The organism is Phytohabitans aurantiacus (genome assembly GCF_027923225.1).
GTDB classification, from domain to species: Bacteria; Actinomycetota; Actinomycetes; order Mycobacteriales; family Micromonosporaceae; genus Phytohabitans; species Phytohabitans aurantiacus.
Genome location: NZ_BSDI01000067.1, coordinates 1 through 50,066, shown reverse-complemented (window position 1 = coordinate 50,066; position 50,066 = coordinate 1). Strand labels below are relative to the sequence as shown.

Annotated in this window: 48 protein-coding genes and 1 tRNA gene; 25 read left to right on the top strand and 24 right to left on the bottom strand. The window is 69.8% G+C overall.

Going from position 1 to position 50,066, the window contains the following annotated elements; all coding sequences use genetic code 11:
* Positions 1 to 78: 78 nt before the first annotated feature.
* The 4 genes from QMG73_RS39780 to QMG73_RS39765 all read right to left on the bottom strand — a co-directional run bounded on the left by QMG73_RS39780 (position 79) and on the right by QMG73_RS39765 (position 2,146).
* The gene (locus QMG73_RS39780; protein WP_281904353.1) at positions 79 to 612 is read right to left on the bottom strand and encodes a hypothetical protein; all 534 of its coding nucleotides are present in this window, start codon (positions 610 to 612) and stop codon (positions 79 to 81) included.
* A 123-nt stretch (positions 613 to 735) separates the two neighbouring features.
* The gene (locus QMG73_RS39775; RefSeq protein WP_281904352.1) at positions 736 to 1,314 is read right to left on the bottom strand and encodes a hypothetical protein; all 579 of its coding nucleotides are present in this window, start codon (positions 1,312 to 1,314) and stop codon (positions 736 to 738) included.
* Positions 1,315 to 1,533: 219 nt separating this feature from the next.
* A tRNA-Val gene (locus tag QMG73_RS39770) sits at positions 1,534 to 1,605 on the bottom strand.
* A 52-nt stretch (positions 1,606 to 1,657) separates the two neighbouring features.
* Positions 1,658 to 2,146 (bottom strand): TIGR02611 family protein, encoded by a 489-nt coding sequence (locus QMG73_RS39765; protein ID WP_407676918.1) that lies wholly within the window; start codon positions 2,144 to 2,146, stop codon positions 1,658 to 1,660.
* Positions 2,147 to 2,445: 299 nt separating this feature from the next.
* Here QMG73_RS39765 and QMG73_RS39760 point away from each other — a divergent pair, with 299 nt between their 5' ends.
* The 4 genes from QMG73_RS39760 (at position 2,446) to QMG73_RS39745 (ending at position 6,051) form a co-directional block, all read left to right on the top strand.
* Positions 2,446 to 2,877, top strand: a complete 432-nt coding sequence (locus QMG73_RS39760; RefSeq protein WP_281904350.1) for an SsgA family sporulation/cell division regulator — start codon at positions 2,446 to 2,448, stop codon at positions 2,875 to 2,877.
* Between the two features lie 134 nt (positions 2,878 to 3,011).
* The gene (locus tag QMG73_RS39755; RefSeq protein ID WP_281904349.1) at positions 3,012 to 4,586 is read left to right on the top strand and encodes a CocE/NonD family hydrolase; all 1,575 of its coding nucleotides are present in this window, start codon (positions 3,012 to 3,014) and stop codon (positions 4,584 to 4,586) included.
* Positions 4,587 to 4,646: 60 nt separating this feature from the next.
* Positions 4,647 to 5,588, top strand: coding sequence for a helix-turn-helix transcriptional regulator (locus tag QMG73_RS39750; protein ID WP_281904347.1), 942 nt, complete (start codon positions 4,647 to 4,649; stop codon positions 5,586 to 5,588).
* 7 nt (positions 5,589 to 5,595) lie between these two features.
* Positions 5,596 to 6,051: an RrF2 family transcriptional regulator gene (locus QMG73_RS39745; protein ID WP_281904346.1), complete on the top strand. Its 456-nt coding sequence runs from the start codon at positions 5,596 to 5,598 to the stop codon at positions 6,049 to 6,051.
* Between the two features lie 137 nt (positions 6,052 to 6,188).
* Here the strand turns inward: QMG73_RS39745 and QMG73_RS39740 are convergent, their stop codons facing one another.
* Together QMG73_RS39740 and QMG73_RS39735 are read right to left on the bottom strand one after the other, a co-directional pair.
* Positions 6,189 to 7,067 carry a hypothetical protein gene (locus tag QMG73_RS39740; RefSeq protein ID WP_281904345.1) on the bottom strand — a complete coding sequence of 293 codons (879 nt, stop codon included), beginning with the start codon at positions 7,065 to 7,067 and terminating at the stop codon, positions 6,189 to 6,191.
* 11 nt (positions 7,068 to 7,078) lie between these two features.
* On the bottom strand, positions 7,079 to 7,594 hold the full coding sequence (locus QMG73_RS39735; protein WP_281904344.1) for a VOC family protein: 516 nt from the start codon (positions 7,592 to 7,594) through the stop codon (positions 7,079 to 7,081).
* A 47-nt stretch (positions 7,595 to 7,641) separates the two neighbouring features.
* On the opposite strand from QMG73_RS39735, the gene QMG73_RS39730 reads away from it, so the two are divergent.
* Positions 7,642 to 8,115 carry a MarR family winged helix-turn-helix transcriptional regulator gene (locus QMG73_RS39730; protein ID WP_281904355.1) on the top strand — a complete coding sequence of 158 codons (474 nt, stop codon included), beginning with the start codon at positions 7,642 to 7,644 and terminating at the stop codon, positions 8,113 to 8,115.
* Positions 8,116 to 8,143: 28 nt separating this feature from the next.
* Entirely contained in the window at positions 8,144 to 9,763 is a 1,620-nt protein-coding gene (locus QMG73_RS39725; RefSeq protein ID WP_281904342.1) for a tetratricopeptide repeat protein, read from the top strand.
* A gap of 734 nt (positions 9,764 to 10,497) precedes the next feature.
* Here QMG73_RS39725 and QMG73_RS39720 read toward each other — a convergent pair.
* Both QMG73_RS39720 and QMG73_RS39715 read right to left on the bottom strand, forming a co-directional pair.
* The gene (locus tag QMG73_RS39720; RefSeq protein ID WP_281904339.1) at positions 10,498 to 11,862 is read right to left on the bottom strand and encodes a sensor histidine kinase; all 1,365 of its coding nucleotides are present in this window, start codon (positions 11,860 to 11,862) and stop codon (positions 10,498 to 10,500) included.
* Positions 11,859 to 12,515 carry a response regulator transcription factor gene (locus tag QMG73_RS39715; protein ID WP_281904337.1) on the bottom strand — a complete coding sequence of 219 codons (657 nt, stop codon included), beginning with the start codon at positions 12,513 to 12,515 and terminating at the stop codon, positions 11,859 to 11,861. Before QMG73_RS39715 ends, QMG73_RS39720 begins: the two co-directional genes overlap by 4 nt.
* A gap of 97 nt (positions 12,516 to 12,612) precedes the next feature.
* On the opposite strand from QMG73_RS39715, the gene QMG73_RS39710 reads away from it, so the two are divergent.
* Genes QMG73_RS39710 through QMG73_RS39700 form a run of 3 tightly spaced genes read left to right on the top strand, consistent with a single transcriptional unit; the run spans position 12,613 to position 15,462 of the window.
* Positions 12,613 to 13,716 (top strand): LolA family protein, encoded by a 1,104-nt coding sequence (locus QMG73_RS39710; protein ID WP_281904336.1) that lies wholly within the window; start codon positions 12,613 to 12,615, stop codon positions 13,714 to 13,716.
* The gene (locus tag QMG73_RS39705; protein WP_281904334.1) at positions 13,713 to 14,645 is read left to right on the top strand and encodes an ABC transporter ATP-binding protein; all 933 of its coding nucleotides are present in this window, start codon (positions 13,713 to 13,715) and stop codon (positions 14,643 to 14,645) included. The genes QMG73_RS39710 and QMG73_RS39705 overlap by 4 nt, the downstream gene beginning before the upstream one ends.
* Positions 14,632 to 15,462 (top strand): ABC transporter permease, encoded by an 831-nt coding sequence (locus QMG73_RS39700; protein ID WP_281904332.1) that lies wholly within the window; start codon positions 14,632 to 14,634, stop codon positions 15,460 to 15,462. The genes QMG73_RS39705 and QMG73_RS39700 overlap by 14 nt, the downstream gene beginning before the upstream one ends.
* On the opposite strand, the gene QMG73_RS39695 is transcribed toward QMG73_RS39700, so the two are convergent.
* Positions 15,463 to 16,674 carry a DNA polymerase III subunit beta gene (locus QMG73_RS39695; RefSeq protein WP_281904331.1) on the bottom strand — a complete coding sequence of 404 codons (1,212 nt, stop codon included), beginning with the start codon at positions 16,672 to 16,674 and terminating at the stop codon, positions 15,463 to 15,465.
* 9 nt (positions 16,675 to 16,683) lie between these two features.
* Positions 16,684 to 17,502: a methyltransferase domain-containing protein gene (locus tag QMG73_RS39690; RefSeq protein WP_281904330.1), complete on the bottom strand. Its 819-nt coding sequence runs from the start codon at positions 17,500 to 17,502 to the stop codon at positions 16,684 to 16,686.
* A gap of 632 nt (positions 17,503 to 18,134) precedes the next feature.
* Here QMG73_RS39690 and QMG73_RS39685 point away from each other — a divergent pair.
* The gene (locus QMG73_RS39685; RefSeq protein WP_281904329.1) at positions 18,135 to 19,004 is read left to right on the top strand and encodes a helix-turn-helix domain-containing protein; all 870 of its coding nucleotides are present in this window, start codon (positions 18,135 to 18,137) and stop codon (positions 19,002 to 19,004) included.
* Positions 19,001 to 19,222, top strand: coding sequence for a DUF397 domain-containing protein (locus QMG73_RS39680; RefSeq protein WP_281904327.1), 222 nt, complete (start codon positions 19,001 to 19,003; stop codon positions 19,220 to 19,222). Before QMG73_RS39685 ends, QMG73_RS39680 begins: the two co-directional genes overlap by 4 nt.
* 50 nt (positions 19,223 to 19,272) lie before the next feature.
* Here QMG73_RS39680 and QMG73_RS39675 read toward each other — a convergent pair whose 3' ends face one another.
* The 4 genes from QMG73_RS39675 to QMG73_RS39660 form a co-directional block, all read right to left on the bottom strand.
* Positions 19,273 to 19,617 (bottom strand): phospholipase, encoded by a 345-nt coding sequence (locus QMG73_RS39675; RefSeq protein WP_281904325.1) that lies wholly within the window; start codon positions 19,615 to 19,617, stop codon positions 19,273 to 19,275.
* Complete coding sequence (locus QMG73_RS39670; RefSeq protein WP_281904323.1) at positions 19,614 to 20,978, bottom strand: DUF4331 domain-containing protein; 1,365 nt, start codon at positions 20,976 to 20,978, stop codon at positions 19,614 to 19,616. The genes QMG73_RS39675 and QMG73_RS39670 overlap by 4 nt, the downstream gene beginning before the upstream one ends.
* A 13-nt stretch (positions 20,979 to 20,991) precedes the next feature.
* Positions 20,992 to 21,228 carry a hypothetical protein gene (locus tag QMG73_RS39665; protein ID WP_265249057.1) on the bottom strand — a complete coding sequence of 79 codons (237 nt, stop codon included), beginning with the start codon at positions 21,226 to 21,228 and terminating at the stop codon, positions 20,992 to 20,994.
* A 205-nt stretch (positions 21,229 to 21,433) separates the two neighbouring features.
* Complete coding sequence (locus QMG73_RS39660; RefSeq protein ID WP_281904321.1) at positions 21,434 to 23,221, bottom strand: cellulase family glycosylhydrolase; 1,788 nt, start codon at positions 23,219 to 23,221, stop codon at positions 21,434 to 21,436.
* Between the two features lie 243 nt (positions 23,222 to 23,464).
* Between QMG73_RS39660 and QMG73_RS39655 the strand changes: the two genes are divergently transcribed.
* Both QMG73_RS39655 and QMG73_RS39650 read left to right on the top strand, forming a co-directional pair.
* Positions 23,465 to 23,611, top strand: coding sequence for a hypothetical protein (locus tag QMG73_RS39655; protein WP_281904320.1), 147 nt, complete (start codon positions 23,465 to 23,467; stop codon positions 23,609 to 23,611).
* Positions 23,612 to 23,640: 29 nt separating this feature from the next.
* Positions 23,641 to 24,600 (top strand): TIGR03557 family F420-dependent LLM class oxidoreductase, encoded by a 960-nt coding sequence (locus QMG73_RS39650; RefSeq protein ID WP_281904319.1) that lies wholly within the window; start codon positions 23,641 to 23,643, stop codon positions 24,598 to 24,600.
* 35 nt (positions 24,601 to 24,635) lie between these two features.
* Here the strand turns inward: QMG73_RS39650 and QMG73_RS39645 are convergent, their stop codons facing one another.
* Together QMG73_RS39645 and QMG73_RS39640 are read right to left on the bottom strand one after the other, a co-directional pair.
* On the bottom strand, positions 24,636 to 24,842 hold the full coding sequence (locus tag QMG73_RS39645; protein WP_281904316.1) for a hypothetical protein: 207 nt from the start codon (positions 24,840 to 24,842) through the stop codon (positions 24,636 to 24,638).
* Positions 24,843 to 25,067: 225 nt separating this feature from the next.
* Positions 25,068 to 25,964: a DUF559 domain-containing protein gene (locus tag QMG73_RS39640; RefSeq protein WP_281904314.1), complete on the bottom strand. Its 897-nt coding sequence runs from the start codon at positions 25,962 to 25,964 to the stop codon at positions 25,068 to 25,070.
* Positions 25,965 to 26,238: 274 nt separating this feature from the next.
* On the opposite strand from QMG73_RS39640, the gene srmL reads away from it, so the two are divergent.
* Positions 26,239 to 27,306, top strand: a complete 1,068-nt coding sequence (gene srmL, locus QMG73_RS39635) for a PheS-related mystery ligase SrmL (protein WP_281904312.1) — start codon at positions 26,239 to 26,241, stop codon at positions 27,304 to 27,306.
* Positions 27,303 to 28,247, top strand: a complete 945-nt coding sequence (locus QMG73_RS39630; protein WP_281904310.1) for an aldo/keto reductase — start codon at positions 27,303 to 27,305, stop codon at positions 28,245 to 28,247. Before srmL ends, QMG73_RS39630 begins: the two co-directional genes overlap by 4 nt.
* Here QMG73_RS39630 and QMG73_RS39625 read toward each other — a convergent pair.
* Positions 28,244 to 29,563: a hypothetical protein gene (locus QMG73_RS39625; RefSeq protein WP_281904308.1), complete on the bottom strand. Its 1,320-nt coding sequence runs from the start codon at positions 29,561 to 29,563 to the stop codon at positions 28,244 to 28,246. The genes QMG73_RS39630 and QMG73_RS39625 overlap by 4 nt on opposite strands.
* A gap of 94 nt (positions 29,564 to 29,657) precedes the next feature.
* On the opposite strand from QMG73_RS39625, the gene QMG73_RS39620 reads away from it, so the two are divergent.
* Entirely contained in the window at positions 29,658 to 30,431 is a 774-nt protein-coding gene (locus QMG73_RS39620; RefSeq protein ID WP_281904306.1) for an MBL fold metallo-hydrolase, read from the top strand.
* Positions 30,428 to 30,985 (top strand): DedA family protein, encoded by a 558-nt coding sequence (locus QMG73_RS39615; RefSeq protein WP_281904304.1) that lies wholly within the window; start codon positions 30,428 to 30,430, stop codon positions 30,983 to 30,985. The genes QMG73_RS39620 and QMG73_RS39615 overlap by 4 nt, the downstream gene beginning before the upstream one ends.
* On the opposite strand, the gene QMG73_RS39610 is transcribed toward QMG73_RS39615, so the two are convergent.
* A complete protein-coding gene (locus QMG73_RS39610) occupies positions 30,963 to 33,173 on the bottom strand; it encodes an alkaline phosphatase family protein (RefSeq protein WP_407676917.1) in 2,211 nt (736 codons plus the stop codon). The two genes, QMG73_RS39615 and QMG73_RS39610, sit on opposite strands and share 23 nt — an antisense overlap.
* 69 nt (positions 33,174 to 33,242) lie before the next feature.
* Here QMG73_RS39610 and QMG73_RS39605 point away from each other — a divergent pair, with 69 nt between their 5' ends.
* The 3 genes from QMG73_RS39605 (at position 33,243) to QMG73_RS39595 (ending at position 36,854) form a co-directional block, all read left to right on the top strand.
* Positions 33,243 to 34,010, top strand: coding sequence for an exodeoxyribonuclease III (locus QMG73_RS39605; protein WP_281904302.1), 768 nt, complete (start codon positions 33,243 to 33,245; stop codon positions 34,008 to 34,010).
* Positions 34,011 to 34,020: 10 nt separating this feature from the next.
* Complete coding sequence (locus QMG73_RS39600) at positions 34,021 to 34,953, top strand: hydroxymethylglutaryl-CoA lyase (RefSeq protein ID WP_281904300.1); 933 nt, start codon at positions 34,021 to 34,023, stop codon at positions 34,951 to 34,953.
* Positions 34,954 to 35,099: 146 nt separating this feature from the next.
* Entirely contained in the window at positions 35,100 to 36,854 is a 1,755-nt protein-coding gene (locus QMG73_RS39595) for a hypothetical protein (protein ID WP_281904299.1), read from the top strand.
* Here the strand turns inward: QMG73_RS39595 and QMG73_RS39590 are convergent.
* Positions 36,844 to 37,962, bottom strand: a complete 1,119-nt coding sequence (locus tag QMG73_RS39590) for a geranylgeranyl reductase family protein (RefSeq protein WP_281904297.1) — start codon at positions 37,960 to 37,962, stop codon at positions 36,844 to 36,846. The genes QMG73_RS39595 and QMG73_RS39590 overlap by 11 nt on opposite strands.
* An 18-nt stretch (positions 37,963 to 37,980) precedes the next feature.
* Here QMG73_RS39590 and QMG73_RS39585 point away from each other — a divergent pair, with 18 nt between their 5' ends.
* A complete protein-coding gene (locus QMG73_RS39585) occupies positions 37,981 to 38,916 on the top strand; it encodes a nucleoside hydrolase (RefSeq protein WP_281904296.1) in 936 nt (311 codons plus the stop codon).
* Here the strand turns inward: QMG73_RS39585 and QMG73_RS39580 are convergent.
* Positions 38,897 to 41,179 carry a HelD family protein gene (locus tag QMG73_RS39580; RefSeq protein WP_281904295.1) on the bottom strand — a complete coding sequence of 761 codons (2,283 nt, stop codon included), beginning with the start codon at positions 41,177 to 41,179 and terminating at the stop codon, positions 38,897 to 38,899. The two genes, QMG73_RS39585 and QMG73_RS39580, sit on opposite strands and share 20 nt — an antisense overlap.
* Positions 41,180 to 41,335: 156 nt before the next feature.
* Positions 41,336 to 43,600: a xyloglucanase gene (locus tag QMG73_RS39575; protein ID WP_281904293.1), complete on the bottom strand. Its 2,265-nt coding sequence runs from the start codon at positions 43,598 to 43,600 to the stop codon at positions 41,336 to 41,338.
* A 219-nt stretch (positions 43,601 to 43,819) separates the two neighbouring features.
* On the opposite strand from QMG73_RS39575, the gene QMG73_RS39570 reads away from it, so the two are divergent.
* From QMG73_RS39570 to QMG73_RS39555, 4 genes are all read left to right on the top strand, one after another.
* Complete coding sequence (locus QMG73_RS39570) at positions 43,820 to 43,993, top strand: hypothetical protein (protein WP_281904292.1); 174 nt, start codon at positions 43,820 to 43,822, stop codon at positions 43,991 to 43,993.
* Positions 43,990 to 44,535 (top strand): NUDIX hydrolase, encoded by a 546-nt coding sequence (locus QMG73_RS39565; protein ID WP_281904290.1) that lies wholly within the window; start codon positions 43,990 to 43,992, stop codon positions 44,533 to 44,535. Before QMG73_RS39570 ends, QMG73_RS39565 begins: the two co-directional genes overlap by 4 nt.
* A 99-nt stretch (positions 44,536 to 44,634) precedes the next feature.
* Entirely contained in the window at positions 44,635 to 44,829 is a 195-nt protein-coding gene (locus QMG73_RS39560; RefSeq protein WP_281904289.1) for a hypothetical protein, read from the top strand.
* Positions 44,830 to 44,937: 108 nt separating this feature from the next.
* Positions 44,938 to 45,207, top strand: a complete 270-nt coding sequence (locus tag QMG73_RS39555) for a hypothetical protein (RefSeq protein WP_281904288.1) — start codon at positions 44,938 to 44,940, stop codon at positions 45,205 to 45,207.
* A gap of 89 nt (positions 45,208 to 45,296) precedes the next feature.
* Here QMG73_RS39555 and QMG73_RS39550 read toward each other — a convergent pair whose 3' ends face one another.
* From QMG73_RS39550 to QMG73_RS39540, 3 genes are all read right to left on the bottom strand, one after another.
* Positions 45,297 to 48,104 (bottom strand): helix-turn-helix transcriptional regulator, encoded by a 2,808-nt coding sequence (locus QMG73_RS39550; RefSeq protein ID WP_281904286.1) that lies wholly within the window; start codon positions 48,102 to 48,104, stop codon positions 45,297 to 45,299.
* 213 nt (positions 48,105 to 48,317) lie between these two features.
* Positions 48,318 to 48,485 (bottom strand): hypothetical protein, encoded by a 168-nt coding sequence (locus tag QMG73_RS39545; RefSeq protein WP_281904284.1) that lies wholly within the window; start codon positions 48,483 to 48,485, stop codon positions 48,318 to 48,320.
* Between the two features lie 223 nt (positions 48,486 to 48,708).
* Positions 48,709 to 49,557: an SAM-dependent methyltransferase gene (locus QMG73_RS39540; protein ID WP_407676919.1), complete on the bottom strand. Its 849-nt coding sequence runs from the start codon at positions 49,555 to 49,557 to the stop codon at positions 48,709 to 48,711.
* Between the last annotated feature and the right edge of the window lie 509 nt (positions 49,558 to 50,066).

The window sequence follows — 50,066 nt, the reverse complement described above, 5'->3', positions numbered from 1 at the left end:
GCCCAGTCCTCCACGCTGATCACACCCCAAGCCGTACACAGGGTGCTCAGGTTTCACCCGCCGACTACGGCTCAGTTTTCACGCGGCGTCGACACGATGCTCCCCGAACACCGCATAGCGCAGCGAGCAGTCCGCGCATGTCCGGATCCGGACCAGTTTCTCCTCGTCGATGCCTGGCAGCGGCTCGGGGTAGAACTGCTTGCGTCGGTAACGGATCTCGATGCCGAACCCCGAACGGCGCGACCGACGACGCGACGACCTGAAGCCGCTGAACGCCTTATCGAGCGCCTGCCCGACCAACTGGGCCCCGAGATCCCCGGCCGCCCGCAGCGCTCGATCCAGCTGTTGCTGGGTCATGAACTCGCTGTGGTCATCGTGGTGGCCGCAGTACACACACCACAGCTCAACATCGTCGGGCAGGGCGTCGTAGTCGCCACCGTCGATGCGAAAGATCTGCCGGCAGGCCGGACACTCCCTGCCGAAGAAGCCGTCCTCGTCATTCGGGATACTCACCCGCATCGCGAACGAATCTCCGTCGCGGCCGACGATGCTGGCACCCGGCGCCATCCGAAACCCGCTGTCGCCCCACGCACCGCCGGTCACGCTCCACATAGCTGCCGATTGTGCGCCATGGGTGCGACACTTCCGCCACCGATTTCCCGCCCACCCGGGCACTGCAATCGGGCCCATTCCTGGACACCGCAGACCGCCCGGTGGAAACAGTAGGACTGTAGATCACGAATCGGGAATCCACCGCTGCCATCTGACGTGCACGTCAGCAATCTGCGACGCCGCAGCAATCGTCCAGGACGGCTGCCCGCAGCCGTGCGACGCGATCCACCCGGAGCTACCCTCGGCCGGGTCGGCGATCGGGATCAGATCTGGCATCGAAACCACTTGCACGCTTACCTGTTCCTTGCCGAGGGTCCGCCACCGCACAAAGAACTGCTGGTGGGCGCAGCCGTTCATCGTCGCCGGGAACCCATCTATCACAACAGCGCCCTGACCACCGAAGACCCGCACGGATGCGGACCCTTCGGTGTCGTACCGGTAACCGGGGTAACTGACCGGCCAACTCGGCAACTCCTCAAGCCGACCGGTTCCAGTTATCACTTCCCCGGATCCCCAACGGTTGTCCGTCGCCGCCGGCGTAGCGGCATGGCCGGCTCGGCGCCGGTTCAACCAGGCAAGGACGGGGATAACGGCCACCAGCAGCGCCAGGACCACGCCGGCAACACTGCTGATCTTCTCTGCCCGGTCGAGACCCATCCTGATCAGCTGCCATACGGCCCCGGCACCGGCGACCAGCATCACGCCCGCGACCACGGGTAGCAGCCAACGCGGATGGGTACGGGCCTGCGACAAACAGTCGGGCACGAGACTCTCCGGTCGGCTGTGGGGGTGCCTGCCAGCCACCAACCATGGCTGTCGCTGTCGTCCGCTGAGGCCACATCCACGGTCAAATGACGGTCAAATGATCTTCAGGCCAGGTCCCAAGATCGGGAACCTGGCCTGTGACCTGCGGCGAAAGTGTGGGCGATACTGGGATCGAACCAGTGACCTCTTCGGTGTGAACGAAGCGCTCTCCCGCTGAGCTAATCGCCCTCAGCGCGGACCGAACTCTACCCGATGCGACACCTTCGCCGCATCTTCGGGGTCAGTGCGTCGCGATGTAGTTCAGGACACTCGCCACCAGATCGATGCCGAAGCTGAACCGGACCGTGAGCCACACCACCGCCCCGACGAAGATCATCCCGACCAGGCCGAGCAGGAGGCGTACCGGCCAGGACTGGCGGGTGACCCAGCCCGTCCACTTTCGGAGGTTGCGCCGGGTGAACTCGAGCAGCTTGCGAGCCCAGGAGAACTCGATGGCCCAGATGCCGATGCCGCCGAGCACGATGAGCCAGCCGGGGCCGGGCAGCGGAATGAGCGCCGCGCCCAGCGCCACGACGAGCAGGCCGGCGACGCCGATGAAGACCTTCAGCGCGATCCGGCCGGTCGGGTTGGCGCGGATGACCTCCAGGGTGAGGCGGATGCGTTCGCGCCAGCGCGGCCGCCCGGGGGGAGGCTCGCTGGGCGCGGTCGCACCCGAAGGAGGCACAGCGGGGGCAGCGTCGTCGGGTGACGATGCCGATACTGCACCCATTGCGGCCTGGTTTGTGACCATTTCACTCCCACGGTCTCACGCGGCCCGTCACTCATCGGGACGACTGGACGTTACCGGAGTGAGTCGACGTCTGAACCACACCCGACGCCGGTCGGAGCCGATCATCAAATTAGAACCGGACACTTTATATGAAAGCGGTTCAATATACCGGTGAATCGGGGCCGTCTTCCCACTAGTGGGTGAGATCAGCGTATGGCGGAGCGTAATCAGGAGTATCCACTGAGTATGGGAATCGCGGGGCACGTGAGTCCCGCAGCGGTGCCGGGGGGAGAACGTCCATGAGTGTCATCCGACCGACGACCGTAGAGGTCGAGACGTCGCTGCGGCTCGTCGCACCGGACGCGACGGCGCTGCCAGTACGGGCCAGCCTGCGCTATGACCCGACTGACCCGTACGCCGTCCATGTGCTCTTCCACGCGGAGTCCGCGGGGGGCGAGGCGGTGAGTTGGTCCTTCGCTCGCGAGCTACTGGTCACCGGCCTGGACGAGCCCGCCGGCATCGGCGATGTGCGCGTGTGGCCCTGGGCCACGCCGCGCGGTGACTTCGTCGCGCTGGCCCTGTCGTCGCCGGACGGCAATGCGCTATTCGAGGTGCCGCGCAGCGTGCTCGTGCGATTCCTGCGGCGCACATACGTCGTGGTGCCGCGCGGCAAGGAGACCGACCACCTCGACGTGGACGCCGCGGTCATCCGCCTGCTCGCCGGCCGCTAACAGTGCACATTGACTCTTGTAACACCGTTAACACCTGCCTTACCGTTGGGTAACTTAGCCGCGGTGGCGCCACCTCGGAAACCTCGCCGGACCCGACCGTCCTCCGGGTCCGGCCAGTCCCCCGCGAGGTTCCCATGGCGTTCACCAGACGGCTGCTCACCCCTGCGCTCCTCATCCTGACTCTCGTCGCGGCAGCGCCCCCGACGCGAGCCGGCGCGAGTCCCACCACCAGCTTCACGGCGGTCGACATCGCGTCGCACGACGGCACCGTGCTCAAGGCGAACGTCATCGCGCCCACGGCTGCCGGCCCGCATCCAGCCATCGTCTTCATCTCCAGCTGGGGGCTCAACGACGCCGAGTACCTCGCCCAGGCGCGCGCTTTCGCCGAGGCGGGCTACGTGGTGCTCTCGTACACGGCACGCGGCTTCTGGAGCTCCGGTGGCCGCATCGAAACCGCCGGCCCCGCCGACATCGCCGACGTCTCGGCGGTCATCGACTGGATGGACGCGCACACGGCGGCGGACCCGTCGCGGATCGGCGTCGGCGGCGTGTCGTACGGCGCCGGAATCGGGCTCATCGCCTCCGCGCACGACGCGCGCATCCGGGCCGTCGCGGCGCTGTCCGGTTGGACCGACCTCATCGAGTCCCTGTACGCCGACCAGACGCACCACCAGCAGGCGGTCTGGCTGCTCAAGCTGACCGCCGAGCTCCTCGGCCAGCCCAGCGACGAGTTCGACCGGATCGTCGACGACTACTTCGCCAAGCGGAACATCCCGACGCTGCTCGCCTGGGGCGCGGTGCGCTCGGCGGAGACGTACCTTCCTGGCATCCGCGCCAACCGGCCCGCGATCCTGCTCGCCAACGCGTACGGCGACAGCGTCTTCGGACCCAACCAGCTCGTCGAGTTCTTCGGGGCGCTTACCGGCCCCAAGCGCCTCGAACTGTCGCCCGGCGACCACGCGATCCCCGAGCTGACCGGCCTCGCCGGCCTGCCCAACCACGTGTGGACGAGCGCCCGGCAGTGGTTCGACGAGTACCTGACCGGTGCGGACACGGGTATCGCGGATGACCCGGTGGTGCTGCGCGTGCGCGGCTCGTCGACAACCGAGGCGGCAACGGAGACGTACCGCGACTGGGCGGACGTGACCGGTTCGACGAATCGCTATCACCTGGGCGACGTGCCCTGGTACGACCGCACCGGGCCATTGAGCCCGATCGCACCGACGCAATGGTCCGAGTCATTCCACGCGTACGGGGACACGGTCGCGGGCGCGGGCGTCGTATTGCTCTCGAACGGTCTCGAGGCGCTCACCGGCAACCCACCATCGGCGTGGGTGCCCGCCGTCGACCGCGGTCGCGGCGCCGTCTGGGAGACCGCCCCGCTGCCTCAGGGCGCTGCCGTGCGCGGCATCACGCGCCTGCACCTCACCGTGCGACCGGGCGCGGCGACCGGCACGGTGATCGCCTACCTGTACGACGTGGACGCTCTTGGCGTGGGCAAGCTGGTCGCGCACGCACCGGCGACGTGGACGTCGGGCGGTACGCAGGCGATCGACGTGGCCCTGCCGGCGACCGCGTGGGACGTACCGGCCGGCCACCGGCTCTCGCTTGTCGTCGACACCGAGGACGGGCTGTACCTCGACGAGAACGCGTTCGGCGCGGCGATAACCGTGACCGTACCGAGCTGGATCGATGTGCCAATGCGTTGAGCTGTCGGAAAGAAGCCGTCTGACGTGCGAGATCAGCCGGCGGCGGCTACGGTCGTCGTGATGGTCGCTTTCGGTCAACCCGTTGGCCGCGCGCTGGAGACCGCATGCGCGCCCGGGCAGGCCGGGATAGGCACCCTCACCCTTAGTGATCTCTCCGCAGACGGAGCGTCGATTCTCGACCATCACGCGCTGGTACTGGTCACCAGCGGTCACGGCACTTACGAGATTGACTTCGTGACGTACGCCTGCCGGCCGGGCACGCTGCTGTGGGCCCGGCCGGGGCAGGCGGTGCGGCTGGGCGGCCAGCCAGGACTGGACGCGACGCTGGTCTGCTGGCAGCCGGGCATCCTCGCGCCCCTGCATCCGCAGGCCGCCACGCTCGACAACCCGCTCGGCCCGACCCACTGGCACCTCACCGGCGAAGACGAAGACGCGGTCATCAACGAGGTGAGCCAGCTGGTCGTCGACTGCGAGCGCCACGGTGCCGGCGATCTGCCCGCCGTGCTGCTGCGCCACCAGCTCGCCGTCCTGCTGCTCCGGATCGGACTGCTGCGCGAGACGGACAGCAATTCCAACGAGACCGGTCTTTCCCAGACTGTTCAAAACGAGGCGGAGACGTTCCACCGGTTTCAGCAGGAGCTGGAGCGCGGGTACGCCCGCACCCGCCGCGTCGAGGACTACGCCGCCGATCTCGGCTGCTGCGTGCGCACCCTCACCCGGGCGAGCCTGGCCGCGACGGGGCGCAGCGCCAAGCAGATCATCGACGACCGCGTGGCGCTGGAGGCCAGGCGACTCCTCGCCGGCACCGACCTTCCGGTGGCCGAGGTGGGACGGCGGTTGGGGTTCGCCGAGCCGACCAACTTCGGCCGGTTCTTCCAGCGCGAGGTCGGCATCAGCCCGGGCGGGTTCCGCGCCGAGGCGGCACGCGACACCGCACCGCCCCCGACATCTCATCGGCCACGCGAACCCCTGGACCACATGCCCAGTCCATTGACGGCATGATGGGGGTGTGCAGATCTCCGCGCGCGGTGACTATGCGGTGCGAGCCGCGCTGAGCTTGGCGGCCGCGCACCCCTCGTTGATGTCCGCGCAAGCCATCGCCGCCGAACAGGAAATGCCCCGCAAGTTCCTCGAAGCCGTGCTCGCCGACCTTCGCCGTGCCGGCATCGTCCGCGCGCAGCGCGGCGCCGAGGGCGGTTACACCCTCGCGGCGCCACCGCGTGACATCACCGTCGGGGCGATCTTGCGCGCCGTCGATGGTCCATTGGCGGGTGTACGCGGACTGCGTCCCGAAGAGACCCGGTACGACGGGGCGGCGGAAAACCTGCCCCGGCTCTGGGTGGCGGTGCGCGCGGCGGTTCGCGAGGTCGTCGACGAGGTGAGCCTCGCCGAGCTGGTCAGCGGCAAGATGCCCGCTCACGTCCGCAAGCTGACCACCCGCCCAGACGCCTGGGAGCCCCGCTGACAGGCTCGCCCGTTTCCGCGTGATCAGGGCGTCCCTGAAGTGGCCCGGGTCACCTTCGGATCCTGCTAGGAGCCGTGGCGACCAACGGCGGCGAACGCCCCGAATTCCGGTTTGGGGTTACTTGAGGGACGCCCTGATCACGCGGAAACGGGTGCGATGACGACGTCGCCGGAGAGGCGGCCGCGCTCTGGGTCTCGCGTCACGTGCCCCGCTTGGAGCAATGCGGTGATCGCACGGAGGGCATCTGCGGAGCGATACACGGTGCCGGTCAGTGCGAAGTGGCGCAATTCGGTGACCGTGCACGCTCCTGCCGAGCGCAATTGAGCCAGCAGCTCGCGCCGCAGCGGCCCGGGGTGCGGGTTGAGCGAGATGTCGAGCAGGTGCCCCTCGGGGTCCCGCGGATCCCGATAGCGCACGCCCGCGTACTCGTCGACGGCCCAGAGCGCGTTCTTGAAGGCTTCGAGACCCTTGCCGGCCGTCGTGCCGAACGTGACGAGCCGCGCTGACCCGTTGTCGACCAACTCGACCCGGGTGGCCAACGGAAATGGCGGGTCGGGCGGCTGGCCGGTACCAGAGACGAGAAGGACCTCGGCGGGGCGTGCGACGCCGGCGGCGCTGATGGCCGACGGGCCCGGGTCTTCCAGGTGTGCGAGCAGTGGGGCGCCCGCGGCGCCCGCTGCCTTCAGTGCCACCGCGAGCTTGTCATCGGGATTGCCCGCGACGGCGTGCACGCTTAGCTCCGCGGGTGTACCGAGCTCTGCCTGCACCGCATCGAGGCGGCGCGCCGCATTGCTCGGATCGGGTGCTACGAGCAGGACCGTGAGGCGCCGTCCGCGCAATCGGTCGGAGAACTCCGCGAACACCCGCAGCGCTGCCTCGGCCGCCTCGACGTCGATCGCCCCGGACCAGCCCTGCGCGAAGGTCGCACCCCGCGCGCCGTGCAGCGCCACCGGAGCCCAGGCGTCGAGGTATCGGACGAGCAGTTCCCTGACGACGCCTGCGATCGCGGAGGACATACCTCTAGTTTCTACCGTGACACGCCAACCCCGCCGGCCGTCTGCGCCCCGTACCGCTGCTTCTCCTTGGTCAGATCGAGCGGCCCGATGGTCTTGCGGGCGTCGATGGCCGCCTGATCGAGCAGGTCAGCGGGGATGAGCCACACGACCTCGAACTCCAGGCCGTCCGGATCCTTGCCGTAGAGACTCTTGGTCGTGCCGTGGTCGGACGTGCCGACGAGGGCGCCCGCCTCCGACAGCCGGACCGCGATCCGCTCCAGTTCCTCGAGCGTGTCGACCTCCCAGGCGATGTGGTAGAGCCCGACGGTGGTGCGGCCGGCGCCGGAGGGTCCGGCGTTCGGGCCAAGCTCGAAGAGGCCGAGGTCGTGGTCGTTGGTGGAGTCCGGCGCCTGCAGGAACGCGGCGCCCCGGAAACCGTCCGGGGTCATCGCGATCTGGCGGAAGCCCAGGACGTCGCTGTAGAACGCGACGCTGCGGTTGACGTCGCGCACGAAAAGTACGGCATGGTTGAGCCTGTGAACACCCATGGTTACGACGGTAGCGCGGTAGTTGAGCCCTCAACAACCGGGGTAGGCTGGGTTCCGTGACCCGGTGGCTGAACGCGGAGGAGCAGCGGACCTGGCGAGCGTTCCTGCACAGCTCGCGCGCGCTGTTCGACACTCTCGACCGCGAACTGCAGCGTGACGCACAGATGCCCCACGCGTATTACGAGATCCTCGTGCGCCTGTCCGAGGCGCCCGAACGCACCATGCGGATGAGCGAGCTGGCCGAGGCCACTTCGTCGTCCCGCAGCCGGCTGTCCCATGCCGTTGCCCGGCTGGAGGAGTCTGGGTGGGTGCGGCGCAAGGATTGCCCCACAGATCGCCGCGGACAGCTAGCGGTCCTCACCGAGAAAGGCTTCGAGGTACTGGTGGCAGCCGCACCGGGGCATGTCGAGGGGGTGCGTTCGCACCTGTTCGACCAGCTCACGCCGCAACAGGTGAGGCAATTGCGGGATATCAGTGAGGCACTTCTAGGTCATCTCGACCCGGAGAGACCCTTGTACTGATCGTGTCTGGTCCAGCACCATGAGGCACGTGTCAGCAGTACTGGGTGAATTGACCGCGAGGGCCTACAGCCTCGTCGAGATCGGCGACCTGCCCTCCGCCCAGTTGCTGCTCTCCGACGCCCTGGCACACGTCGACACCGATCCCCGGCACGCCTCCGCAGCCCTTGCCGACGCGGCCGGCTTGCACTCCCGGGTACTGATCCGGCTGGGCGAGCCGCACTCGGCGCGCGGCTGGGCCCAGTTCGCGTACGTGGCGGCCAACCGGCTCTACGGACCCGGCCACGAGCAGACCATCCAGGCCGCCGCCACGCTCGCCACCGTCCTGCAGCGGCTCGACCACTTCAACGAGTCGTCCCACCTGTACGCCGAGGTCATCGAGGGGCTGACAGCGCTGCAGGGCCCCGAGTCCCGCCAGGTACTGGCCGCACACGCCGACCTGGCCACCGTCGAGTACGCCCGGGGCGATTGCGACACCGCCCGCGCCCGGATCGCCGAGGCGTGGGACATGACCCGCGAAGCGTACGGCGACGCGGACCCCGCTGGGATCAAGATGCTCGCCCGGCTCGGTGCGATGGAGCGTGACTGCGGAAAGTTCACCGAGGCGCACCAGCACCTGGCGCACGCGCGCGAGCTGTGCCGGCAGTACCTGCCCCCGGAGCACCCGATGACGGCGCAGGTGGCGACCCTGTCCCGGGCACCCGCCAATCCCAACCACCTGTGCAACGGCCACGCCCTCCCCGCGGCTCCCGCACGCCACGCGGCTTCCCCTCCTTCGTCCGACCCCGACATTGCTGGTGACGAGCGTTCTGGGTTTGCTGATGCTGACGCCCGTTCTGGGTCCGCTGGCGGGTTTGGGTCCGCCGACGCTTCCTCTGGCGGCTTTGGGGCCGCGGACGCTTCCTCTGGCGGCTTTGGGGCCGCCGCCTCTGACGCTTCGTCTGGCGGTTCTGGTCTCGCTGACCCTGACTCTGCGGCTGGCGGCGCCTCCCGGACGGGCCCCGCCCTTGGGGACGCCCGCTCCAGCGAGCCGGCTCTCGTGGAGACCGACGAGTACGGTGATCCCGTCCCGCCCGACGTGGCGGAGTCGTGGTGGCCGCCGCCGGACGACGGCAACGACCCGCCACCCAACCTGCCCGTGCCGGTCGGTCACCGCGAACAGCCCGCCCGCCGCCGCGGCCCCGCACGGCTCCTGCTGGCCGCCCTGATCGCGGCCGGGCTCGGAGCAGTCGCCGTGATCATCGGACTGTCAGCGGTGGACCAGCAGCAGAACCGCGACCCCGACACCGGCCCCGTGGCCGCCCCAACCTTCCCGACCACCAGTGCGCCCGCGCCCACCAGCGCTCCACCGTCCCCCACGGTCAGCCCCGCCCGGCCCGGCACCCCACCAGGCGCGGTGAAGCTCGTCGACAACCGCCAGAGCATCACGCTGACCTGGACATACCCGGCGGGCGCCAAGGCACCGGTACGCCTCTCGGGCGCCCCGGAAGGGCAGCAGCAGCGCGCCTTCCAAGACCTGCCGGCCGGCTCCAGCACCTACGTCGTACACGGCCTGGCCCAGGACACGGACTTCTGCTTCACCGTGGCGGTCGTGTACTCAGCCAAAGTCGTCGGCCGAGCCCCCGCCGTCTGCACCGCCCGCGACCGCTAGCCCTCACGCTCCCCGGCGCTCCGCTCCAATGCCGCCCGCTCTCCGCCCCCGCTCTCCGCGCGGCCTGCGCCGCGCGGCCTCTCCGCGCGGCTGGTCTTCGCCGATCAAGGGCGAATGCACGTGGTTGGATCGCTTTTCCGCGTGCGTTTGCCCTTGATCCAGGCGATCTCCCTTGATCGGCGTCGCCGCCCGGCGGCGTCCGCACACAGTCACGGACCGGGCGGCGTCACGGACCGGGCGCGGCGTCCGCACACGGTCACGGACCGGGCGGCGTCACGGACCGGGCGCGGCGTCCGCACACGGTCACGGACCGAGCGCGGCGTCCGCACGCCGTCACCGACCGGGGCGATGACGGGCGGTCGCCAACGCCGGATGCAGCGAAATCGTGGAAAGTGCGGCCTCCGCGACAGCCTGATGCCGCAAGTTCGGGGAACTTGCGGCATCCACCGATGCCAGGCCGCTGCTCGCAACGCCGCCCGGCGCGTGGGCAACGCGAGGCGTAGCGCGCGGGCAGGACGGCGCGCAGCGCCGCCGATCAAGGCCATTCCCATCGATCAAGGGCAAATACACGCGGAAAAGAGATCCAACCGCGTGCATTCGCCCTTGATCGGCGGAAAGGGCCCGCGCGCGGCACGCGCGCACAGCGCGGCACGGGCACGGGCGCGGACAGCGGGGCGTGGGGCGGACGCGGACAGCGGGGCGTGGGGCGGGCGCGGACAGCGGGGTGTGGGGGGTTAGTCGGGGGGTGGGGTTTTGGGGAGGCGGAGTTCGGCGCGGACGCCCGGGGCGGCGTCTCTCAGGACCACGGTGCCGGCGTGCCGGCGGGTCAGTTCGCGGGCGATCGCCAGCCCCAGACCCGAGCCGCCCGCGTCGCGGGCGCGGGCGTCGTCGAGGCGGGTGAAGCGGTCGAAGACGCGTTCGCGGTCGGCTGGCGGAATGCCGGGGCCGTCGTCGGCCACGGTGATCAGATGGTGCGGGCCGTTGGCGGTCAGCCCGACGGATACGCGGGAATTGGTGTGCCGGACGGCGTTGTCGAGCAAGTTTGCCACCACTCGGGCGAGCGCGTCCGGCTCCCCTACCGTCCACAATGGATGCTTTGGTCGAGTCACGTCGACCGCCTGGTACCGCTCGGCCACTGTGGACACTAGCTCGCCCAGCTCGACCGGCACCACCGCCCGTGCGGCTCGCGCCCCGCCGTCGTCGGAGCGGGCGAGCAGCAGCAGGTCGTCGACCAGGCGGCTGAGTCGCTGGATATCGGCGAGCAGATCGTCCCCCACGTCGGCCCACTCGGTGCGGTCGCCCAGCCGCTGCGCGACCTCCAACTGGGTACGCATGTTGGTCAGCGGGCTGCGCAGCTCGTGGGCGGCGTCCGCCACGAACGCGCGCTGCCGCACCCGGGCCGCTTCCAGCCGGTCGAGCATGCCGTTCAGGGTCACCGCCAACCGGTGGATCTCGTCGTGCGAGTCCGGCACCGGCAGCTGGCCAGGCAGGGCGCCACCGGTGATCTCCTCGGCGCCCGCTCGCAGCGCCTCCACCGGCCGCAACGTCAGGCCCACGACCCGCCACGCCACCGCCGCCAGCACGACGAGCAGCAGCGGGAACGCCACCATCAGCGTGGTACGCAGCAGCCGCACGCTCCGCGTCAGGTCGGCCATGGAGCGCGCCACCAGTACCGTCTGCGTGCCACCGTCCCCGGCCGGCTCCCCCACGACGCGCACCGGGCCGTCGATGCCTAGCCTTTCGCCCGGGATGAGCAGCGCCTTGCCGGCGCGGGCCTTCGGCAGCTCGTCCCGATACAGCACCGCCACCAGCCGGTCGGCACCGATCGAGGCGGCGAGCACCCGGCCGTCGGCGTCGACCACCTGTACCCGCACGTCGCCGACGACGGGCAGCGGCTCGGGCGTCTCCCTCTCGTCGACCAGCCTGGCGATGCCCTCCGCGCTCTGCCGGGCCTCGGTGTCGGCGGTGCGCTGCAGGGCGATGCCGAGCGCGCCGACCAGTACGACGCCGCCGACCGCCAGCCCGGCGGCGAGCCCGGCGACGCCGATGAACATCAACCGGGCGCGCAGGCTGATCCGGCGCCACCAGCGCAGTCTCATGCCGTGAGCCGGTACCCGGCGCCGCGCACCGTCTCCAGCACGTCGCGGCCGATCTTGCGGCGCAGGTAGCCGACGTAGACCTCGACGGCGTTCGGCGCGGTCTCGATGCTGGCGTCCCAGACGTGGTCGAGCAGCTCGGTCTTGGAGACCACCTCGCCTGGCCGGCGCATCAGGTACTCCAGCAGCGAGTACTCCCGCGCGGTGAGCACGATCTCGGCGCCGTCCAGCGTGACCCGGCGCTCGGCGGGGTCGAGGCGCAGGTCGCCGACCGTGAGCACGGCCGGCCGCTGCGGGGCGCCGCGCCGCAACAGCGCCCTAAGCCGGGCGAGGAGGACCACGTACGAGAAGGGCTTGGTCAGGTAGTCGTCGGCTCCGCAGTCGAGGCCGTCGGCCTGGTCGTACTCGCCGTCCTTCGCCGACAGCATGAGTACCGGCAGCCAGTGCTCCTCGGCGCGCAGTTGACGCACCACCCGATATCCGGACAGACCGGGCAGCATGACGTCGAGGATCATCGCGTCGTACCCGCCGTGCCGAGCCATCTCCAGCCCGGTCGGGCCATCGCCGGCCACGTCGACGGCGAAGCCCTCGCCCTGGAGCCCACGCTTGAGGGCGGTGGCGAGCCGAGCCTCGTCTTCCACGACCAGTAACCGCACGCCAACAAGCGTGCCATTCTTGCTGAGAGGCCCGACAGCGACTCTCAGCACGCTCACAGCGCCGGTTCCGCACGATGGGCGACAGGAGGTGCGAAACATGCAAGCAACGAAGTCCCGGCCAGCCCTGCGCTGGCTGATCCCGGCAGCCGCCACGGTGCTGGTGATCGGTGGAGGTGCCGCGGTCGGCACGTTCGCCGCGTCGGCCGATCCCAGCCTGCCGCCCCGGTCCGCCGCACAGCTGCTGGTCGACCTGCAGACCGCCCGGCTGGACGGCCTGTCCGGCACCGTGGTGCAGACGTCCGACCTCGGGCTGCCGTCGCTGCCCAACCTGGGCGGGGGCTCCGGCAGCGCCGACGTGATGTCCCTGATCACCGGCGACAACACGCTCCGCGTCTGGTACTCCGGGCCGGACAAGGCACGCGTCGCGCTGATGGGCACGCTCGGCGAGACCGACATGATCCGCAACGGGTCCGACGTGTGGCTCTGGGAGAGCAAGGCCAACAAGGCGACACACAGCAAGCTGTCCGGAACGGAGGCTGGACAGCAGCACACCTTGCCCAACGGGGTGCCGTCGACGCCGCAGGAGGCCGCCGACCAGGCGCTCGCGGCGATCGACCCCACCACCGAGGTCACCACGTCGGGCACCGCGAGGGTGGCCGGGCGCGACGCGTACGAGCTGGTGCTCCGGCCGCGCGACACGGCCTCGCTGGTCGGGCAGGTGCGCATCGCGATCGACGCCACCGAGCACGTGCCGCTCCGCTTCGAGGTCCTGGCCAAGGACTCCGACAAGGCGGCCTTCGAGGTGGCGTTCACGCAGGTCGACTTCGACCGGCCGGACGACCAGCAGTTCGAGTTCAACCCGCCGCCCGGCGCGAAGGTCGAGGAGTCGACCGAGCTGTCGGCTGAGCAGAAGGCCCAGCAGGCCGAGAAGGCACACAACGACGGCGACCTGACGACCGTCGGCGAGGGTTGGACCATGGTGGCCGTGTCGAAGGCAGGCGGGGCCCCGGCCTCGCCGGAGGAGGAAGACGCCACCGGTTTGCTCAAGGCGCTGCCCGAGGTCAGTGGCGCGTGGGGTAAGGGGCATCTGCTGACCGGCACCGTGTTCAGCGTCCTGGTCACCGACGACGGCCGGATCCTCGCCGGTCTGGTGAGCCCGGAGCGGCTGTACGAGGTGGCGGCGACCAAGGCAGGCAAGTGACCGCCTTCGCGGTCGAGAGCAGCGGTCTCACGAAGCGGTTCGGACGCCAGGTCGCGGTTGACGCCGTCGACCTGGCGGTCCCCCGCGGCACGGTCTACGGGTTCCTGGGCCCGAACGGCTCGGGAAAGACCACGACGATCCGCATGCTGCTCGGCCTGATCCGGCCGACCGACGGCGGCCACGCCCTGCTGGGTGAGCGGATGCCGGCGGGCGCCGCACGGGTACTGCCGAAGGTGGGCGCCCTCGTCGAAGGGCCCGGCTTCCACCCGTACCTGTCCGGCATCGATAATCTGCGCCGGCTCGACGCGGCTGACCGTACAGCTGACAGGAAGAACGCGGACGCCCGCATCCGGTCGGCGCTCGACCGGGTCGGGTTGGGCGCCGCGGCGCGCAAGCGGTACCGGGCGTATTCGCTGGGGATGCGGCAGCGGCTGGCGCTCGCGGCGGCGATCCTGGCGCCGCGCGACCTGCTGATCCTCGACGAGCCGACGAACGGTCTCGACCCGCAGGGCACGCGCGAGGTGCGGGCGCTCATCGCGGCGCTGGCCGCCGAGGGCAGCACGGTGCTGCTTTCCACCCACTTACTGTCCGAAGTGGAGCAGATCTGCGGGCACGTCGGCGTCATGCACCAGGGCAAGCTCGTCGCCCAGAGCACGCTCGCGGACCTGCGTGCCGAGGCGACCCCTCGGGTACGCGTGACGACCGACCGGCCGCACGACGCCGCTCGGGTGCTGCGCGAGCTGGGCCTGACCGACGTGGTGACGGGCGGCGTCGAGGCCGCCGGTGTACTCGGACCGATCGCGCCGGAAAAGGTGGTGGCCGCGCTGGTGCACGACGGCGTACCGGTGCGCGGGTTCGGTGTGGTGGCACCGGATCTGGAGGAGCTGTTCGTCGGGCTGACCGGGGAGGGGTTCGATGTCAGCGGTTGACGCTCCGGCGTTCTTCGTCTCCGAGCTGCGGCTGGTGAGCCGCCGCCGGCGCAACCAGGCGGGGCTGGCCGTGCTCGCCGCGGTGCCGATCATCATCGCGGTGGCCATGAAGGTGGCGGCGCCATCCTCGTCCTCCTCGTCGCAAGGGCCTGAATTCTTCGGCTCCATCACGAGCAACGGGTACTTCGTGGCGCTCGCCGCTCTCGCTGTCGAGATCCAGCTCCTGCTGCCCATCGCGGTCGCCACGATCGCGGGCGATTCGGTGGCCGGCGAGGCCAATCAGGGCACGCTGCGATACCTGCTCACCGTGCCCGTCGACCGGACGCGCCTGCTGGCCGTCAAGTTCGCGGCGATCGTGGTGGGCGCGTTCGTCGCCACGATGACCGTCGCGACCGCCGGGCTCCTGGCCGGATGGGCGCTCTTCGGCGCCGGCCCGGTGACGCTGCTCTCCGGCTCCCAGGCGAGCGTGGGCGGGTCGCTGCTGCGGCTCCTCGCGATGTGCGCGTATCTGACGGTGTGCCTGGCGGCGCTGGGTGCGATCGGCCTCTTCGTCTCGACGCTGACCGAGCAGCCCATGGGCGCCACCATCGCGATCACCATCATCGCGGTGACGAGCTGGGTGCTCGGCGCGGTGCCGCAGCTCGACTGGCTGCACCCGTATCTGCTGACGAACTCGTGGACCGCGTTCGGCGAGCTGATGCGCTCTCCCATCGCGTGGGAACCGCTGCGCGACGGGTTGCTGTCGGCGGCGGCCTACATGCTGATCTTCCTGAGCGCCGCGTGGGCCCGCTTCACGACGGCCGACGTGAGCTCGTAGTCAGGCACGCATGGGAACCACCAGATAGGTCAAGGCGGACTCCGGAGCCGTGAACGCGGTGGCGCGCATGGCCTCCTGCACGCTCACGGTCACCGGACCGCCCGCGAACGGGCGGAGGGCGTCGAGGACGAACCGCGCCTGGTAGTGCGCGCTCAGGTGGTCGCCGCGCACGCTCGCCTTGACCGCTTCTTCGGACTCGCCGCTTTGCGGGTCGCGGCCGCTCACCTGGAGCACACCGTCGCTGGCCCGGAGCGTGACGCGGCCGTGCGGACCGGCGTAGGGCAGCGCACGCTGCACCGCCGCCGCCAGCTCGTCGGCGCCCAGCTCGACCACGCACTCGGCACGCACGTCGAGCAGCGCGTCGAGCTGGCGGTCGGGGAACGGACCGGCCAGCGACGCCGCCACGACGGTGCAGCCCTGCCAGGCCAGCCCGAAGCGGTCACCGCTCGCGTAGACGCGGACCTCGTCGGCGCGGCTCGCCTGCCGGCACACCTCGGCGAACAGCGCCCCCGGCACGAGCCCGGCAGGGCCGGGGCCGTGCTGGTCGGCGCTCGCTCCGCTCACGCGGGCCCCAGGGCCTGAAAGGCGCTGCCTTCCCTCGCGCCGCGCACCGACTTCGTCGGCGCGTCGCTCAGTCCAGGCACCGCCGGCCATGGGGCCGGGCTGCCAGGGGATGGACGCGGCCGCCATGCGGTAGCGGTCGGTGGCGACGAACGCGAGCCGGTCGCCCTCGGCGCGCACGCGCACGCCGGTGAAGATGGGCAGCGCGCCGTCTCGGGACGCCGCACCCGCCACGGCGGTGCCCACGCCGAGCGCCGCACCGGACACCGTGCCGGCCAGCGGCGGCTCCCCCGCCGGCGACGGGTGGGTCGCGGCGTCGAGGCACGGCAGCGCGAACCGGCCACCGCCGGTGCGGATGGCCAGCCGCGAACCCTCGACGGCGAGCCGCACCTCGGGCGCGTCGAGCGCCGCCACGGTGTCGGCGAAGGCCCGGCGCGCCACGACGACGGCCCCATCGGTGTGGACGGTGGCCGAGGCGTGCACCCGCACGGACAGCTCCGCGTCGCTGGCGGCAAGGGTCAGGCCGCCAGCATCGGCGCTCAGCAGGACGGTGGCCGGGCTCGCGTGCAGCGAACGGGCCGGCAGCAGGCGGACGAGGCGGGCGGCCGCCTCGGCGAGCGGCGCGGTGACAGCGGTCAGCTCCAGTGACATGCCGGCACGCTAGCTCGACCCACCGACAAGACCGGTCTTGTGACCCATCGTCGAGAAGAGCGGGTGGCCACGCAGTACCAGGCCGGACAGCGGATCGGTGGCGAGTTGGCGGATCCGCTCCAGCTCGGCGGCGGTCATGCCGAGGCCGAGGAAGCGCTCGCGGAACTGCGCCAGGCTGATGGTGTCCAGCAGGGCGCCCGGGCTGCCGGCTGGCCACACGGGCGTGAAGATCTGGGTGTCCACATCGGTCAGTCCGGCGGACCGCATCGTGGCGTGGATGCGCGATGCCCAGTACGGGTCGGTGCCGCTGCGGGCGAGTACGTCTTCGGCCAGTAGGCGCCGGAACCGCGCGATCAGCCGGGCGTCGCGGGAGCTCGGCGCGGTCAGCACGGGGTCGTCCAGCCACAGGTACCAGTCCTCCACCACCAGCGTGCCGCCCGGTGGCAGCGCGGCGGCGAGCCGGCGGAGCACGCGCTCGGGGTACAGCAGGTGCATCAGGAGCAGGCGTGCGCGGATGAGCCGGAACGGCCCTGTGGGTACCGGTTCCGCGGTGATGTCGTGGGTCAGCACCGTGATCCGCGAGTGCGCGGGAACGTGGCGGGGCTTGATGTCGGTGGCGACGACCTCGCCGTCGCGTCCCACCCGATCGGCCAGCCACACGGGCACCGCGCTGCCGCCCGCGCCGACCTCCAGGCAACGCGCGCCCTCCATGCCGTCCAACCCGGCGATCCGGTCGATGCTGAACGAGTCCAGCACCGCCGCGAGACACGCGTGCTGCCGCAGGGCGTCGACCGCGTCGTTGTCGAAGGCGTACGCCGTCGTCCTCATCGGACACCCCCCGATGGCTCGCCGGCGGGTTCAAGCGCGCCTTTCACGTGCGATTCCGGGCCCAATGTGCCGGTCGAGATGCGGTACGAGCAGGCGCTTTGCGAGAACGCAAATAGAGCGACACCAAATGCCGGGGCTAAAGGTCTGCGCACGGATTCCTCCGGTGTATAGAGGGCGGGCGTACTCGCGTTTGTGGCGCGTCTGCGGGAGGCACTCGCGAGTACGCCCGCCGGCTTTGGCACCCGACGGCGCAGAGGCATACGTCGTCACACCGCCGGGGAATCGGGGTTTGCTTTTCTGCAACGGGCAGGCGGGTCCTGAGCTGCTGGAACCGCGCCAACTCCGGCGCACACCGACGATGTTTTCAAGGCGTTCCCGTTGGTTTCAGGCGCCCTTTGCCAAGATTTTTTAGCGGACTTGGACCAAGGGGATTTCCATTCCCCGTCATTACCGCGACACGCCGAGAAAACCGGTAAACGGGTCTTTGGGGTCGCCCCCGCCAGCGCGGCCGTGGTAAACACTTCTCATCGGCGATCGTGGGCCAGCCCCCGTTCGTGTGGCGGAAGCCTTCCCCCCGAATCCTTTCCGCCATTTCACACCGCGACCAGACCTTATCGCGAGAGAGGTGTGCCTTGCCCACCAAACGAGAGCAGTTCGTTCAGACCATCCGGGCGCAGTGGCTCGGTCAACGAATGCGGGAGCTTCGCGACGAGCGGGGCCTGACGTTGAAGTACGTCGCGGCCTACCTCGGCGTCGAGTTCTCCACCCTGGCCCGCTACGAGCGTGCCGAGTGGCCCTTCCGGCGCGACCACGTGATGGCGCTCCTCGACGTCTACGGCGTGTACGACGAACGGGACCGCACCCACCTGGTCCAGCTCGCGCAGGACGCGTGGCGCATCAACAAGTGGGAAGAAGACTTCGAGGGCGCCGTCTACGACGCGACCTTTGTGGACTATCCGTGGCTGGAGTCCCGGGCGCGGGAGATCTGCGCCTACAGCACGATGATCGTGCCGGGCCTGCTGCAGACCGCCGGATACGCCGAGACGATGATCCGCCACTACGAGGGCTCGGCGGCGGTCGAGCACCGCGTGCAGAAGTGGCTGCACCTGCGGCTCGACCGGCAGAAGGTGTTGAACGACAAGGACACCCAGCTCACCGTGATCCTCGAAGAGTCGGTGCTGCACCGGCCGGTGGGCGGCAAGAGCGTGCTACGTGGCCAGCTCGAGCACCTCAAGGAGATCAGCCGCCGGCCGCAGATCGACATCCGGGTCATCCCGACGAGCATGGGCGCGCACGACGGCACCTACGGCTCGTTCTTCCTCTTCCAGATGCCGCCGCCCTACCCGGCGGTCGCCTGCGTGGAGCATCTCGCGGGGCGACTTTTCGTCGAAGCCACTAGCGCCGAACGGTACGAGAAGGCGTATGCTTCGCTCCGGGAGGCCGCACTCAGCGACAGCGAGTCGGTGGCGCTCATCGCAACACTCGCAGAGGAGTTGTCATGAGCGAGTCGATGCCAGGCGTCGCCTGGCACATCAGCAGCAAGAGCGACGGCAGCCACGGCATGTGTGTCGAGGCCGGTCCGCTCTCCGACGGCAGCGGCCGGGTGGCCGTCCGCCACAGCCAGCGGCCCGACGACGCGGTGATCGTCTACACCCGCGGTGAGTGGGAGGCGTTCGTCGGCGGCGTCAAGGAGGGTGAGTTCGACTTCACCACCGCCTGAGTGGAGCGTCCTGGTGGGTCAGCGTGCCAGCGACTGACCCACCAGGACGGTCAAGGTTGCGGCCACCACTCGATTTCGGTGACCGTGGCACCCGCCACGACCACGGTGCCGGCCGGCTCGGTTTCGTTGCGCCATATGACGTACGCGCCGGCCGGCAGCGACGGATACACCGCCGTGTACCGGACACCACCCGACACGTGCCGCGCCCGCACGGCGACATGCGTGCGCACCTCTGGCACGTCGCCCTTGCGGCTGATCTCGATCTCGTGACCGTGCCACTCCGGCCCGGTCGTGATGATCAGCGCGCCGACGTCGGCACCGATGTTCAGCATCACGCTGCCGGCCATGGAGTCGTCCAGCGTGTGAGCGTGTGTGTGGGTGTGTCCGGCGGTCATGACGGGTTATTGAAGCCGTCGTAGGGCAGCCCGAGGTACGGGAACCGGTTGAGGAACTTGGCCGTCACGTCGGCGGCGCTCAACCCCTGCGAGAGCTGGGCGACTGCCTCATCCGGCTCGAAGTTCTTGTCCACCAAGGCAAATGTGGCACCCGCGATGGCGCGCAGCGCGATCGACACCACATCGTCCTTGACCCGGCGACCATTGGGGAAGCCCGCGAGGTCGCCGCCGAGAACGCCGAACCGGTTCTCCTCTTTGGACGGCTTGATGTGGGTGTTCAGCCGGAGCATGTCGGCCTGCAGGTCACCGGTGTCGTTGTGGAAGCCCTCGATGAGCCCCTCCGGGATACCGGTCAGCAGCACCGCCACCAGGTCGGCGCGCTTCGTCTTGGCCTCGTTGAGCTTGGCCAGGTTGTCGAAGACTCCCGGGTACAGGGCGGGCAGCAGGCGCGCCAGCTCGGGCTGCTCGACGAACTGCGCGAAGTTCTTGTCTTCGGTGGGCGGCAGGCTATTCCACAGGTCCTTCTTGGACATCGGCACGATCACCTCGTTGAAGAGGGGGCTGCCGAGCCGCGACACCTGGACGTTGGGTCCTACGTAGACGTCGTCGCTGGAGTGGCCGTGCAGCACCCGCACCTGGCGGCGGCTGGCCGTCGTCCACACGCCGATGACCGGCGAGCTCCTGCCGACAAGTTCCTTGATCGGCACCTGGATGGCGATGCTGTGCACGTTGGTGCGGTCGGTGGCGTTGACCGCCTTGCCCGCCTCCTGGAACGCCTTCTGTCCCAACACGTGCAGGTTCTGGAACGGGCGCAGCGTGCCGAGGTCGAAGATGGATCCCAGGTCGACGAAGAAGCCTTCGGCGCGCTGGCCGACAAACACCTTCTCGCCCGACTTCAGCTTGAACGTGGCGTCGTCGGCGAGCTTCTTGTAGTTCGGGATCGACAGCTTGCCGACATTGACCGGCGGGCAGGGCACGTTGCGCGCCAGCACCTTGGCCTTGCCGTTACCGTCCACCTTGGTCACGCTGTAGAACTGGCGGCGGTTCCAGGTCTCGCTGTCCAGCTCCTCGATGGGGCCGGTGTTGTACAGGAACGTGTTGTTGTCGTTCAGCTTCGTCTCGAAGCGGAACTGGTACGTCACGTCGGGGTGACCGTCACCGTTGTTGTCGACGTGGATCTCGTACAGCACGTCGTCGCCGAACTCGAAGAAGTTCGGGCCGGACGCAGGGCTCTGCAACGGGATGTAGTTCGCGATGATGGTGACGGTGTCCGGGTGGTCCGGGCTGACGAACGCGTAGAGGTCGGTGCTGTCCGCCACGGGATCCTTCGAGATCTCGGGCGCCTCACGATGTGAAGACATGTCGATTCAACCCCTACTTCTTCGCCGCTTTGGCGAGCCGGTTCGCGAGGTCCTTGTCGCGTACTTCGATGCGCCGGTCACCCGCGAACACGTCCAGGCGCCCGTTCTTCAGGTCACGGACGTGAACCACTATCGCGTCGTCTGCCGAGTTCTGCGGGTTGTCGAACGCCTCGCTAAGGGTCGAGACGCTGACGACGGCCCCGCCGACACCAACGGTGGCCGCACCCAGCAGCACAGTCCGACGGGACACCCTCGGTACGGCTCTTGCCCTGCGGGCACTACTCACGGTCGTCCTTTCCAGAACGAGGGCATGGCGGATCGCCATGTGACTTACGGAATCCCCGGCCAGCCACCCGTCCAGCCGCCGGCACCCTGCAATACGGACGCGACCCGTTCAGAGTTCGGACGTGGATGAAAATAAGGAATACGTAAGGATGCGGGCCGTCACGTCGCCATCACCCACGCGTGATCTTGAGTGCGATGTCCCTGGTAAACGTGGGTACGGCCAGCACGCCGGAGGGCGCCGGCGCGGTGGACACCGGCGAGCCGTCGGCCGTCGCGAGCCACCTCGCTGTCCATATTCCGGACAGGCCCGGCACGGTCAGCCGCGCACCGGCCACTGTGGGCGGCCGGTAGGCGTACCCCTCCAGTTGGGTGTTCTTAGTAAGCGCCGCGCGCAGTGCCGCCTCGTACGCCCGCTTCGCGGCCTCGCGCGTGTATTCGGCGGCCCTGACCCATACGAGCACCCGATCGGGCGCGCGCAGACCCATCGCCACGGCGCCCCCGGTGACCTGTGGGCGGAATGGCGTGTATCTCGCTAACCTCTCGCCCGCCAGAAACGCCGATATCCCGCGCACCTGACCCCACAGCTCACGCGGGTCCAGGTACTCGTCCCACCACCAGTACATGGCCGGGCTGGCGAAGCCGGCGAAGGGCGCCGCCCACAACCCGTTGTGCCAGTGAATGCCCTCGGGGTCCACTGTGGCGTCATCGGGCTGCCCGGAGGCGCCGTACTCGGCGAGCACCACCGGCTTGCCGGCCGCACGCGCTCGCTCGATACCGGCCAGGTCCGGCAACTTCGCCGCCGGGTCGCCGGTGTCGTAGACGTGGGTGGTGGCGAAGTCCAATTCGGGCAGTCGCCAGGTGTCGGTGGCGATGCCGCTGCCGTAGCTGTTGGTCGCCAGGTGCCGGTACGGGTCGTTGGCCCGCAGCACCGTCGTCATCCGCTGGATCCAGGGCGCGAGGGCGGCGTCGTCGATCGGCGTCCAGTTCACCTCGTTCCACCACTCCCACGCCCACAGCGCCGGCTCGGCCGCCCACCGCGCGGCGATGTATCGCAGCCGCCGCGAGAACATCGCCTGTGCCGTCTCGTCGGTGACGAACTCCCGCGGCGAGTCGAGCGGGCCACCCTTGTCGGTGTTGTAGGGGTTGTCGATCCACTCGGCGTTGGTGGTCTGGCTGAACTGGCCGTGGTTCAACAGCGTCAGCATGATGGCGACGCCGTGCTCGCTGGCGCTTTCGAAGACGCGGTCGAGCTCCCACGCACGCCGCAGCCTGTTGGTGTAATCGCCGAGTGGCGTATCCGACCACTCCAGGCTGAAGGACCATGGCGCCATCCACACCCGCGCCGCGTTGCCACCGGCCGCCGCCAGCCGCGCGAACCACCGCCGGTAGTCACCGAGCACATCGGACCCTCGGGACCATCCAGTGTTGGCGCCGACCGGAAGGTAGGGCGTGCCGTCGTCGTACACGAATCCGCTGCGCTCGCGATCGAGCCGCAGGAAACCACGCGCCTTCGGCGGCGCGGCGCCGACAGAAAGCGCGAGGTCCGTGCTGCGCAGGCTCCGCGCGGCGACCTCGGCCCGTGCCTTCCATTCACCGGGTACCGCCAGCGTGGCTCGCGCGCGAAACGTTGGTGGGCCTTCGGTTCGGGCACCGTCGGCCGTGAAACCCTGATACCAGAACGCCGGCACCGTGACAGTGGCGCCACCCGGCCCGTCGAGCGTGACGCGCAGATCGATCTCGGCGGGATCGAAGGGGTTGGCCCACACGCCATCGGTGTCCACAGTGAACTCGATGGGACGGCGGGCGGTGAGCGGCCGATCGTCGGCGCGGCGGAGGGTCAGCCGGGTGGCTGGGCGCGGCGACGGTGGGGCTGGTGGCGGTGGGGGACGCTCGTCGGAGTCGCACGACACGAGGACCGTGGCGCCCGCAGCCGCCAGCAGGACACGTCGGGTCGGCACCGCACACCCTTCCTGAACCGATTCAGGAGGTAGAGCCTACCCAGGAAACGCGACCGCCGGCGTGACCCTGCAACGGCGGCGGTCGAGAACGTCGATGAGAGCGCTTCGGCAAGAATAGAGCGAAATCACTGGGTTCGGAAGATGCTCGTGCGCCACGGATTCGGTCGTCGGCAAAACCAGGATTTTTCGGTTACGGGGGGTTACGGTCTGATTCCGATCCTGCGGACGGGAGGAGGAAGCTCCATGGTTGACATGCTTTTCATTGCCACCGCCGGCGCGCTCATGCTCGCTGCGATCGGTTTCCTCGCCGCCTTCCAGAGCAGAGGCGAGACGCCTCGGCCCGGAGTGCCCGAAAGCCCCGCTCCGGAGGAGGCCCGCACCGACGTGTAGCCCCGGCCCGGCCGGGTATCGCAATCATCATGGTTGCTGTTGGCTACACCCTGATGTGCGAGCAGGCCGGGCCGAAACAGCTCGTCGACAACGCGATGCGGGCCGAGCAGGCTGGTTTCGACCTCGCCGTCGTCTCCGACCACTACTACCCGTGGCTCGATACCCAGGGCCACTCGCCGTACGCCTGGTCGGTGCTGGGCGCGGCCGCGTACGCGACGTCGCGGATCGGGCTGATGTCGTTCGTCACCTGCCCGACCCGGCGCTACCACCCCGCCGTGGTGGCGCAGAAGGCCGCGACCGTCGGTTTGCTCTCCGACGGGCGATTCACGCTGGGCCTCGGCGCGGGCGAAAACCTCAACGAGCATGTCGTCGGCGCGTGGCCGCACGTGCAGCAGCGGCACGACATGCTGGAGGAGGCGCTACAAATCATCCAACCGCTACTCGACGGCCAGACGCTGACATACTCCGGCGAATACTTCGAGGTCCCCGAGGCGTACCTGTGGGACCGGCCGGAAAACGGCGTACCGATCGCCGTCGCGGCCTCCGGCCCGTCGTCCTGCGAGCTCGCCGGCGAGTACGCCGACGGCGTCATCGCGGTCGAGCCGGACCACCGCGTGCTGGAGCTTTTCGACGAGGCGGGCGGCGCCGGCAAGCCGCGCTACGGCCAGGTGGCGATCTGCTACGGCCCTGACGAAGAAGAGTGCCGCAAAATCGTGTACGACCAGTGGCGCTGGTTCGGGCTCGGCTGGAAGGTGAACGCCGAACTGCCCGGGCCGGACTCGTTCGCGAGCGCGACCCAGTTCGTGCGCCCGGAGGATGTGGCGCAGGCGGTGCCGTGCGGCCCGGACGTCGAAAAGCACGTGGCGGCTTTCCAGAAGTTCGTCGACGCGGGTTACACCCACGTGGCCGTGGTACAGGTAGGCGGCGACCGCCAACCCGACTTCCTAGACTGGGCCCAACACGAACTCCTCCCCCGCCTACGCAGCTGAAAGCGGGGCCCCTGAGAGGGGCCCCGCTTTACCTCCTAGCTGCGCCGGAAGGCGTACTGGCGGGGCTGGTGCGCCGCCTTGGTGTTGCCACCCGCTTTGGTCCGTCCGGACCCGCGCGAGGTGGGCTTTTCAGAACGCCGCGCGCGCCCCTCGCCGGCATCGCCGGCCGGTTCGAAGGCCGCTGCGAGACGCTGCTCTTCCAGCTCTGCTGGATCGACGTGTACGGAGAATTCTGCACGCATAAGTGGTGACTCCTTCCGCTGGAGGGAGTCTCGGGCGCCGGCACGCGAAAGAAGCCGCGGCCGCGACGAAGGCAGATTGACGCCCGAGACGGGACAACACACTCGGTCTCAGCAGACGTCAGAAGATCATGCGCCCGAGACTACCCCGAGCTTCCCTCCCCGACCACCGATTTCCCGAGATCTTGGTTCGCCACCGTCGTCATAGCGACGGTGGAGCGCCAAGATTCACGTGTGCCAGCCCGCCGCGCGCAGAGCGGCATGCACTTGAGCGAAGACCTCAGCGGGATTGGCTCGAATCAGGTGAGCTGGGAAGCGAAGGACGCGGTCGCCAGCAATCCATAGCTCGTTCTGGCGCTTCATGTCCGCCCAGAGGTGTCGAGGGTCGTTGTGCTGACCGCCGTCGATCTCGACGTGCACTCCCCACTTCTCGTAGTAGACGTCCAGGTAGCGGCGCTTGCCACTGGCGTCCCGGCGCACCACTTGGCGGCTCGGTTCGGGCAGGCCGTATCGCCGGCTCAGCCGTAGGTAATCGAGCTCGGCGAGCGAGTGCGATCCGCCCTCGGCGTCCTGGGCGGCTGCGGTGATCACCGCCCGTCGCCTGGCGCGCGGCAACCGGTTGAGGACCCCCAGGATCTCCTCCGCCGTGACGAGACGCCGCTGAAACGCGGCTGCGACGATCGCCGCCGCCGCGTCATCCGATCCGGTCCACTGCGCAGCGTCCACCACCGAACGCGGTGGCATCGTACGCGGCGGAGCCGCCATTCGATGAACGTCTTCGCGGGGGAGGGCCGCCGTTCGGTGAATGACCACACGAGGCGGTAGGTCGATCGGCCGCCGGAAGGCGGGAAGCAGCACGTGCACTCCCACGCCCGCGTACCTGTGCAGGCCATACCCGTCCAGCGCGGTGCTGCCGGCGATGAGCGCGCCTCGGCCAGCCGCCAGCACCGCGATCCACAGCTCCTGCTCCCTTCCGATCGGCCCGTTGTTCGTCAGATAGATCTGCCGGTGTACCCGCCGCCATCGACCGCTGCGGACACGGTGCCGTACCGCTGCCTCGGAGAAGAAGCGCCGCGCCTGCCAGTAGGCGAGCACGCCGTCCTGCCGGAACAGAACCCACGTCAATTCGTCATCGTCGTCCCGAGGCAGCACCCTGAAAATCGTCCCCGAAATCTTGGCGCTCCACCGTCCCCATAGCGACGGTGGAGCGCCAAGATTCAGAACCGCCGGTACACTTGCCACCGTGACGTATCGAGTTGCGCGATTTTTGCGCCCCCGGCTGGCCGGTGGGCGTTCGACGCTGCTCTGACTCCTGGAGGATTTTCCGACGGAGCGATGCGAAACCCCCGGCCAGGGCCGGGGGTTCGTCGTATCCGCATCGATTCCGGAGGGAAACCCCATGACACCCGACGACCTTCGCGCTGCCCTGAGCCTGCGCGACCTGACCGACCCGTCCGCCGGCGAGCATGCCGTACAGCACATCGTCGCCGCCATCGAGAACGCGCTGGCTCGCACCTGGGGCGTACCGGTGCGCCGCGATCCCGGACCGCGCGTCGTGCCGATCGCCCACAACTACGACCGGCTGCGGTACTCGACCGGCGCCGTCACCCGGGACCGCCGCTACACCCGCTACGTGGATGACGCTCACATGCTCCGCTCGCATACGACAGCCCGCATCCCCGCGCTGCTGGACGCGCACGGCAGCGGCGACGTACTGCTCAGCGTGCCCGGAGTCGTGTACCGCCGGGACGCGATCGGCCCGCGGCACGTCGGTGAGCCGCACCAGCTCGACCTGTGGCGGGTGAGCAGGGACGGGCCGGCGCTCACCGAAGCCGACCTGATCCACATGATCGCCACCGTGGTCGACTCCGTACTCCCCGGCCAGCCGTGGCGCACGGTGCCGAACGACCATCCCTACACGCTGCACGGCCGGGAGATCTACGTTGGTGACGTGGAGATCGGCGAGTGCGGCCTGGCGCACCCGGACGTGCTGGGCGGCGGCACGGGGCTGGCGATGGGTCTGGGCCTCGACCGGCTGACCATGCTGGCCAAAGGCGTCGACGACATCCGCCTGCTGCGCGCCACCGACCCGCGGATCGCGTCGCAGATGCGCGACCTGTCGCCGTACCGCCCGGTGTCGTCGAGGCCGGCGGTGCAGCGCGACCTGTCCCTGGCGGTCGCGGACGACCTCGACGCCGACCTGCTCGGCGACCGCGTACGGGCGCTGCTCGGCCCGGACGCCGCCGCGGTGGAGGCGATCACGATCCGGTCCGAGACCGGATACGCCGACCTGCCGGAGTCGGCGCGGCAGCGGATGGGAGTACAGCCCGGCCAGAAGAACGTCCTGCTCCGCGTCGTCCTGCGCGACCTGAGCCGGACCCTCACCTCCGGCGAGGCGAACGCCCTCCGCGACCGCGTCTACGCCGGCCTCCACGAAGGATCAGCCTACGAATGGACAACCACATGACGTTTGCGCGGCGGGAGTTGGGGCGGACCGGGTTGACGGTCACGCCGGTGTGTGTGGGCGGCGGGCCGCTCGGCAGCATGCCGGACCTGTTCGGGTACCACGTGAGTGACGAGCGCGGCGTCGAGACGGCGGTCGCCGCGCTCACCGGGCCGTTCAATTTTCTGGACACGTCGGCCGGGTACAGCGACGGCGAGAGTGAACGGCGGATCGGCGAGGCCCTGCGGCAGGTGGGTGGGGTGCCGGAGGGCTTCGTGGTGGCGACGAAGGTCGACCGGGACTTCGGCTCCGGGGACTTTTCCGGTGCTCAGGTGCGCCGCTCGGCCGAGGGGAGCATGACGCGGCTGGGGCTCGACCGGTTGCCGCTGGTGTACCTGCACGATCCCGAGCACATCTCGTTCGAGGAAGGCATGGCGCCGGGCGGGCCCGTCGAGGCGCTGGTCGACATGCACCGGCAGGGCATGATCCAGCACCTCGGTGTGGCGGGCGGGCCGGTCGACCTGATGGCGCGGTACCTGCGTACCGGGATCTTCGAGGCGCTCATCACCCACAACCGCTGGACGCTGGTGGACCGGTCGGCCGGAGAGCTGATCGACGAGGCGGTGTCGCTGGGGGTGGGCGTGGTCAACGGGGCGCCGTTTGGCGGCGGTGTGCTCGCGAAGGGCACGGCGGTGGTCGGCAAGTACGCCTATCGGACCGCGACCGACGAGATCATGCGCCGTATCCGGGCGATGGAGGAGGCGTGCGCGGCGCATGGCGTGCCGCTCGCGGCGGCGGCGCTGCAGTTCTCGCTGCGCGACCCGCGGATCGTGTCGACGATCGTGGGCATCTCCCGCCCGGAGCGGGTCGCGGCCACGGCGAAGATGGCGACCTGGCCGATCCCCGACGAGTTGTGGGGCGAGTTGGATCCACTGGCCGCGCCGCGCGACCAGTGGATCTACTAACGGTTGGGGATCAGCTCCAGGAACTTGTCGGGCACGTTCGTGAACGTGATGTCGCCGCCCCGCTCGTCCCACTCCTCCGGGGTCATGTGGTGCTTGCGGCCGTCCTTGACCTCGAAGATGGCCTTGTCTTCGAGGTCGCGCAGGTACACGGTCTCGCGCGGCACGTCACCGAGGCCCTCGAAGGCGCCCTTGCCGACCGGGATGAACGCCGGCTTGCCGAGCAGCGCGTACTCTGCCCTGCTCAGGTGATACCTGGCGCCGCCGATGACCAGGTGGATGGCGCCGCGGGCGGCCCGGTCGGCGTCGCGCAGGAACAGTGGGCCCTCGGGCGTGGGCCGCCTGACCGAGTCGATGAAGCTGGCGGGCACGTCGGTCGCGGCGGGCTTGCCGAGGTCACCCCACTCGTCCTCGCTGAGGTGGTACTTCGCGTCGCCGAGGACATGGAAGATCGCCCCGGACTTCCGGTCGCGCAGGAACGTGTTGTCGACCGGAGTGCTGTCGAGCGCCTCGGCGAGCCGGTCGGGCACGTTGACGGCGGCGGGCCGGCCCATCGCCTTCCACTCCCCCGGTGTGAGGTGGTGCTTGGCGCCACCGGCCACGATGAAGATCGAGCCGTTGTCCTTGTCTCGGATGAATGTGCCGTTTCGCGGTGTGCCGGGCATCTTGCGGAAGGTGCCGGTGGGGACGGCCGTGAACTCCGGCGAACCAAGGTCCTTGTACTCCTCGGGCGTCAGGTGGAACGGCACCCCGCCCACGACGACGCAGATCGCACCGCCCTGCTCGCGGAGCACGGCGCCTTCGGCGTGCGGCACCGACCGCACCGCCCCTTCGGCGATCTTCTTGTATCGGACGGGCTTGTAGACGGACATCTCGTCGCTGTGGTTGAGGCCCAGGTTGCCGCGGTTGGTGGGGGCTTTGGGGTTGCGCACGGTCTCGCCGAACATGTTGAACGAGTACACGAACGCGCCCTTGCCGTGCTGTTTGGGATTCACCCAGCGCACGAACAGCTCGACGTGGCCCTGTTTGAGCAGCGCGTCGCCCGGCTTGAGGTCGTCCCGGCTGGGCAGTCGGAACGCGCCCTTCCAGGTCAACATGTCGGCGGTGGTCAGGGACTGCGGCAGGTGCCACGACATCGCGACGAGGCCCGAGCAGTCGGTGCGGTACTGCTTGCCGCCCGAGTCCGGCCGGTGCTCTTTGCTGGTGACCGACCCCCCGCTGCTGAACTGAGTGCCATATGTGAAGCGGCGCTCCACCCAGTGCTGGGCCCGTGCGAGCACCTCCGTGCGCCCGATCGGGCCCCCGATCTTCGAAGGCATGCACTGAACGTACGCTCGCGATCTCACTCGGTAAGTCGGATCTTGGACGCAACTACCCGAACGACGCAAGGATGACACCAGATACGGTGACGCTGTGACGTTCAAGGTGCAGGTGACCTGGTGGGGGCACAGCACCGTGTGGGTCGAGGACTCCGGCGTACGGCTGGTGACCGACCCGGTGCTCGGTGACCGCATCGCCCACCTGCGGCGCATGCGTGGGCCGAGCCCGCGGCTCCCGGGGACGCCGGACGCGGTACTCGTGTCTCATCTGCACGCCGACCACCTCGACGTCGCGTCGCTTCGGCAGATCGGTCCAGAGGCCGCGCTGGTCGTGCCGGACGGGGCTGGCGCCCTTGTGCGGCAGCGGCTCGGGCCGGCCTACGCCCGGCGCTGCGTCGAGCTCGCGGTCGGCGACGAGCACGCGCTGGGTGGCGTGCGCATCCGGGCCGTGCCGGCCAACCACCACGGCGGTCGCGGCCCGTGGTCGCGGCACCGCGCGGCGGCCGTGGGTTACACCGTGCACGGGGCGGCGAACACCTGGTTCGCGGGCGACACGGGGCTCTTCGACAGCATGTCCGACCTGGGACCGCTGGACATGGCGCTGGTGCCGGTCGGTGGCTGGGGGCCGACGCTCGGAGCGGGCCATCTCGACCCCTACAGCGCCGCGGAGGCGATGCGGCGAGCCGCGCCACGAGCCGCGGTGCCCATTCACTTCGGCACGTTCTGGCCGGTGGGCCTGATGAGGGTACGGCCGGACAGGTTTCACAATCCGGGGCCGGACTTCGAGCGGCTCACCTCGGTGATCGCGCCGGAAACCAAGGTCACCGTGCTGACACCGGGCGACTCCCTGACGCTGGCTGCCCAGTGACAGCGACGTTGAGCACACTCGTCTGGTTGGTCGCGGTGGTGACGTTCGGGGCGGTGGTGCCGATCGTGCCGACCGGTGCGGCGGTGAGCGGCGCGGCGGCGTACGCGGCACACCAGAACCCGGTGAACGTCGTGCTGGTCATCCTCGCCGGCGCGGGCGGGGCGTACGTGGGCGACCTGGCCATGTACGCGATGTGCCGGTGGGGCGGCGAGCAGCTGGCCCGGCGACTGCACTGGCTGCGCGACCCGGAACGGTTGGCACGCATGGAGAAGAGGCTCCGCGAACGGCAGATCTCGGTACTGCTGGTGTCGCGGCTGCTGCCCGGTGGGCGGGTTCCCGTGCTGCTCGCCGCGGCCGTCATGGGCATGAGCTGGAAGCGGTTCGCGATCTCGAACGGTCCGGCGTGCCTGCTCTGGTCGACGCTGTACGCCGCGATCGGCATCTTCGGGTACGCGATCTTCCCCGAGCCGTGGCAGAGCGTCCTCGCGGCGGTCCTGCTGGTGCTGCTGATCTCGCAGACGATGTCGACGCTCAGCCGGCGACGGGGGGCGTGACCGGCTCCGGGGCCAGCTCGGCCTCGACGTCCGGCTTGCGCAGGCCCAGCCGGTCGAGCCAGTCGACGAGCGTCGCGTAGACCGCCTCCGGCCCGACCAGCGGGTCGGTGCCGAGGTGCCAGCCCGACGGGTACAGCAGCACCGCCTCGGTCTGCCAGCCGCCCAGCCCGCCGTGGCTGCCGACCAGCTCCTCGAACGCCGCCACCTCGTCGACGCCCGGCTCGACGACGCTGAGCACCACCAGGTCGCCCACGTGCGCCATCTCCTGGTGGCGCAGGAGGTCCCTGCGGGCCATCGGCCCGTACGGAAGGAGCGGATCCTCGCCCTCGACCGCGCCGTCGCGCAGCCGGTGGCTGCCGCGCCGGCCGATCGCGACCGGCCCGTCCTCGTCGTCGACGACGACGAGGCCGATTCCCGGGTGCGCGACCAAGCCGTCCAGCAGCAACGGGTACGCGGCCTCGACGTCCGCGCGCTTCAGGCGGCCCGGGTACCGGGTGAGGTACACCATCCCGAGATTGCCGGACGCGATCACCACCGTGGCCGGGTCGTGCTCCTCGATGTGGCGCGCCTCCTCGTTCGCCGGGCCGAGCGTGACCTCGCCGTCCCGGGTGTGCCGGCGCATGGCGGCACGGGTCGCGGCGGCCGTCGGTCCACGCCGGCCGACCGCCTCGGTGAGCAGGGCGTTGACCCGACCCCACTCCTCGGCGGTGCCGCTCGCACCCGCGACCGCCCTGCCGTCGCCGCTGGCGTCTTCGGCGAGCCGGGTCACCACCTCTTGCAGTGACTCGTCGAAGCGCTGCCGGAACGTCGCACCCTGGCTCTGCCCGTGGTCGGAGAGCACCACGAGGTGGTACCGCCGGGCCGCCTCGGACGACAGCCGCTCCAGGATGCCGAGCACCTGGTCCAGCGCTTCGAGGGCCTTCAGCGACTCCGGGCGGGCCGGACCGGCGTGGTGGGCCACCTCGTCGTAGTCGACGAAGTCGCAGAAGATCACCGGTGCGCCCCGGGCCATCTGCTCGGCGATCAGCGAGACGTTCAGGTCGCGCAGGAGCGTGGTGGCGGGCCGCAGCGCGAGGAAGGCACCGCCCCGGCTGACCCGTGGGCGTACGTCGCGCAGCCGCTGCACGCGGGCCTGGTGCAGCTCTCGGATCAGCTCGCCGACGCCGAGCACGATCGCGCGGGTGAAGCCGTACGGGCTGGTCATGAACGCGGCGTACCCGCGCGTCGATCGGCCCGGCAGCGAGGCGTGACTGACCGTGAGCAGGCAGTCGGTGGCGTCGCCGGAGAAGACGTTGCTGATGCTGACCCCGCCGTCGCGCAGCAGGCCCTTTCCGGTGGCCAGGCGCCTTTCCACCTCGGCGGCGTCGCGGGGCCGGCTGGTCACCACGAGGCGCCGGCTGTCCTTCTCGTACCAGCGGAACGCCGGCACCTGCTGGGTGTCGCCGTACAGGATGCCGGCCTGCCCGGCGGGCGTGGTGGCGGGCATACCGGTGTGCCAGGCGGTGAGGCGGTGACTGCGGGTGCGCAGCCACCGGCCGATGTGCGGCAGGTTGCCGGCGCGCACCGCCCACCGCAGTAGCGGCGCCGGTACCCCGTCGAGCTGGATGACCAGCAGTCCCTCGGGGCACGGGTCGGCCAGTACCGCCTTGGCTCCACGGTCAGCCAGCGCCCGCCCGTTGCGCTCCTCGATGCGGCGCACCCGGCTCATCAGCCGCACCGTCTCGGAGACGAACGCGTCGTCGGTGCCCGCGTCGGCGAACCAGTTGACCAGGGCCGCCAGCGCCACCGCCACCCAGGAGGCGCCGAACACCACCGGCAGGTTGGCCACGTGCGTGTCGGGTGCGAGCGACAGGGCGACGTACAGCACGATGACCTGCACGAACGCGCCCAGTACGAGCGCACCGAACCCGCCGAGCACGGTCGCCAGCGCCAGCAGCAGCGGCCTCAGCAGGGCGCCGACCGCCGCCACGGTGACCACCATGCCGAGCAGCCCGACCAGGCCGCGCGCGTTGACGCCCGGCATCAGCCAGAACGTGCCGGCCAGGACGATGAACGAGGTCACGGCGGTGCGCACCAGCGAACGGACCCGCCGGATCGTGGGCCGCCAGCCGCGCAGCGCCCGCAACCCCACCCGCACCCGACCGGGGCGGGCGGCGGTCGCTTCCGGCTGCTGCTTCACGACGGCCACCTGCAAACGATGGCACAGCCCGTCACGCGCCGGCCGGTGGACACCCGTCCGGGCCAGTAGAGTCCCCTTATGCGGTTGGCCACCTGGAACGTCAACTCGGTCCGGAGCCGTCTGCCCAGGCTGGTCCCGTGGCTGGCCGAGGTGAGCCCCGACGTCGTCTGCCTCCAGGAGACGAAGATCGCAGACGACGGGTTCCCGTCCGCCGAGGTTGGCGAGCTCGGGTACGCCGTCGCGACGCACGGTGACGGACGGTGGAACGGCGTGGCGCTGCTGTCCAAGGTGGGGCTCGACGACGTGGTGCGCGGGTTCGCCGCCGAGCCCGGGTTCCCCGATCCGGAGACGCGGGCCATCTCGGCCGTGTGTGGCGGGGTGCGCGTCTGGTCGGTGTATGTGCCAAACGGTCGCACTCCCGATTCGCCGCACTACCAGTACAAGCTGAAATGGCTGGCGGCGCTCCACGACGCCCTGGTGACCGACCTGGCCGCGGGGCGACCGACGCTTGTCTGTGGTGATTTCAACGTGGCGCCGACGGACGCCGACGTGTGGGATCCGGCCGTGTTCGTCGGGTCGACGCACGTGACCGCGCCGGAACGCGACGCGCTCGCGCGCATCCTGGAGGCCGGCTTCAGCGACGTGGTGCCGCGCCCGATGAAGGGTCCGTTCCCGTTCACCTACTGGGACTACCGCGCCGGCATGTTCCACCAGAACAAGGGGATGCGGATCGACCTGGTGTACGCGAGCGCGGACGTGACGGTCGAGTCGGCGTACATCGATCGGGAGGCCCGCAAGGGCAAGGGTCCCTCCGACCACGCGCCGATCGTCGTCGACCTGGCGTAGGTTGGATCGCGTGCTAGCTCCGCAGCGGGTGCCCATGCCCGGATTGCCGTCGGCGGTGACGATCTGGGAGGTCGGAGCGCGCGACGGCCTGCAAAACGAGCCGGCCGTGGTGCCGCTCGACGTCAAGCTGGAGTTTCTGGAGCGGCTCGCGGCCGCCGGGCTCACGGTGGTCGAGGCGACCAGCTTCGTGCACCCCAAGTGGGTGCCGCAGCTCGCTGACGCCGACGAGCTGATCTCGCGACTGCGTCAGGCGCCCGGTGTCCGGTACCCGGTGCTGGTGCCCAACGACCGAGGGCTCGACCGCGCGCTCGCGCTCGGCGTGCGCGAGATCGCGATCTTCGGGAGCGCGACGGAGACGTTCGCCATGCGCAACCTGAACACGACCGTCGACGGGTCGCTGGCGATGTTCGAGCCGGTGGTGCGCAGGGCGCTCTCCTCTGGATTGCGGGTGCGTGGATATCTGTCCATGTGCTTCGGCGACCCGTGGGAGGGCGAGGTGCCGGTCCCGCAGGTCGTGTCGGTGGCCCGCCGGCTGCTCGACCTGGGCTGCGACCAGCTCTCGTTGGGCGACACGATCGGCGTCGGCACACCCGGCCACGTGACGGCTCTCATCACCGCTCTCGGGTCGGCCGGTGTCCCCGCCGACCGCCTCGCCGTCCACTTCCACGACACGTACGGCCAGGCGCTCGCCAACACGCTCGCCGCGCTCCAGGCCGGCGTCACCACCGTCGACTCGTCGGCGGGCGGCCTGGGCGGCTGCCCGTACGCCAAGAGCGCCACCGGCAACCTGGCCACCGAAGACCTGGTCTGGCAGCTCAACGGCCTGGGCATCGAGACCGGCGTCGACCTGGCGGCCCTGGTGCGCACCAGCCTCTGGATGGCCGACCACCTGGGCCGCCCCAGCCCCTCCGCGGTGGTCCGCGCCCTCGCCGCCGACCTCTGACCCCTTCCCCTTGATCAGGGCGTCCCTCAAGTCGTTCTAGCGACTTGAGGGACGCCCTGATCAAGGAAGGGGTGCCGGCGACTCGCCGGCGCACCATCTCGACCCCAACTCGGCAAGATCCCCGGCATACGGCACTATCGACGACTGTGGAGACCAGCGCCGCGGCCGTCGATGACGAGCCGACTCAGGATGACCCGCCCGCCCCGCCGCGCCGGTCTGCCGCCTGGCGCGTGCTCACACACGAGTGGACGCTCGCGGTCCTCGGCGGGCTGTTTCTCGCGGCCCTGCTGACGTGGCCGACACTGCGCCACCCCGCCACCACCATCCCGGGTGACATCGGCGACCCGACGCTTCAGGCGTGGCAGATCGCGTGGGGCGGCCACGTGCTGCTCACCGACCCGTTGCACCTCTGGGACTCCAACACGTTCTATCCGGAGACCTACAGCTACGTGTACTCGGACACGCTGCTCGGGTACGCCCCCGCGGGATGGTTCGGGTCGGGGGTCGAGGCGGCGATCGTCCGCTACAACATCATGTACGTGTTGCTGTACGCGCTCGCCTTCATCGGCGCGTACGCGCTGGTGCGCCAGCTCGGCGCGGGCCGGCTCGCCGCCACGGTGGCCGGGCTGGCCTGGGGATTCTCCCCCTGGCGGCTCGCGCACGGCGGCCACATGAACATCCTCTCCACCGGCGGAATCGCCCTGTCGCTCGCCATGCTGGCTCGCGGCCACGGGTGGTCGCTCACGCACGGGTACCAGCCGGAGAAGCGCCGCCCCGGCTGGGTGCTGGCCGGCTGGGTGGTCGGCGCGTGGCAGATCAGCCTCGGCTTCGGCATCGGCCTGCCGTTCGCGTACTTCCTGATGGGCGCGGGCGTGGTGGCGGCCGCCGGGTACGGGTGGTCGTGGTGGCGGCGCAAGCGGCGTCCCGAGTTCGGCGGCAGGCTGCTCGCGGCCAACGTGCTGGGCGGTCTCATCTTCGGTGGCCTGTCGGTGTGGATGGCCATGGCGTATTTCAAGGTGGTCGACCTCAACCCTCAGGCCCGCCGTGGTCTGGAGTGGACGGAGCTGTTCTCCCCACCGCTGAAGGGTTTCTTCACCGCGCCGGGAGAGTCGTGGTTCTGGGGCGACCGCCATGCCGTCGCGCGGGAACAGCTCGGCTGGGCGGCCGAGATGGCGCTGCTGCCCGGCGTCACGCTCATCATGCTGGCGGCGGCGGGACTGTTCTTCTCCGTCTTCAAGGTGCGCCACCGTATCCTGCTGGCGGTCGGCGCGGTCGGCACCGTCCTGCTCGGCCTCGGGTCCACATTGGGCGGTGACGGGGAGCCGGGATACATCACGCTGTCGAAGCACCTGCCGGGGTGGGACGCGCTCCGCACACCTGGCCGGCTGATGATCTGGACGAGCCTGCTGCTCGCGATCCTCGCGGCCGGGGCGCTCACCGCCGCGGCGAAGGCGACACGAAACAACATCCTGCGCGCCGCCCTCGTCATCCCGCTCGCGCTCGTCTTCGTGGAAAGCATCAACCGCACGGCACATCCTGAGGTGCCCAAGGCACCGGCCGCGTTCCAGGCCGCGGCGAAGGCCGGCAAGCCCATCCTCGTGCTGCCCAGCGACGGCCTTCTCGAGCTCAACATCATGCTCTGGTCCACCGACGGCTTCCCGAAGATCGCCAACGGGCTGGCTGGTTTCGAGCCCACCAGTCAGGGGCAGATCCGCGCGGCGACGCAGTCGTTCCCCGACGCCACCAGCGTGGCGTACCTGCGTGGGATCGGCATCGGCTCGGTCGTGGTACTGCCGCAGAACGTCGTCGGCACGAGGTGGGACGGTGCCCAGAGCCGCCCGGTCGACGGGCTCGGCATCACCCGCGAAGAAATCGACGGCGCCCTGCTGTTCAGGCTCTAGCGAGGGCGCGCACCAGCTTGCCGATCGCGGGTTTGCGGAGCGTGCGCGCGAAATCCGCCTCGCCGAGGCAGAACCGCGCGAACATCCGCCAGCCCGGCGGCGTGGCGAGCAGGGCGTGGAAGACCGTCGGGCGGCGGGTGAACGCGGCCAGCAGTTCCCGGCCGGCGCGCATCTCCGGCCCGAGCGTCGACACCACAGTGGACTCGTACCCCGCCTGGTCACCGGCGGCGGCCGCGGCACCAGCGAGCGCGCCCGACCGCAACGCGAAGCTGATGCCCTCGCGTGTCCACGGTTCCAGAAGCCCTGCCGCGTCGCCCGCCACGATCACACGTCCCCGGTGCAGTGGTGAATCCGCCGCGCGGCAGCGGGTCAGGTGCCCGGAGTCGTGCACCGGCTCGATACCCGAAAGCCCGAGCCGCTCGACGAACCGCCGCAGGTACCGTTTGGTCTCCTCGCCCCGGCCACGCTCGGCGATCACCCCGACGGTGAGCCGGTCGCCCTTCGGAAAGACCCATCCGTAGGAGCCGGGCACCGGACCCCAGTCGAGCAGCATCCGCCCGGCCCACTCCTCGGCACGCGCGCCGGACACCGGCAGTTCCACCTCCAGGCCGAGGTCGACCTGGGCATATCGGACACCGACGTACCGGCTGGTGACGCCCGAGGACCCGTCGGATCCGACCACGGCGCGGGCCAGTGTCCGCGTACCATCGCCATGTCGGACCTCGACGGCGTCGCCGCTTTCCGCCAGTCCGCGGACCGTGACGTGTTCGCGCACCTCGGCTCCGGCGGCGATCGCGGCGTCGCGCAGCGCGCGGTCGAAGGCGTCGCGCCGCACCATCGCGACCAGCGCCCCGCCGTGATACGCGCGGGTGAACTGCCGCCGACCGTCCTGTGTAAACGTTGCTTTGTCGACGCGGTCGTCAGCCGGCACCGCGATGCGGTTGCCGAGCGCGGCGAGCGACGTGCCGATCAGCCCACCGCCGCACGTCTTGTAGCGCGGATGCGCGGCCTTCTCCAGCACGACCGTGCGCGCGCCCGCGCGAGCGGCGGCGTACGCCGCGGACAATCCGGCCGGTCCCCCGCCCACGACGGCGACATCCCACAGCACTGGTGCAGCATAGGGCTTATGGCGATACCGCTCATTCTCGACTGCGACCCTGGACACGACGACGCCCTCGCGATCATGCTCGCTGCGGCTGACCCGCGACTCAACCTGCTGGCGATCACCACGGTGGCGGGCAACCAGACGCTGGAAAAGACCACGCTCAACGCCCGCCGCGTCTGCACGATCGCCGGCATCACCGGCGTGCCGATCGCCGCCGGATACGACCGGCCGCTGGTGGGTGAGCTGACGGTCGGGGAGTACATCCACGGCGCGAGCGGGCTGGACGGGCCGACGTTCGGCGAGCCGACCGTGCCGGTCGTCGAGGAGCACGCCGTCGAGCTGATGCGGCGGCTGCTGCTGGAGCACCCGGAGCCGGTGACGCTCGTGCCGCTCGGCCCGCTGACCAACATCGCGGTGCTGCTGCGCGACCACCCTGAGGTCCGTTCGCAGATCCGGGAGATCGTGCTGATGGGCGGCTCAACGGAGCGCGGAAACATCGCTCCGTACAGCGAATTCAACGTGGCGGTCGACCCGGAGGCGGCCGATCTGGTGCTGCGCTCGGGCCTGCCGGTCACGATGTGCGGACTCAACGTGACCCACCAGGCCCTGGTGACGCCGGAGGTCGTGGCCCGGCTGCGCGCGATCGGCGGCGACCTCGCGGACGCGTGCGTCGACCTGCTGACGTTCTTCGGTAGCGGCTACGAGCGGGTGTTCGGGCTGGCCGACCCGCCGCTGCACGACCCGGTGGCGGTCGCGCGGGTGATCGACCCGAGCCTCGTCGAGTGCGTGCGCGTGCCGGTCGCCGTGGAGCTGACCGGCACGCACACCCGCGGCGCCACCGTGGTCGACCTGCACGGCAAGACGGGTGCGCCGCCGAACGCGCTGGTGGCGATGCGCCTCGACACCCCGCGCTTCTGGGACCTGATGGTCGAGGCGGTTACGAAGCTGTCAGCGTGACGGTGCCGAGCCGCTGCGTGGCGCGGGTGAGGGCGACGTAGAGGTCGCTCTTGCCGCGCCGCGACTCGGCGACGATCCGGTCGGGTTCGACCACGATGACGTGGTCGAACTCGAGCCCCTTGGCCTGCTTGACGGTCAGCAGCACGACCCGGCTCTCCAGGTCCGGGTCGTCGCCGAGCACGGCCTCGGGCACCGCCCGGCCCGCGCCGAAGAGCAGTCCAATGGGGACGATCACGCCGAGGCGCCCGTCGCCCATCGCCGCCGCCTCCGCGCGCACGATCTCACCCAGCTCGGCCAGGTCTGCGGTGCGCTCCCACGGCTGCACCCCCGACTCCCGCACCGAACGGGGCGGCTCCAGCGTGGGATCGATCTCGGCCAGCACCTCACCGGCGACCGCCATGATCTCGGCGGGCGTGCGGTAGTTGACTGTCAGCTCAGCCAGCCGCCACCGCTCCCCCACGTACGGCTCCAGCACCGGCGCCCACGACGAGGTGCCGGACAGGTCACCGGTCTGGGCCACATCGCCCACGAGCGTCATCGAACGGCTCGGGCAGCGCCGCATCAGCAGCCGCCAGGTCATCGGCGAAAGCTCCTGTGCCTCGTCGACGATGACGTGCCCGAACGCCCACTTGCGGTCGGCCGCCGCGCGCTGCGCGGCGGTGCGCCGCTCGCTGGCCTCGTGGCGCTCGGCCAGCCGCTCCGGGTCGATCAGGTCGGTCGCGGCCAGGAGCTCCGGCTCCGCCTCGTCTTCGACGTCGATCGACCGGGAACCGAGCGCGATTTCCAGGGCGCCGGCCGCGTACGCGACCTCCAGCCTGCGCAGGCGTTCGGCGGCCGCCGCCGCGCTCGCCTCATCCTCGCCCAGCAGCTCCGCCGCCTCATCCAGCAGCGGTACGTCGGCGGGCGTGAAGCCTCCGCGTGGTTCGCGCCGCAGCAGCTCTCGCTCCTCGTCTGTCAACTGTGGAGTGGCGGTCGCCAGCCTTTGCGGGGAGGCGAACAGGCCGGCCACGAGCTGTTCGGGCGTGAGCACCGGCCAGAGCCAGTCGAGCGTGCCCAGCAACTCGGGCTCCTTGCGCAGCTCGCGGCGGATCTCGGCGAGGTCGGCCTCTTCCATGTACTGCTCGTCGCCGGTCGCGTCGTCGCCACCGAGCGCGTCGTGCGCGTACGGGTCGTGGCCGATCTTGTCGGCGATCTGCTGCGTCAGGGCGTGCACGATCTCGGTGTCGAAGAGCTGGCGGGACAGGTTGTGCTGCTTACCCAGGCGCCGGATCCGCTCGCGCGCCTTGCGTACCGTCTCGGGCTCCAGCATGAGCGTCTCGCCGCCGGTGATCTTGATCGGCAACGGCTCGTCGGGCACGCGCTGCCGGTCGCGCACCGCCGCCGCCAGCACCTCGGCCATCACGGTGCGGCCCTTGATCTCGGCCACCTCGACGGGCTCGGTGCGCCGGGCGCTGACCCCCGGGTACAGGTCGCCGACGGTGCGCAGGAGCACGCCGGTCTCGGCCAACGAGGGCAGCACCTGCGAGATGTACTTCAGGAACGTCTGGTTCGGGCCGACGATCAGTACGGCGCGGGTGGAGAGCTCGCGGCGGTGCGTGTAGAGCAGGTACGCCGCGCGGTGCAGCGCCACGGCCGTCTTGCCGGTACCCGGGCCGCCCTGCACGACCTGCACGCCGTCGAGCGGCGCGCGGATCACGTGGTCCTGCTCGGCCTGGATGGTGGCGACGATGTCGCGCATGCGCCCGGTGCGGCTGGCGGTGAGGGCGGACAGCAGCGCGGCCTCGCCGGTCAGGTCCTCGTGCGCGCTGTCGCGGGCGGCCTCGATGTCGAGCACCTCGTCGTGCAGGCCGACGACCTCACGCAGCCGGGTGCGGATGTTGCGCCGCCGCCGTACGCCGTCCGGGGACGCCGCCGTGGCCAGGTAGAACGGCCGAGCGGCGGGCGCGCGCCAGTCGACGAGCAGCGAACGGTACTCGGCCGAGTCGTCGAAGAGCCCGATCCGCCCGATGTATCGCGGCTCGTCGTCGTGGAAGTCCAGACGGCCGAAGCAGAGCCCGTTCTCCACCGCGCCGAACTGGGTGACCTGCTCGGTGTAGAGGGTGACGCCGCTCTCCCGCTCGGAACGGGCCTGCGGGGTGCCGCCGGCCTGCCGCAGGAGTACGGCCAGCCGACCGGCTGCCTTCTCCCGCATCTCGTCGAGCCGGTCGTACAGCCGGGAGACGTATTTCTGCTCGCTGGCAATGTCGGCAGAGTTACTTGACAACGCTCCCCCAAGTGTGTCTATACTGCTCGGGCACGGCAGCCGCTTTAGGCTGCCTTTTTTGTGTAGGCGACGGTCCAGGATAGCGCACTTTGACGCCCCCCCGCCTTCGCTGTGCGAACGCGGGGGGCGCGCTGCGGAACGGACCGCGGAGTGCCGTTAACCCATCGGGTCGCCGTAGATGATGCCCCGGCCGTTCGTCGCCAGGTACACCCGGCCCCACACGCGCGGGTCACCGGTGATCGCGGCGCCCGTCCACGCGTACTGGTGGCGGTTGTCGTTGACGCGTACCCAATGCTTGCCGGCGTCGTCGGACCGGAAGATGCCGCGGACACCGCGGATCTGCGCGGTGATGAAGACGCTCGGATACGAGCGTCCGCGCGCCGCCTTGCCGAACCCGACCGCGTCCGCTTCCTCCACATTGGACAGCCGGGTGAACGAAGCGCCGCCGTCCGTCGAACGCCACAGCCCGTAGACGCCGCCCTCCGCACCACCCGCGAGCCACACGTCGCCCGCGGCGCCGGGCACGGCGCCGAAGCGCACGTTGCCCTCCGCCGGCAGCCCGCTCGCGGCCGTCGCGGTGAACGTCGCGCCGCCGTCGACGCTCCGGTAGAACGCGCCACCGGCGTACGCGTAGAAGGTGGACGCGCTCGCGCGGTCGGACTCGACCCGCGCGCCCGCCGGCACGCCGGCCGAAGCGGTCCAGGTGGCGCCGGCGTCGGCTGACCAGCCCACCTCACCGCCCGCGGGTGCCCAGACGATCCGGGTACCGTCGGCGCTCACCGCCACGGTGCCGCCGCCCGACGTGCCGGCCGGCTCGGTGGTTGCCGGTGTCCACGTCGTCCCGCCGTCGGTGGAGACGCCGAAGCGCGGCGCGTTTCCGTTGCCGACCCGCGCTATCACCGCCGGTGCGAGCTCCGCGAAGTCGATGCTCGTCGTGGAGCTGAGGGTGGGGTTGGCGTACATGCGGCCCGGGTTCGTGAAGTCCTGGTGTACGAAGCCGCCCACGTCACCCACCGCCGAGAGCAGGTGCGCGCCCGCCGGTGGGCTGATCAGATCCAGTACGGCCACCTCCTCCAGGCCGCGTGCCCGCACCGAGATGTGCACCGTGCCGCCGGTGTCCCAGTCGGTGAGGTTGTCGGTGCCGTAGATGGTGGCTCCGGTGCCGTAGAGCAGGCGGTTCGAGTCGAACGGGTCGATCTCGACCGACTCCGTCATCCAGCCCAGCTTCGGCGCCTGCTCCGGCAGCGCCGGCGTCGCGTTCCACGTCAGCCAGGGCGCTTCGGAGATGTCGATGTCGTACCGGTTGGTGCGGTTGGGATAGTCGGCGAAGTCCCACGCCCGCGTCCATGTGGCGCCGCGGTCGGTGCTGCGGAAGAAGATGGTGTCGGGCCACCACGAAATCTGCGTAGCCACCATGAGGGTGTCCGGATTCTGGCGGTCGATCGTCAGGCCGCTGTACCCGAAGTAGTCGTCGCCGCTCGTCGACGGCACCGGGCTGATCCGTGCCCACTCGCCGGTGGCGGTGTCGAGGCGCCACACGTCACCCTTGCCGCCGTCGTACGGGCCAGCCGTGTCACTCGTGGCGACGTAGAGGAAACCGCCAACGTGGTCGAGCACACCCTTGTGCGGGAGGTATCCGGTGGGTTGTCCGGGCACCCGCTCCCAGGTCGCGCCCGCGTCCGTCGACCGGTACAGGATGTTGTCCTTGTCGGCGACGCCCACGTAGATGGTGCGGGTTGGGCGGCGGCGTGAGCCGGTACGCGGGTCGAACGTCACCCACAGCACGCCCTGGTTGTCGCTGGAGTATCCGCTCGCGTCGTTGGGGTCCGCCGCGTAGTTGCCGGGGTTCGGGAAGCTGCCCACCTGCGCCCATGTCACTCCGCGGTCGGTGCTGCGCCACAGTCCGTGTCCACCCCGGACACCCAGGTACAGGATGTCGTTGCGGTTGGGGTCGACGGCGAGCCGCTCCCCCATTCCCCGGCCGGGCATGTTGCCGCCGAGCTTGAACGGCAGCGGGCTGGTCTTCCAGGTGGCGCCGCGGTCCCGCGAGCGCAGGATGGCGCCGTTGTTCGGATCCCAGTCGTTCGTGTACGTGCCCACCGCCAGGTACACCCGATCGGGGTCGACCGGGTCGGTGGCGAGGCTCACGACACCGGTGTACCCCCACTGGTCCCAGCCGACCCAGTCCAGCAGCGGCACCCACCGTCGCTGACCGCGGTGCCAGCGGTAGGCGCCGCCGATGTCGGTGCGGGCGTAGACGAGGCCGGGCTCGGACTGGTTGAACACGATGCCGGGTACGAAGCCGCCCCCGACCATTTCGACGTTGCGCCAGCGATATGCCGGATCTTTGCCACGGGGAACGGCGGGGATGGCGAGGCCAGCCGCTAGAAGTGTTCTGCGGGAGACGTGCGGATCGGTCATGCATAAATTCGACATGGCCTATGCGTGGCCGGTCAATAGTTGGGTCGATAAACGAACTGATGGTCCGACCCGCCAGTGGGCCCGACGACAGTACCGGCAGGTTTCCCCGCTAGGCCGTTGACCACGTCACTTGCGGACCACCTAGGGTGGACGATGATGTTGGTAGCTTGGAAGGCGCCAGCCGGAAGGGGAAACGCTGTGACGCATTCGGTACCGTCAGTGAGCGAATCGACCACTGGCGCACCTGCGGAAGAGACACCCTGCCAGCACTGTGGCCTGTCGCTGACCAAGGACGACATCTGGGGTTGGATGCACGCCAACGGCCAGTACCTCTGTTACGACCCCAACACGGGCGAGCCGATGTCGCTTCCGGCGCAGCCCGCTGTGCCGTGACCGCTGGCGCCGCACTGGCGTCCGCTCTCGCCGCCTACCAACCGCTCAGCGCCACGGAGACCACTGACGTCGCGCGTCTCCGCTCGGCGCTCGCCGGCGACCCGTGGGACCGCTCCACGGCGCTGCACGCGACCGCTTCGGCGCTGATCGTGCACCCGCCGACCCAGCGGGTGCTGCTGCGGTGGCACGCTCGCCAGCGCGCCTGGCTACAGGTCGGCGGTCACGCCGATCCGGGCGAGACCGACCCGCTCGAGGTCGCACTGCGCGAGGGCCGCGAGGAGACCGGCCTGACCGACCTCGCCCCTTGGCCAGACGCCACCATCGCGCACGTCGCGATCGTCCCGGTACCCGCCGCGCCGCATGAGCCGGCGCACGAGCACGCCGATGTCCGGTACGTGCTCGCGACCGGCGACCCGGACGCCGCCCGGCCGGAGAAGCCCGGCGCCGAGCTGCGCTGGCTCCCGGTGGCGGAGGCATGGTCGCTGACCACGGAGCCCAACGTTCGCGAGACCCTGGACCGGGTACACCGCCTCTTCGTGTGACGCGCCTTACTCCCGTCACAACCTCTTGCACTTCTTCTGGATCGATTTAGACTGAGGGCAGCAGACCTACTGGATCGATTTAGAATCGAGATCATCGCCATGGAACCCTCGGGCATGCTCCTCGCCGTCAACGCCGTCAACGACCACGTGCTGTCCGCACGACCCAACGCGCCCGTCGTGCCGGATCCGCCACCCCGGCCCGGGCGCGCGGCTCCAGCGCGGCGGGCCGCTGCCGGACTGCTGCGCCGGCTCGCCGATCAGGTCGAACCGGCACACAGAGAAGCCACTGCGTAGTTGCTTTTACACTGCACGTAGTCATTCACCAATCGGCATACGCCAAACCTACGTATGTCACTGAGGTGGCGGATCTCTCGTCGCGCGCGTCTCGCGAAGCTGATTCACATGAGCATGATGCGGCGAGGCGACGAGGGCTATCACTACAGCGACCACTCCCACCGGTGGATCGCACCGCCCGGCGTCGACCAGGAAATCTGGGAAGCCGGCGTCCGCGCACACCTCGCGCAGCACATGTCCACAATGGGCGGTCCGCCGGCCAGGCCGGAAGACATGCCCGAATGCCCACCGTTCCGCATCCCGCGCGCACCCCGCACCCGGCGCACAGCACAGCCGGCGCCGCGCACCGCGCGCATACCGCGGCAACGAGCAAGCTGACCCGCACGGCGCCTCCGGCCGAGCGAAGTCCCCGACAAAGAAGTCGGGGACTTCGCTTTTGTTCCCCCGCCGGCCCGGAGCGACCGAAATCAGTCGCGGCGGCTTGCCTCGCGCGCGATTTCCGTACGCGAGTGCAGGTTGAGCTTCGCGAGAATGTGCGAAACATGCGTCTGCACCGTGCGCCGCGAAAGGAACAGGTGCGCGGCGATCTGCGGATTCGACATACCGTCGGCCACCAGCCGCGCCACCTTCACCTCGGTCGGCGTGAGGCTGCTCCACCCATGGTCAGCCCGCCGGTGCCTCGCATGTGGACCGCGCCGGATACCGTACGCCCGGAACGTCGCCTGCGTCCGGGCCAGATCCCATTCGGCTCCCAGATCGCTGTAGAGCGCGAACGCCTTCGTAAAATGCGACCGCGCGGCCGGCACCTCACCCCGCTCGGCGAGCACCACACCCGCCGCCTCCAACGCCTGCGCCCGCGGCAACGGCCGGCCCGCCAGCTTGTAGTGCTCGGCGGCCTTCAACAGCAGATCGGCGTCGCGGTCGAGCAACCCCCGACAGTGCGGCAACACCGCACGCCGATGCGGTACATCCGACGTGCGCGCGACGACCTCTGCCCGCTCGGTGACTTCGCGCGCGGCCTCTTTGTCTTCAACCATCATGGCCAACCGCACCGCGTCGGCAAGCAGATCCGCTGTTATCTCGATTTCTTCGGTCGCCTCCAGCGCCTCCATCAACACAGCGAGCGCCTCGCTCGGGGCGTCGGCACACTCGCGCTCGAGGCTACGTGCCAACGACAATGGGCTGTTGACTCGGATGGTGAGGCGCTCCGCGTAGCTTTCCGCCTCGGCCATCTCACGTGGCGCTGCGGCGTCGTTGCGATGCAGCCGGATGGCGGCAGCGACAGCGTGGTCCAAGCAGCCGACGAATGGGTCCTTCGGCCCGCCGCCGTCGACGGCCACCTCTGCCAATGCGTCGTCCCACTTCCCTACGGCGAGCAACAACTCGCCTAACACACACTGTGCCTGACCGAAACGCACGGCGTTTCCGACCTCGTCGGCGAGTTGGCGAACCCGCTGGGCCGCCGCGATCGCTGCTTCATACCGGTCGAGGTTTCCAAGAGCAACCGCCTGGTTGATCTGCAGCACCAACCGCAGGTCTGCGAGGGCGGGATCGCCTCCCGCCACCGCCAACGCCCGGTCGAAGAGCGGCAACGCCTGCTCGGTCTCAGCGCGCATGCCGTGCACGATGGTCATAACCCCGAGCGCCCAGCCCTTTGACCATCGGTCGTCGATATCGTCGGCGGCGTTTAGCGCCTCCTCGGCCACTTGCCCAGCAGCGTCGACTTGGCCGAGCATGCAGTGCGTCCGTGCGATAAGCACAAGCAGCCGGGTCCGGTGCCGCGATCCTTCCTCCGCGAGCTCGAGCGCGGCATCGAGCGCCTGCAACGAATCCTCATTACGCCCCTCGATGGCGCGGCACTGCGCGAGTGTCCACAGCAGATCGACGTGCAGATCCGGTCGCGTGACGTGGGCGAGCGCGCTGCTCGCGGCCTGGGCGGCCGCTTTGGTGTCGCCGACCCGGAACAGTGCATCGGCGAGCCGGCACGTAAGCAAATCGTGTGGCGGGATTCCCGCAGGTATGCCGTTCACCACCAGACGCAACAGCGGAATCGCCACGTCGGGCGCGCGGCCGACGAGTTGCTGCGCAGAGCCGGTCAACCACCGGACCAGCCATTCGTCTGCCACGCCGGAGGCGGCTAGCGAGTCCAAGGCGGGTAGTAACTGCCGAGCTACCCGCTCGGGAGATGCCTCACCGTCGGCCAGCCCGTGCGCGGCATCGCAGTGCCACGCCGCCCGCATCGCCGCAGGAATTTCCTCGTACAACGCGCTCCGGATCAACGGATGGCGGAACACCAGCTCGGTGCCCTCGTCGCGGATCACACCGGCGAGGATCGCCTCGTCGAGGATCGGCAGCAGACTGGCGATGCTCTTGCCCGACACGTGCGCCAGATCGGAGACCGAAAACTCGGAACCGAGCATCGCCGCCGCCCGCAGGACTCCGCGCACCTGCGCGGAGAGAAACTCCAACCGGTCGGCGATCGCGGCGGACAGCGATGTCGGACCGCGCCGGGCCGTCGTTTCGACGCCATCTTCTGTCCGACTCAGCGCGCCGCCGCGGTCGAGGGCGTCGATAAGCTCCGAGATGTACAGCGGATTGCCGGCCGCTCCGGCGGCGAGCTGCAGCAGGCGCGGACCGGGTGTGCCGCCCGAGAGCAGGCCCACGAAGGCCGGCACCTCGCCATCTGTCAGGCTGTGCAGCCGCAGGAGACCCTCGGGGTCGATCGTGCGGCGCAGCGCAAGCAGGTCGTCGCGTCGGGGCACGGGGCGCATCACGCCCACCATGAGCAGCGGGAGTTGCGGCACGGAGCGCGCGAGGCGCCCCAGCGTCTGCACCGTGGCCTGGTCGGCCCACTGCAGGTCGTCGACGACGAGCATGACCGGAGAGGTCGCACACAGCTCGTCGACCATGGCGAGCAGGCGTTCGGTGGCCGCCGCGATAATGTCGACCCGGTTACCGGGGGCGTAGGCGGCATTCAACAGGTCGGCGAGGTCGGATCGACCCGCACCAACGGGAGAGGACCCGAACGCGTCCAATAGCGGAAGCAAGGGAAACGCCTGGCTCAGCTCGTCGCATCCGGCCCAGAGCACCTGGCAGCCTCTGGCCTGGGCGTCTTCCGCGACCGCGCGCACAAGGAAGGACTTCCCGATTCCCGGTTCGCCTTCGACGAGTGCCGCCTGGCCTCGACCGCTTCCCAATTGAGTCAGCCATTGCCGTGCGCGATCAAGTTGACGACGCCGGCCGATGAGAGAAGGCGCAAAATGCGTCTCGATCATCGCGAACCCGCTCCTTCGTCCGCTGCCACGGAAACCTGGTGTTCACTTGCCGTACACCTGAGGGCGCTACATCCGCCCTGCAAGTTGCAGTTTGCACAATCGGAATCGGCCGCCTACCAGGGAAAATGATGGACATGAATAATCGACAGCGGCCGCTCGCCCACTGTTTGAACTGCGTATTTGTTTCGTTAACCCTACGTTAACCTATGAACCTCACCGTTTGTGGCCAATACCTGGCCAGGTGTAACCGGAGGCAAACCGCTTGGCAGGAGCGCGTGCAATGACAGCTAAACGTAGGAGAACAGCCATCATCGCGACGGTGATGGCCGCTTGTGTAACAGCAGCCACGTCAACGATCGCTGCAACGATCGTTTCGGCCATCGCTTATCACCCGTGATCGGCCACCACCACGCGACTACTACCACCTCCACGGACTGCCGTGGTCGATACCCACGAGAAGTAATGATGCCCCTCGCAAGTCCCCCTGTGAAGCCCCCAAATTGCAATTTGCACGGCGCACATCTCAGATGACGTAATGCAAGATCCGGAACGCGGTGGTAGACCTGCTAGCGCCTACCACCGCTTTTCGGTGTATTTACGCTGATCAGCGCAGTTTGCGCCCTACCACGGCGTGCAGGCCGGACTTCTCGGGCTCGCCGTCGAAGACGCCGGGATCGCGGTCCGGCTGGGGCCGCCACTGGGGAACCCACACCAAGCCAGGCTCGACGATCTCGAAGCCGTCGCCGTAGAACTCCAGCACCTGGTCCCGCGTCCGCAGCCCGCCCGGGGTCGCGGTGCGCTGCTGGTACACGCCCTGCACCGCCTTCGCCTCGCCCGCGATGAAGCCCTCCGCCGCACCGTGCGACACGACAAGCCAACTGCCCGGTACCAGACGATCGCGCAGCCGCGACACCGCGCCGTACGCCACATCGTCGTCCGGTACGAAGTGGAGTACCGCCACGAGCAGCAGCGCCACCGGCTTGTCGAGGTCGATGATCTGCCGCACCTCGGGGCTGTCGAGCAGATCGAGCAGATCGTTGGGGCGACGCAGGTCGCCGAGGACTGCTGCCGCGCGCGTGTTGCCCTCGAGAAGGCCGCGGCTGTGCATGACCGCTACCGGGTCGATGTCGACGTAGACGACGCTCGCATCCGGGTGGGCTTCCTGGGCGGCCTGGTGGACGTTGCCCTGGGTCGGCATGCCCGAGCCGATGTCGAGGAACTGCCGCACGCCCTGATCGACGAGGAAGCGTACGGCTCGACCCAGGAACTCCCGGTTTCCCCGCGCGATGTGCGGCACGAGCGGCATCGACCCGATGACCTTCTCGGCGGCCTCACGATCAGCGGCGAAGTTGTGCACGCCGCCGAGGTAATAGTCGTACATCCGCGCGGCGGTGGCGGTGTTTATGTCATCGCCGAGCCGCTCCCGCGCCTCCGCCCAGTTTCGCTGCTCCACCTCGCCGTACCGGCCTCCGCTGGTCACTGGGCTCCCCTCTCCGTGACGCCGATCACCGCGCCGTCCAACGCGAGGAGAGCGTAGACCAGACGCGGCCGCGCGACGTGACCCGCCACCGCGATGCGGATCGACTGATTTTGAGCTGCCGCGATCTGCGTCGTGGCACATACCGTTGCTCCCGCGGCCTCACCCTCCGCCGTCCCACACCCACGCCGGTTGGTTGTGAACCACAAAGGGTGAGGCCGCGGGAGCAACGGCCTCGACCACGACGCACGTCGCGGTAGCCCAAACCCCGACCCCGCGACGCACGTCGCGGCAGCCGGACGGCGGGGCCCCCGATGCACGTCCTGGGAGCCCGACGGCCGGACCCCACGACGCCGATCAAGGTAGGTCGCACTGGGGATTTAAGGATCTGTTTGTGATTTTTGTCGTGTTCGGGGGTGGGGGTCCACATAGGAGCGGTCGTCTTGGCATGATCCTTTCCGCCAAAGAAGAGGATCTACAAGACG

Coding starts and splice junctions, on each gene's coding strand:
- QMG73_RS39780 (WP_281904353.1), bottom strand. CDS start 612: ATGTGGAGCGTGACCGGCGGTGCGTGGGGCGACAGCGGGTTTCGGATG.
- QMG73_RS39765 (WP_407676918.1), bottom strand. CDS start 2,146: ATGGGTGCAGTATCGGCATCGTCACCCGACGACGCTGCCCCCGCTGTG.
- QMG73_RS39760 (WP_281904350.1), top strand. CDS start 2,446: ATGAGTGTCATCCGACCGACGACCGTAGAGGTCGAGACGTCGCTGCGG.
- QMG73_RS39755 (WP_281904349.1), top strand. CDS start 3,012: ATGGCGTTCACCAGACGGCTGCTCACCCCTGCGCTCCTCATCCTGACT.
- QMG73_RS39750 (WP_281904347.1), top strand. CDS start 4,647: ATGGTCGCTTTCGGTCAACCCGTTGGCCGCGCGCTGGAGACCGCATGC.
- QMG73_RS39740 (WP_281904345.1), bottom strand. CDS start 7,067: ATGTCCTCCGCGATCGCAGGCGTCGTCAGGGAACTGCTCGTCCGATAC.
- QMG73_RS39735 (WP_281904344.1), bottom strand. CDS start 7,594: ATGGGTGTTCACAGGCTCAACCATGCCGTACTTTTCGTGCGCGACGTC.
- QMG73_RS39720 (WP_281904339.1), bottom strand. CDS start 11,862: ATGAGACTGCGCTGGTGGCGCCGGATCAGCCTGCGCGCCCGGTTGATG.
- QMG73_RS39710 (WP_281904336.1), top strand. CDS start 12,613: ATGCAAGCAACGAAGTCCCGGCCAGCCCTGCGCTGGCTGATCCCGGCA.
- QMG73_RS39700 (WP_281904332.1), top strand. CDS start 14,632: ATGTCAGCGGTTGACGCTCCGGCGTTCTTCGTCTCCGAGCTGCGGCTG.
- QMG73_RS39695 (WP_281904331.1), bottom strand. CDS start 16,674: ATGTCACTGGAGCTGACCGCTGTCACCGCGCCGCTCGCCGAGGCGGCC.
- QMG73_RS39690 (WP_281904330.1), bottom strand. CDS start 17,502: ATGAGGACGACGGCGTACGCCTTCGACAACGACGCGGTCGACGCCCTG.
- QMG73_RS39680 (WP_281904327.1), top strand. CDS start 19,001: ATGAGCGAGTCGATGCCAGGCGTCGCCTGGCACATCAGCAGCAAGAGC.
- QMG73_RS39675 (WP_281904325.1), bottom strand. CDS start 19,617: ATGACCGCCGGACACACCCACACACACGCTCACACGCTGGACGACTCC.
- QMG73_RS39670 (WP_281904323.1), bottom strand. CDS start 20,978: ATGTCTTCACATCGTGAGGCGCCCGAGATCTCGAAGGATCCCGTGGCG.
- QMG73_RS39655 (WP_281904320.1), top strand. CDS start 23,465: ATGGTTGACATGCTTTTCATTGCCACCGCCGGCGCGCTCATGCTCGCT.
- QMG73_RS39650 (WP_281904319.1), top strand. CDS start 23,641: ATGGTTGCTGTTGGCTACACCCTGATGTGCGAGCAGGCCGGGCCGAAA.
- QMG73_RS39645 (WP_281904316.1), bottom strand. CDS start 24,842: ATGCGTGCAGAATTCTCCGTACACGTCGATCCAGCAGAGCTGGAAGAG.
- srmL (WP_281904312.1), top strand. CDS start 26,239: ATGACACCCGACGACCTTCGCGCTGCCCTGAGCCTGCGCGACCTGACC.
- QMG73_RS39630 (WP_281904310.1), top strand. CDS start 27,303: ATGACGTTTGCGCGGCGGGAGTTGGGGCGGACCGGGTTGACGGTCACG.
- QMG73_RS39625 (WP_281904308.1), bottom strand. CDS start 29,563: ATGCCTTCGAAGATCGGGGGCCCGATCGGGCGCACGGAGGTGCTCGCA.
- QMG73_RS39605 (WP_281904302.1), top strand. CDS start 33,243: ATGCGGTTGGCCACCTGGAACGTCAACTCGGTCCGGAGCCGTCTGCCC.
- QMG73_RS39585 (WP_281904296.1), top strand. CDS start 37,981: ATGGCGATACCGCTCATTCTCGACTGCGACCCTGGACACGACGACGCC.
- QMG73_RS39575 (WP_281904293.1), bottom strand. CDS start 43,600: ATGACCGATCCGCACGTCTCCCGCAGAACACTTCTAGCGGCTGGCCTC.
- QMG73_RS39560 (WP_281904289.1), top strand. CDS start 44,635: ATGGAACCCTCGGGCATGCTCCTCGCCGTCAACGCCGTCAACGACCAC.
- QMG73_RS39555 (WP_281904288.1), top strand. CDS start 44,938: ATGAGCATGATGCGGCGAGGCGACGAGGGCTATCACTACAGCGACCAC.
- QMG73_RS39550 (WP_281904286.1), bottom strand. CDS start 48,104: ATGATCGAGACGCATTTTGCGCCTTCTCTCATCGGCCGGCGTCGTCAA.
- QMG73_RS39545 (WP_281904284.1), bottom strand. CDS start 48,485: ATGGCCGAAACGATCGTTGCAGCGATCGTTGACGTGGCTGCTGTTACA.